The following is a 56,885-nucleotide window of genomic DNA, read 5'->3' as shown; positions in this document are numbered from 1 at the left end:
CGGGACGCTGCCCGACGAGATCCGTACGTCCAACACCACAGCGCGCGTCGGCGAGCTGCAGGTTGTCAACTAGCGCAAGGAAGACCATCACAATGCCGCGAACCAAGCAGCCGACGGCACCCTCCGAGCCGGGCTCCGCGCCTGTGCTGCTGCCGATCACCAACGACGCCCCACGCCGGCGCCGACGGCCGGTGGTGGTCGGCGCCGGCCTGGCGCTCGCCGCCGTGGGCGCCCTGGTGTCGGTGTGGCTGGTCGACGAAGCCGGTGACAAGATCTCGGTCGTTGCCACCCGGCACCCCATTGCGGCGGGCGAGAGCATCAAGGCGTCGGACCTGGTGGCTACCGAGATATCCCACGGCACCGAGCTGCGGTCCCTGCCCGCTTCCCACGCCTCCGACATCATCGGCAAGCAGGCCGTATCCGACCTGCCGGCCGGCGTGCTGGTCACCGAGGACTCGGTGAGCGACGGATCCAGCGTGACCAAGGGCAAGTCGGTGGTGGGCATCCTCGCCAAGCCCGGCCAGTTGCCCATCCAGAAGCTGCGCACCGGTGATGCGGTCACCATCGTCCACACCCCGCAGGACGGCAGCGCCTCAGCCTCCTCCAGCAAGGCCGGCTCCACCCCGGACAGTCTTCCTGCCGTCGTGTCCCGCGTCGGCGCGCCCGACGCCAACGGCGCCGTGGTCGTCGACGTTGCCGCGCCCGAGGTGAACAGCACGTCACTCGCCGCCTGGGCAGCGAGCGGTGACGTGGCCATCGTCCTGAAGGCGACGAGCTGATGGCGGTCATCGCACTGGTATCGGGAAAGTCCAGCGGCGTCACCTGCTCGGCGCTCGCGCTCGCCCTCTCGTCGCCGAAGCCCTCCCTGCTGGTCGAGGCCGACCCCGCCGGCGGCACGATCCGGGCCGGCTACCTGGGCGGAGAAGGCAGCGCAGCCACCGGACTGCACCGCCTGGCGGCCGCGGACCGACAGGGCACCCTCGCACGGGAGTTCTCCCATCACTTCGTCAGCCTGGACCGCGACAACACCGGCCAGCGCATGCTCCTGCCCGGACTGACCGACCCCACACAGGCCGCATCCCTCAACCGCACCTGGGACCCCATCTCCCGGCTGCTCGGCGTGATGGACCAGACCGGCCACGACGTGATCATCGATGCGGGCCGCATCCTCACCGAGTCCGAGACCCGGCTGTCCACCACCCGCTACCCGACGCCGCTGCTGCACCGCGCCGACGCCGTCCTCATGGTGGTCCGCACCACCCAGGCCTCGATCGCGGCTGCCGCGCCCGCCATCCGGGTCCTGAGGGAGGAACTGGCCCACCACGGCACGGGCTCCGACGCGCTCGGGCTGCTGCTGATCGAAGAGGGGTCCTTCAACTCCAGCCAGGTGCAGCAGCACTTGCAGGCGCCGGTCGTCGGCATGCTCGCGTGGGATCCCGACACCGCCGACGTCTTCACGCACGGGGCCTACAAGAAGATGCCGCGCACCCTTCTGCGGTCCGCGCGCACGGCCCACCAAACGATCAATGAGCTGGTGACCAGGCGGCGCGTGCAGCTGCGGCCGGCAGGAATGCAGGTGGTCACCGGGAGGGCATCATGACCGACACCAGGCCGGAGACCCCGGCCCCCGACTACACCGCCCTCTTCGCCCAGGCGCTCCAGGAGAGCCCCACGCAGGACGCGCCGGTTCTTCGACCCTTCCCTGCGCAGGTTTCTCCGGCCGGCATCCCCCAGGGCCTCGTCCGGGTCCCCGACACCGCGGCGCCGACCGCGCTTCCGGTCGGTCACGAGGTTCTCGCCGAGCTGCGTTCACAGGCCAGCATGAAGATCGGCGAGGCCGCCGGTGCCGACGCCTCCATGACCGAGCAGGACCGCCGGCAGCGCGGACAGTCGATCATCAGGCAGGTCGTCTCGGAATGGGCGACGAAGTACGCGGCCAGCGGCTCGGACCTGACGCCCCAGCAGGAGCGTGCCGTACGCGAGGCGGTCTTCGACGAGCTGTTCCGCGCCGGCCGTCTCCAGCCTCTCCTGGACGACCCGAACGTCGAGAACATCATCATCTACGGCGACAAGGTGCGCGTCGACTACGCCGACCGTCCGACCCGCACCTGGGACCCGATCGCGAAGACCGACCGCGACCTGATCAACCTCATCAACCACCTGGCGCGCATGCAGGGGCAGGGCGAAAGGGCGCTGACGCCGGCCACGCCGAACCTGAACCTCCGGCTGGCCGACGGATCGCGCCTGGCGGCCTCGGCATACGTCACGCCGCGGCCGAGCATCGTCATCCGGCGCCACCGCACCCGCGGCCAGGGCCTGAACGACCTGGTGCGCTGGGGCACCATCGACGCCTCGCTCGCGCACTTCCTGACCGCCGCGGTCAAGGGCCGCAAGAACATCATCGTGGTCGGCTCCCAGGGCGTGGGCAAAACGTCCCTGCTGCGCGCCATGGCCCGGGAGATCCCGAGCACCGAGCGCGTGGGCACGCTGGAGTCGGAGTACGAGCTCCATCTCCACGAGGACCCCGAGGGCCCGGAGGTCGTCGCCTACGAAGGACGCGAGTCCAACGGTGAGCGCGGCCCGGACGGCAAGCTCCAGGGCGAGCTGACCCTGTCCGACCTCTTCCCGCAGCTCCTGCGTATGTCGCTGCGGCGCGTGATCGTCGGCGAGGTCCGCTCCAAAGAGGTCGTACCGATGCTGCACGCGATGAACGAGGGCGAGGGCGGTTCGATGGCCACCCTGCACGCCCGCAGCCCCCAGCTGTCGATCGAGCGCTTGGCCACCCTGTGCCTGGAGGCCGGGATCGGCATGACCGAGGCCCTGGCCTACCGGCTCATCGCCCAGGCCGTCGACTTCGTCGTCTACGTACGGCTGGTCGACGAGACCGAGCTCGTCGGCCACGACGGCAGGCCGGGGCGCAAGCACCGGTTCGTCAGCCACGTCATGGAGATCACCGGCATCGGCGAGGGCGGTCGCCCCTCCCACCAGATGGTCTTCGCTCCCCGCGAGCAGGACGGGCGCCGCGAGCCCAGGGCCGTGCCCCACGGGAACATCTCCCAGAGCTGCCTGGAAGACCTCGTCCGGGCCGGGCTGGACCGCACCGTCCTGCAGCGGCCGTGGGGCAGCTGGGGCGCGCCGCTGGAAACGGTGGTGCCGCTGTGACGCTCACCCTCGAATCCCTGCTCGCCGCGCTCGGCGGTCTCGCCGCCGTCGGCGGACTCGCCCTGGCGGTCGCCGGCGGCGTCGGCTGGGCACCCTCGACGACGGTGCGCCGCCGCAGCCGTCTGGAGCGCAAGATCCGGGCAGTCTTCGTCAAGGACGCCCGAACCCCCACCTCCTGGTGGGCCCGGGGCCAGACACGCCTGGTCGGCTCTGCGGTGGCGGGCCTTGGCGTGTGGCTGTTCACCGGCTGGCTGATGGGCGGCCTGGTCACCATCGCCGTCGTCATCGGCCTGCCCTGGCTGCTCAACACCTCCGGTTCCGGCAAGGCACAGATCGACAAGCTGGAGGCGATCGAGGAGTGGATGCGGCGCATGTCGGACATCCACACCGTCGGCGTCAGCCTGGAGGCCACCATCCAGCGCAGCCTGGAGACCGTCCCGGGCGCCATCCGCGAGGAGGTCCGCCTCCTCGTCTCGCGCCAGCAGGCCGGATGGGTGCCCCAGGACGCCTACCGCGCGTTCGCCGACGAGCTGAACGACGCGATGGTCGACGAGGTCGCCGCCCTGCTGATCCTGCACGTCGAGGACCGGGGCAGCGGGCTGAGCAAGGCGCTGCGTGAACTTGCCGAGGCCCTCCAGCATGAAGTGCTCTCACGGCGCGAGGTCGAGGCCGACCGGCAAAAGCCCCGCACCAACGACCGCTGGGTGACCATCTTCTGCCTGGCGATCTTCGGAATCACCGCGTTCTCCGGCGCCTACGTCGAGCCCTACGACACCGTTGCCGGGCACCTCGTCCTGGCCTTCGTCGCCGTCGCCTTCGTCCTGGTCAAGATCTGGATGCGACGCATGGCGATCCTCGAACCAGCGCCCCGGTTCCTGTCGCCGGCCGACCGCTCCGGCGGCCAGATCGCCAAGGAGGCGCCGTGATCTTCTCCCCCTATGCCATCGTCGGCGGCGCCGTCACCGGACTCGGCCTGGTCATCGCCGCCCGCGGCATCCTGCCCGGCCGGCCAGACCTCGGCGACGTGCTGTCCCGCATGGATGCCACCCGGCTCGAGAACCTCGACCGCAACCGCGACAGCCAGCCCAACTCCCTCATGGAGAAGGCCGGCGCCCTCCTGCTCCGGACGGCTGGGGAAGGCACCCTGCGCCTGCCCCGCCAGCAGTTGGAACTCGTGGGCCGGTCTCCCGCCGCGCACCTGGGACGCAAGATCGCCCTCGCGCTGTACGGGCTGCTGCTGCCCGTGCTGGCGGTGGGGCTGGCCAACCTGGCCGGCTACCCCTTCCCCGTGGCGATCCCGGCGATAGCGGGCCTCGGCCTCGCGATCGTCTTCTGGCTCCTGCCGGACCTGCAGCTCAAGCAGCAGGCCGTGGAAGCCAAGGACGACTTCCGGTACGCCGTCAAGGCCTACCTGCGCCTCGTCCAGCTCGAACGCGCCGCGGACGCCGCCCCCACCCAGGCCCTGAAACGGGCCGCGGAAGTCGGCGAGGGCTGGGTCTTCGCGAAGATCCGGGACACCATCACCCGCTCCGAGCTCGAAGGCATCAGCCCGTGGGAGGGCCTCAAGCGTCTCTCCCTCGAACTCGACGTCCCCGAACTCGGCGCGCCGGCCGACATCATCGCGATCGCCGGTGAGGAGGGCGCAGCCGTCGGCGACACCCTCGGCGCGCAGGCCAAGTCGCTCTCCGGCGCCCTGGTAACCAAAGCGAAGGCACAGGCCAACATGGCCTCCGAAAAAATGGTGATGCCCGTCGCGATGCTCGTCCTGATCATGACCGTATACATCGGCTATCCCGCGATCGCGCGGATCATGGCCAGCTAACTCCCTAAAGAGACAAGGAAATCCACGATGGGCAACGACCCCAACTTCACCTTTCTGAAGACCTTCTTCAGCGCCCGGATCGAGCGGCTGCGCAACGTCCGCGACGACCGAGGCTCCGTCTCCATCGAGACGATGATGATCGTCGCGGGCCTCGTCGTCGTCGCCGCGATCGCCGCCGCTGTCATCCTCACCAAGGTCAACGAGAAGGCCAACGAGATCAAGTGATCCGCCTTCGCCGGACTCTGCGCCGTTGGTCCCGCGCGCTCGCCGAGCGCGACGTGCGGGACCGCGGAGCCGTGTCCCTGGAAATGCTCATCGTCTTCCCTGTCGTGCTGCTGATCATCCTGCTGGTCGTCCACGTCGGCCTGTGGTGGCACGCACGCAATGTGGCGATGTCCGCCGCGCAGCTGGGAGTTGAGTCCGCCCGAGTACGAGGAGCGTCCGCAGGGACCGGCACCGCCGAGGCCCGGGAATTCCTCTCCAGGGCCGGCAGCAGCATCTCCGGCACGTCCGTCAGCGGGAGCAAGGGAGCCACGGTGACCATCCGCGTCACCGGCTACGTCGACACCATGATCCCCGGCCTGAAACTCAAGATCGACCAGCACGCCGACGCGGCCGCCGAGCGCATCACGGAGGCACGGTGACCCTCGCCGAACGACTCCGCGACGACCGCGGCGCGCTGTCGCTGGAAGCGGTCATCCTCTTCCCCGTCCTCATTCTGGTGCTGCTGCTGGTCATCGCGTTCGGCCGGATCGGATCCGCCGACAACGCCGTCGACACCGCGGCCCGCAACGCAGCGCGCGCAGCCTCGCTGGAACGCACCGGCGGTGCCGCCAGCTCCGCCGGATCGGCAATGGCGCGCAGCGTGCTCAGCCAGCAGGGACTGCAGTGCACGTCCACCTCGATATCCGTCTCCACCGGCGGGTTCGCCGCGCCGATCGGTGAGCCCGCCACGACCACCGCCACCGTGACCTGCGTGGTGAACCTCTCGGATATCGGATTGCCCGGACTGCCCGGATCCAAGACTCTGACCAGCAGCTTTACCTCGTCAATCGACTCCTACCGCCAGCGCGGCTGACAGGACCACCGCATGCCACCCGCCCGCTTCGCCCTCACCCGCCGGATCCGTCGCGCCCTGCGCAACGACCGGGGTGCGATGAGCGTGTTCGCCCTCGTGACCATCGTGGCGCTCTTCGCCGTGGCCGCGCTCGTCTACGACGGCGCCGGCAGGCTGCGAGCGCTCACCCACGCCGAAGGCGTCGCGCACGAGGCAGCCCGAGCCGGCGGCCAGGCCGTCGATGCGGGCAAGGCGATCGCCGGAGAGGGCATCACCGTCGACCGCAATGCAGCCGTCGCCGCGGCACGGACCTACCTCAGCCACGCGGGGGTCAGCGGCACGGTGAGCGTGAGCGAGGACGGCGGGTCCCTGGAGGTGACCGTGACCGAGTCGTACCGCGCCGTGTTCCTCAGCGGGGCCAGCGGGTCCGTCACCGGCCACGGCAGCGCCAACCTCGTCTACAAGGGGTGACGATCATGAGAAACCGCAGTGCCGCCGCCACCCTGGTTCGTGCGCTCTTCGCCCTGGTGGCCCTGGTCGCGCTCCTGGCGGGCGTGCCCGCCGTCCTGCTCGGCATCGGGGTCCTGCCCGACCACGTCCCCGGCTTCGACGAGATCACCACCGCACTCACCAGCCCCGACTCCGGCCAGCTGTTCCTGGGCGCCATCACCCTCATCGGCTGGTACGGCTGGCTGAGCTTCGTGGTCTCGGTCGTCCTGGAGACGGGCGCCGCGCTGCGCAACGTCCGGGCCCCCCGGATCCGCATGCTCGGCGGATCCCAGCAGCTCGCCGGCGCCCTCGTCGGCGGCATCCTCGTCCTGCTGCCGACCGGCACCGCGATGGCTAGCCCCGCGAGCGCAGCCCCCGCCACCGTGGCCACGGCCAGTGTGACCGCCGACGCCCACTCCGCGACGGCCACCGCAGCCAAAGCGGCGTCCTCTACTTCTGCGGCCTGGGACGGCCCCGTCCACCAGGTCCAGGAAGGCGACACCCTCTGGGACATCGCGGAGAAGCGCCTGGGTGCCGGCATCGAGTGGCACCGGATCATCGACGCCAACGAAGGCGTACGCCAGGCGGACGGCTCCCTCGTCACCGCCGACACCACCGTCCTGCAACCCGGCTGGACCCTGCGCCTGCCCGCCGACGCCTCCCCCGACCCGGCAGCCGACCAGGACGGAGCCCGGGCACAGACCGCCGGCTCCAAAGCGGCGGCCCAGACCCACACCGTGCGCGCGGGCGAGACACTGACCGGCATCGCCGAGGACGAGCTCGGCAACGCCGACGCCTACCCCCGGATCGTCGAGGCGAACAAGGGCGTCAAGCAGGACGACGGGCGCGCCCTCGACGACCCCGACGAGATCTATCCCGGCTGGAAGCTGCAGATCCCCACCGCAGCCGGCAGCGACCGGAGCGACTCGAAGCCGGACGAGGCGCAGCCGCCACAGGAACAGCCCGCCGACCAGGACAAGGCCGAGGAACGGCCCGGCGCCGAGCAGACGCAGCCACCCGCCCAGGACGATGCGGGCCCGGGCGCTGACAAGGGGGAGAAGAGCGACCAGGCCCACGGCGGCCAGGGCGCGGACAAGGACCAGCAGGACGGCGGGCAGCCGACCGCCCGCCCCGACACCCCGAGCGAGCCGCCGGCCGCGCAGAGCCCGGCGCCCGACCGCGAGCGGGAGCAGCACGGCACGCCCACCCAGGCGCCCGAGGCGCACGACACGGCGGAGGCCGGCGACAGCGCCGACACGAGCGTGCGGACGATCGCCGCGGCGGGGAGCATCCTGGCCGCGGCCGTCCTCGCGGTCGTCGCGACCCGACGGGCGCACCAGCAGCGCCGACGGCGCCCCAAGCGGCGCATCCCGATGCCCTCCGGTGCGACCGCCGACTTCGAGAAGCAGCTGCGCGTGGCGTCCGACATCACCGGCACCGCGCTCGCCGACCGCGCCCTGCGTACCCTGGCCGCGAACTGCCGCCAGAACGGCCGGCCTCTGCCAGAGGTCGAGGCGATGCGCATCACCGCGCGCGGCATCGAGCTCCACCTGGCCGCCGTCACCCCGCCCGTCGCTCCGTTCACCGAGCACGAGGACAACCCGACGGTGTGGGTGTGCCCCGCCCGCGGCGCGGCCCTCCTCAACGAAGACGAGGCCGCCGACATCACGGTGCCCTACCCGGCCCTGGTCAGTCTCGGCGAGACCGAGGACGGCGACGCGGTCCTGGTCAACCTGGAGGCCATCGGGCTGCTGCGTCTGGCCGGCAGCCCGGCCGACGTCCGCGCGGTCATGCTCGCCCTCGCCGTCGAACTCGCCTCCTCGCAGCTGGCGCCCGACACCCAGGTCCTCCTCGCCGGCGCCGGAAGCGACCTGCACCACCTCTACCCCGACCAGATCGAGCACCACGCTGATCTCGGCCCGGCCACCAGCGACCTCCAGGCGCACGACGCCTTCCAGCGCCAGGCCCTGACCGACGGCGGCCACGACCACCTGCGGGCCGCCCGGCTGGTCGAGGACGGCGGCGACACCTGGATCCCCCGCATCCTCATCGCCGCCGCCCCGCCCACCGGCGCGGCGGCCGCCGAGCTCGAGGACCTCCTCTCCTCCCGGCCCCGCACCTCGGTCGCGGTCGTGACCGCCGCAGGCGGCGAACTCGACCTGCCCGGCGCCTGGACCCTGCCCGCCCAGCCCGGCACCCTCGTCGAACTCCCCGACCTGGACCTCGCGGTCAAGCTCCAGCACCTGGACGCCGACTCCTACGACCGGCTCGTCCAACTGATCGCCACCTCCAGCCGCACCGACGACGTCCCCCCGCCGGCGTGGACCGGTCACACCGGCCCGGCCGATACCAACGGTCCCCGCCCCGCCTTCACCGCCGGCGAGGACTACGCGCTCGCCCCGGAGACCTCTGCCGTTCCCGCGGTGACCACGGTCGAGACCCAGGGCAGCGGCCTGGCGACCGCTGTGCCGAGCTTCACCGACTTCTCCGCCGCCCAGACGCCCGACGACGCCCTGACCGGCAGCGGCGACGACTGGCAGGAGGAGGACGGCAGCGCCCTCTCCCCCGCGGTCGCGGGCTCCCCCGCCCTCGACGAACCGGACGACGACACCGACAGCAACTCCGCTGGCGAGCCCACCGGCTGGGAGACGCCCGAGCCCGCTGAGGAAGAAGACCCCGAGGAGGCGTCCGCGCTGGGTGCCGAGGTGTGGGACACCGCTGAGCCGAAGCAGGACTTCGAAAAGGTCCTCGACGAAGTGCTCGGCGAGCGCGATGACGACTCGCCGCTTCAGCCCGACGAAGAAGAGGTCGGCTCCGGTCTGTCCGCCGACGCGCTCGGCGACGGCCCGGACGAGGAGGAGACGCAGGAAGGGGACTCGGCCATGACCGGCGACCAGGACGAGGACGCGCCCGGCCTGACCGCGGCCGCGCTCGGCGAGACCACGGCATCCGCGACAGCGGCCGAAGCACGGATCATCCCCCGTCCCAGCGCCGCTACCTCCACCGTGCTGGCCGCGCTGGCCACCCCGCCGGCCGAGCCCGAAGACCCCCAGGTCCAGGTCCTCGGCCCGGTGACACTGGCCGGCGCGCAGGGCCGGGTGGGCAGCAACCGGCGCAACCACCTTCTGGAGATCGCCGCCTGGCTCGTGCTGCACCCCGGCCTGGGCCGCCAGGACCTCGACAACGCGATCTGGCCCGGGCTGCGCAAGACCTCCAGCACCCGCAACACCGCGATGTCCCGGCTGCGTTCCTGGCTCGGCCCCAACCCTCACGTCCCCGCCGACGACCCCCGCAGCGCCTATCTTCCCGCGGTCACCGACGGCATCTACCGGCTCGGCCCCGCCGTCACCTCCGACTGGGACCGCTTCAAAGAGCTGTACCAGCAGGGCATGCACCACGACGGGCAGGACGCCGACGTCGCCCTCGCCCACGCCCTGGCTCTCGTGCGCGGCCGGCCCTTCGCGGACATCGACCCCTCCAAGTACGCCTGGGCGGAGGCCGACATCCAGGAGATGATCAGCGCGATCGTCGACGTCGCCCACGAGCTCGCCGAACGCCGCCGCCAGGTCCGCGACTACCGGGCGGCAGCCCAAGCTGTCACCAAGGGCATGCTCGTGGACTCCCAGAGCGAGTTGCTCTACCGGGACCTCTTCACAATCTGCCACGAGATGGGCGACCGCGAGGGCCTGGAGCGCGCCGCCGCCCAACTGGCCCGGATCAACGCCGAGGAGGGCGTTGACTCATCGCCCGAGACCCGTGGCCTGCTGCGCACGCTCCTCAAGGGCGAGAGGAACAAGCCCACTTTGGGGTCTGCGGCCTCATGACCACGACCCGCTCGAAATTCACCGACCTCCGGTGTCACACCGCACCGCTCGATCACACCTGTAGAGAGCGAGGGGCCTCTTCGGCCGACCATCCGACGAAGGAGACCGCGCACATGAGCCGCCGTCGGCAGCACGCCGCCGTCCCGCCCGCCGGGCCCGCCATCCCCGCGGCACGCTCCAGGGAAGGGGGCCGCCGATGACCACCTTCCAGTTGGCGCTGTCCGCGGGTCTTGCCGTGGCCGGGATCGGGACCGCGACAACCGTCGCCCTGCTGCTGGGCAGCCGCCGAAGGGCCGCGGAACAGCACGCCACCACCGAGGAGCGCGCCGCGCTCGCCCTCCAGCGCCGCAACGCCTGGCAGCGTCGCCTCGCCGTGATCGCGCTCGGTATCGGCTGTCTGATGATGTTCGTGCTCGCCGGTATCGCTGCCTGGCTCTCCTTCGGGGCGCAGCGCGAGTACGCCCACGCGCACAACGGCGGCGACTGGGACGCGGCGACCGGCTTCGCGCTGCTCCTGGACGCCGGCGCCCTCAGCCTCTCCCTCATCCGCTTCTTCGAGGCCCTGACGCTGCGGTCCTCAGCGATCACGCGGATCCTTCTGCTCGCGTTCGTGTCGGCCTCGGCGGCGATGAACCTGCTCCACGCCCCCGGGGCGGGAGCCGGCAGTGCGTTCCTCGCGGTGGTCCCGCCGCTGGTGTACGCGATCCTGCTCGAGATGCTGCTGTACAAGATCGAGCAGGTCATCATGGGCCGGCAGAAGCGCCGCAAGGCCGACAGCGAGCGGGCCTACAGCCTGCTGCTGTGGCTGCCCTGGCCGATCGGCGCGCCGGTCAAGATGTGGAAGGCGTGGCGGACCGAACTCCTGGCGACCGTCGACAACGTCCGCGTGATCGGCTCCCAGCGCCCCCGACCGGTCGCCGCCGCGGCCGAGATGACCGTGGAGCGCGCCGAATCGGCCGCCATCGTGGACACCGCCGCGGTCGGCGCGGTGCCGGTCAACGCGCTGGCCAGCGCCCCGAAGACCGCCGTCGGGAAGGCCGAAGAGGCTCCGGTGGCCGCAGTGGCCCCACCCGCTGCCTCGGCGTCCGCGGCGGCCATCACGCCGCAGGAAGAGGAGGCGGCCACGCAGGAGGCCCCGGTGCCGGCCGTGGCGGTCGAGCCGCGCCCTGCGGCCGTTCCCGAACCGGAAGCAGAGCAGGACCCCGAACCTGAGGAAGAACCTGCCGCGCCCACCGCGACGGCCTCGCCCGCTGGTCAGTCCGACGAGGAGCCTGTGCCGGGCGGCGGCGCCCCCGGTGACGAGGATGCAGAAGAGGAGGAGCCCGAGGGCGAGGAGCCCGACCCCGAGCACGACACTCCGCCGCACGACGAGGAAGACGAAGAAACTCGGGAGCGGCTGAGCATCGACATCGACCTTTCAGTGCTGCCGAAGAACCTCACGCAGCGGCAGCGGGCCGAGCGGATCTACGTCGCCCACCAAGCCGCCGGCGTGGCCCTGTCGCAGGCCGACCTGGGCAAGTGGGCCGGGTACAAGAACCCGAACTCCGGCGGCAACGAGTACCGCCGGCTGGAGAAGGAGCACGGTCCCATCGTCGTCCGCGAGGGTGCCACCCACGTCGACCTGAACTGGTCCCACCAGCCGGTAGCGGCCTGACCGCCCGCTCCCCCAACTCCCCGGCCTGCAAGGCCCGGCCGGGGAGAATGCCGTGTGCGACCGTGCGGGTAGCCTCAGGGGCGACACCACACCGGGTACGGAAGGGGGGCGGCCGGTGAGCAGCCGCTGGCGCCGGGCGATCGCCGAGCTGAGCGCCCAGGGCGACGCGGCCCGGGCCGCCGCCCAGCGCGTGCAGGACGTTCCCAGCGGGCAGCGCACGACCGCCGCCGCGATCTCCTACGTTGCCGAGACCGACTATCTGCGCTGCGCGAGCACGCTGCTGCGCGAGCACCTCGCCGACCGGCGTCCGCCCCGGCGGCTGCCGGTCGCCCGCGTCTGGCCGTGCCTGCGTGATGTGTGGAAGGACCAGGTGTTGGACCGGCGCGGCGGGGTGTGGCGGGCCGTCCCCCGGAACGCCGCCCTCGCACAGATGCGCAGCGCCCCGTCCGACCCTCTCCTGGCCGCCGTGATCGACCAGGCGGAGGCACTGCAGGCCAGCCTCCGCGGCGAGCGGCAGGTGAACCGGCTGTACGAGTCGTACATCCCTGACCGGACGGGCAGGCCGGACGCGAGTCTGCTCGTCGGTGGGCGGACGGCGCCCACACTGCCCGGGTTTCCCGACCCGGGGCATCCCCTCAACCGTGCCTTTCCCCGCGGCGGGGCCACGGGTACGCGGATCCAGCCCGGCCGGGAGGCCGAGTTCAACCAGCTGAGCGGCGACCGGTCAGCCGTGCACGCCAGGGCCCTCGCCTTCGGTGACGCGGTTCTCGCTCTCCTCGTCGAGCACCGCGCGGACGGCGTAGCGCCGGAGTCGGGACGACTGCGCGGTGCCGGCCGCTGGGTGGGACGCGAGCAGCAGCTGGTGCCGGACCGGGCGAAGTGGCCGGCCAAGCTCAACGGCTACCAGGGCGCGACACTGGCCGGTTTCGGCTGGCTGGTGCTCGCGTGCACCGGACTCCCGCTCACCTTCGGGCAGCGCGCCGACCTGCTGTCCCACTACACGCTGCTGTTCCTGGCGGCCGGCCTCATCGCCTGCACCGGGACGGCCCTGATCTACCGGCACGGACCGAAGCTGATCACCCCGCCCGGTCCCCGGGCCGCGGTTCCCGGGATCGTCGCGGCGGTGATCGCCTTCACGGTGTGGCAGGGCCAAGGTCCCGTCGCCGATTACTACTTCGCCGGCCCGTACGACCGCTACGACCGGCAGTACGCGAACGGATGCCTCGCCGTCAGCCCCTACCGGCACGATGCCGTCCAGGCCATGGTCGACGACGGCGTGCTGACCGTCACGCCGGTGACCGGCGGGACGACGCTGCGCCTGGGGCCGGCCGAGGACGGCAGCACGCACCCGCTGCGCCCGCTCGACCGAGCGACCCGGGCGGTGCTCGACGAGTACGGGTGCTGACCCTGCCCGTGGGATCCGGGATCAGGACGTGGTGAGCCTCTTGAAGGCGGAGGCGGCGCCGGCGGCGCCGGGACCGTAGCGGGCGCGTGCCCGGTCGAGGGCGGCTTCCAGCCGGTGGAGCTTTTCGTCGCGGTCGTCGAGGGTGAGCTGGTGGGTGGAGTGGGCGGCCGGGAGGAGCCGTTCGGCTCGCAGGGAGATCCCTCGGACGCGGGCACGCTGGAGACCGAGATCGGCCACGAGCTGGCGGGCGGTTCCTGCCAGGGCGGGGGTATGCGCGGTGGCCTCGGCGAGCGTGCGCGTACGCACGGTGTGGGTGTGGTCGGCGTACGCCACGGTGAGCGTGAGGGCCTGTGCGATCTCGGAGGCCTTGCGTAGGCGCTCGCCGAGGTCCTCGGCCAGGGCCAGGGCGGTGCGCTGGTGCTGGTCGGTGTCGAGTTCGTCCAGGTCGAAGCGGTGGCTCGCGCTCAGGGAGCGGGGAGCGGCGGCGGGGACGACGGGGCGTTCGTCGATGCCGCGGGCGAAGTCCTGGATCTGGCGGGCGGCGGATCCGAGGATCCGTTGCAGGGTTGCGGGTGTGGTGTCGGCGACGTCTCCGGCAGTGGTGATGCCGTAGCGGGCGAGCGTCCTGGCCGTCTTGGGCCCAACTCCAGGAAGCGCGGGGGCCGGCTGGGGGCGGAGGAACGCGGCGATCTCGTAGGGTGTGTCGCCGACGATGGTTGCGGCGCCGGGCGGGGTGAGGGCAGCGGCCATAGAAGCGATCGACCGCGTGGGACCCGCCCCTGCCGAGCTCTGCACGCCGTGGAGTGCGAGAAGGCGCAGGCGGATCACCGCGACCAGGCCTTCGACGTCGCGGTCCCAGAATCGCAAGGATCCGGTGACGTCCATGTAGGCGGACCAGTCGGCGGGCAGAGGTTCGATGGTCGGGCTGATGCCGCCCAGCACGTCCAACAGCTGTGAGAACAGCTCTTCGCTGCGCTGCTGCACATGGAAGTAGATCCGGACGATGGCGCGGGGGCGGTAAACCGGCGGTGTGCTGCTCAACCTGCGCTCCCTTGGCTGCGGTGGCCCAGGCGGGTGAGGTCGGCGGAACGGGTGCCGGCGGGCTGGAGGTCCGCGTAGGGGTGGAGCCGCGCGCCAGCTGTTCCGTCGGGGATCGTGCGTGCTGGTGTCGGCTGGGCGGGTGTGGGTGCGGGGGGCTGGCCGAGGATGTCGAGGACGGCCTGGGGCCCGTGGGTGGCGCGGGTGGTGGCGAGGGAGTCGAGGTCCCAGGCCATCTCGCCGACCACGGTGCGGCGTGGACCGCGGGCTTCGACGCTGCCGCGGACGAGGAGCAGTCCGTTGTGGAAGATGGTGTGGGCGCACTGCTCGTGGGAGTCCTCGAAGAAGGCGAGATCGACCAGGCCGGAGCCGTCTTCGAGGGTGACGAAGATGATCCTTTTCCCGGACGCGATGGGTGGGGTCTGGGTGGAGGCCCGTACGCCGGCGACGAGGACTTTCTGTCCCGGGTGCATGGCTTTGAGATGGGCGGCGTCGGTGGCGCCGATCTCGTGCAGGAGGCGGTGGTGGTCCTCCATGAGGTGGCGTGAGACGTCGATCTTGAGTACGCCGAGCTCGGCCTCCAGTTTCTCGCGGGCGGTCATCTCTCTCAGCCCGGCCGGGCCGGCGGTCACCAGGGTGGTGTCAAGCGGGAGTTGGCCGGTGCCGGGGCGGGTGCGGGTCTGGCGGTGCAGCTCGGTCGCCTGCAGCAGCAGGTCCCGCCGTGACGCCTCTCCCTTGAACTGGTCGAGTGCGCCGATCCTGATCAGGCGTTCGGCGGTCGGCAGCTTCGGCCGGGCGCGGGCCCAGAAGTCCTGGAGCGAGGTGTAGGGCTGTGCGGCGGCGATCCTGACGACCTCGTCTTCGCTGATGCCGTGTACCGAGGACAGGGAGATCCGCACGCCCCAGCTGTCCGGCGTCTCCTCGACCGTGTACGCGGGCTTGGAGTGGTTGATGTCGACGGGGAGGACGGGGACGTTGTGGCGGCGGGCGTCGGCGACGATGACGCGCAGCGGCCACATGCCGGGGTCGTGCTCCAGCAAGCCGGCGTAGAGGGCGGCGGGGTGGTGGGCTTTGAGCCACGCGGACTGTAGGGCGGGGACGGCAAACGCGACGGCGTGGGCGCGGCAGAATCCGTATGCTCCGAACGACGAGACGATCTCCCAGACTTCGTCGAGAACGCTGTGCGTGTAGCCGCGTGCGCCGGCGAGTTTCCGGAACCACGACTCGATCTTCGGCAGGCGCTCTTCGTCGCCGAGGGCGCGGCGGGCGACTTCGGCGAGGGCTCTGTCGCAGCCGGTCATGACGGCGAAGATGTCGATGATCTGTTCATGCCAGATCGTCACTCCGTAGGTATCGGCGAGGACCGGTTCGAGGTCGGGGTGGGGGTAGGTGGGTTCGGCGCCGTGGCGGGCGGCGATGTAGAGGGCGGGCATGCCGCCGGCGACCGGGCCCGGACGGAAGAGGGAGATGTCGGCGATGACGTCCTGGGGGCCGCGGGGCTGCAGGCGGCCGACCAGGTCCTGCTGGCCGGGCGACTCGAGCTGGAACATGCCGACGGTGTCGCTGGCTTGGATGAGGGCGAAGGCGAACCGGTCGTCGAGGGGGACGTGGTCGGGGTTGTCGAGGTCGATCTGCCGGCCGGTCGTGCGGCGGATCTCCTTCACCGCGTGGGCCATCGCGGACTGCATCCGCACGCCCAGGACGTCGAGCTTGAGCATGCCGAGGTCCTCGACGTCTTCCTTGTCGGCCTGGACCATCGGGTACTCGCCACCGGGCGTGGGCTGCACGGGCAGGCGGTTCAGCAGTGTGGAGTTGGAGAGGATGACGCCGCAGGGGTGCATGGCGATCCCACGCGGCAGCTTGTCCAGGCCCTCGGCGAGCTCCCACAGCGGGCCGAAGTTCTCGGCTTCTGTTGCCAGGCCGCGCAGTTCCGGGAGTTCTGCGAGTGCTCCACGGATGTCGGCGGCGCGGATGTGGGGGAAGGACTTCGCGATCCGGTCGACGGTGGCCGGCGGCAGGCCGAGTGCGAGGCCCGTATCGCGCAAGGCGTGGCGGGCGCGGTAGGTCTCGGGCATGCCGGTGACTGCGACGCGTTCTGTGCCGAAGCGGGCGATGATCCGGTCGTAGACCTCCAGTCGGCGCGCGGATTCGACGTCGATGTCGATGTCCGGGAGCGAGGCTCGCCGCTCACTCAGGAAACGCTCAAAAAGGAGAGAATGTGACAAGGGGTTTGCGGTCGCCACAAAGAGCGAGTGGTTGACCATCGAGCCGGCACCGGAGCCGCGCGCGGCGACCCGGATGCCCATCGCGCGGACGTCGGCGACGACTTGGGCGACGGCGAGGAAGTAGGCCTCGTAGCCGAGCCGTCCGATGATGCCGAGCTCGTAGTGCAGCTGGTCCATTGCGCGCCGGTCGAGGTCGAGGCCGCGAGCGACCATTCCGGCCTCGCATCGCTGCCGCAGCAGTCGCATCGCGCCGCCCGGCACCGGCTCCGCACCCACCACTTCGGGCTCGGGAAAGTGCGGGGTGCCCAGCCCGAGGTCCCGTACGGGGTCGAGGGTGCAGGAGTCGGCGACGGTGAGCGTGTCGGCGATGAGGCACTCCGCCCTCCGGCCGTCGGCACCGGCGGCCGTCGCGACCCGCTGTGCGATCGCCGTCATGTCGCCGGCGGGCTTGAGCCAGCGCTCGCCGCAGTCCAGCCGTCGCCGGTCCACCGGGCGTAGCAGCCGCGCGGCGTCCAGCACGTCCGCGATCCGGTGCTGCCCCGGGTCGGCGTAGCGGACGGCGTTGGTCAGGACGGCCGGGATGGCGAGGCGGTCGGCAAGCATGAGGGTGTGCGCGGCAAGGCGTACGGAGCCGGGCCCTGTCCCGGACAGACCCCAGCACACGACCTCCAGCCGCAGACCTTCGCCCGCGGCCTGCCGCCACGGCTCCAGGAGCTGTTCGGCGATGTCCGCGCGCCCTGACGAGAGGGCGCGCAGCGGTTCGGAGGCAGGGCCGAGCATCACCACCAGGCCGCTGCCCGCGTACTGGCGCAGCTGATCCCACGACGACGCCGGCGGAGCACCGGCGGCGAACGCGGCAGCGTGAGTGGCGGACACCAGCCGGCACAGCCGTGCCCACCCGTCCGGACCCTGGGCCAGGAAGGTCGCCCGGAACGGTGCTTCGGCCACGTGTGCACCACCCCGCACCGGAGTGCGGCGGCGGGCGGCCGGAGCGGCGGGAGTGCAGGCGGCGACTCCGAGGTCCACACCGAGCAGCGGGCGGATCCCCTCAGCCGCAGCGGCCTTCGCGAAACGGACGGTCCCGGTGACCATGTCCCGGTCGGTCAGCGCCAGCGTCCCGATGCCGCGCTCGGCGGCCCGGGCGGCGAGATCGCTTGGATGTGAGGCGCCGTAGCGGGCTGAAAACCCGCTCGCCACGTGCAGATGAGGAAACCCTCCACGCATGCCACCCTCCGCCTCATATACCCCCAAACAGGCATGAATCGACTCCCTTCACTTCGACTCTATCGAACATAGATTCGAACATGCGAGTTTCGGACGCCGAAGACAAGCCATCCGGCTGCTGCGACGGTGGTCCGGCTCGGGTGAAAGGCGGTGCTCAGGCGGTTGGCAGTGCGCCCGCGGACGGACGCGCGGGCCCGCGGCGATGCGCTCCCCGCCCTCGCTCGCCATCCGCGCTGGGGCCCGCCGAGGACCCCGGCGGTGTCGGGGGCGGGACTGTACGCGGGCGAGCGGAGGGCGAAGAGCGTAGGACTGGACGGGTGCACCTTTCACCGCCGGTCGAGCCGATGCTGGCGCGCTCTGTGACAACTCTGCCGCCACCCGGGGCCAGGCACCTGCTCTTCGAGCAGAAGGTCGACGGGTTCCGAGTCCTTGTGTTCACCGGTCCCGAGCCGTACCTCCAGTCGAGGCGAGGCGCCGACCTCGGCCCTGCCTTTCCGGAGATCGCCCGTGCCGCGGCCGCGCTCGCTGTCGAGGCAGTCGTCGACGCCGAGCTGGTGGTCTGGCACGCCGGCAGGCTGGACTTCACGGCCCTTCAGCAGCGGGCCCGGCTTCGCGGGCCCAGGGCAGAGCGCGCCGCCCGTGAGCAGCCCGCCCACCTGATCACCTTTGATCTGCTCGAGGTCTCCGGCACCGTCCTCATGGACCAGCCCCTGCATGAGCGCAGGAGCGCACTCGAGAGCCTCTTCGCATCTCTGGAGCTCGCAGCGCCCTGGGCGCTGTGCCCGCAGACCGCCGACGCCGCAACAGCCCGCACATGGCTGGATGCGGCCTGGGGAGCGGCGGGCGTCGAAGGCCTCATGATCAAGGATTCCGGCTCTCGGTACAGGTCCGGGGAGCGCGGGTGGTTGAAGCTGAGGACGCGCATGACGGCGGAAGGGATCATCGGTGCGGTCACCGGCACCGCGCAGGCCCCCCGCGGACTCCTGCTCGGCCGGCTCGACGCGACCGGCCGTCTCCGGCTGGTCGCCCGCTCCACGCCGCTGTCTCGCACGGCGGCGCTCGAGCTGGGTGCGGTACTGCGCCCGGCGGGAGCCGAGCACCCCTGGTGGGGCCGGGAGTTCTCGGCGGGCTGGGGAACGCAGGAGCTGCTGGTCTTCCAGCCCGTGGTGCCCGAGCACGTTGCCGAAGTCGACGCCGATACAGCGCTTGACCTGGGCCGACACCGCCACCCGGTGCGTTACCTAAGGCTGCGGGACGACATGGCTCCCGGCGACATTCGGGAGTGACCGCCGCTCGCCGGACCGCTCTCGTGCGGCACCGTCGGGGGAGTGAGAGCCGGGTCACAGCCGTAGTGCCCAATGGTGGACTACAGCGCGCCTCTCACCTGGTCATGATCAGAACTCCACTCGCGACCAGGAGGAGTTCCGCTGTGCCGGTCCTGCGCCAGATCACCACATGCACCGCGCCGTCGACCGTCGTCGTCGAGAGCCGCAGCCGGGAACGGGACCGGCCGGTGGACTACCGGCTCGAGGTCTGCCACCGCCATCGGTGGTTGGCGGGCAACTGGACCGGGCGCCGCGGGGCCGACGGCGCGGGAGGCCGGTGTGGCACCGTCACGGACTACCGGCCCTTCGCCGCGATCGTGCAGTCCCATGCCGACCTGTGGCTCCGGGCGTTAACCACGAACGGTCCCGAGGACCACGACGGCGACCTCGCGGCCGCGCTCCGCGCGGGATTCGAGTGGCTGACCACCTACCGGGAGCCGACCGGCGTGGCGATGGCACTGGAGCACGCGGCCCGGGTGGCCGAGGCGACCGCGGCCGGAACCCTTGAGCCGGCAGAGGGCCAGGTGCAGGTCCTGGCCGCGCTCAGCCTGGCGGAAACGCTCGACGCCGGCTCACGGGGAGCCTGAGGCGACGCCGTGCGACCGCATGTGCCATCAGTTCCCGCCAGGGCCCCGGGCGCGGTGCTCATGGCGGCAGGGGATTCGGGGAGGCGGGCCAGTGGGAGTCGTCGTGGCGGGCCGTAGGGTCGAATCCGACCGGCCCGGCACGGGGAGGCCGGGCTGTGCACGTAGGAGTCTCGTTTGTCTGCCCTCAGCGTTGCCCTGACCGCCGCCATCGGAGCCCTGGCCGGTGCTGCGGCCCGCCCGGTGGTCTTCGCCCGTTCGGTCCCGGCGCCCGCCTCCGCGCGCAGTGACTGCCCGCACTGCGGCCGCGGCGTTCTCGAACGCCCGCTGCCGGTGCTGCCCGTCTCCGGGCGCTGCCCGGCGTGCGCACAGGCGATCGGGCCGCGCGCCTTCACGCCGGAGGTAGCAGCCGCCGCGGTGTTCGCCGTGATCGCGGCGGGCGGGGCGAGCGGCTGGGTCGCCGCCGCCCAGTACTGGGTCGCCGCGTGCGGTGTCGCACTCGCCCTGATCGACGTCGCCGTGCAACGGCTCCCCGATGTGCTCACCCTTCCCGCCTTGTGCGGGACGTTCCTCCTGCTCACCGCGGCCCAACTGGCGGGCGAGCCCGGGAGTCTGGGCCGCGCGGCCGCCGCTGCTGCCGTGCTCACCGCCGTCTTCCTCCTCATCGCGTTCACCGGTGCCATGGGGCTCGGCGACGTCAAGCTCGCACCGGCCCTTGGGGCGCTCCTGGGCTGGAGTAGCTGGACAGCCCTGTTCTGGGGAGCAGCCGCAGGCTTCGTCGTCGGCGCGGTCCTGGAGGTGGCGCGGATGGCAGTCGGCCGTGCCCGCCGCACACACGTCTCTTTCGGCCCCTACATGGTCATCGGAGCCCTCGCCGTTTCGATCACCGCGGCCTGACCGCTGGCCGCACATTCCCGGTAATACCACTTCCTGTATTTCCTCTTCCTGCATACCGAATTCCGGAACGGCGTATACCTGACCCCGGCGTTCCGGAAGGCGGGTTCACGGAATAAACCGAGCCTGGTCAACTCCCCTGCCCAGAAAGAAGATCGAGTCCGGAGCGAAGACGAACCCGTCGCGTTCCTGATCTTCTTCGCCCGTCTTCACCGCCCATCAGCACCGCGGTGACGAAATCAGACGGGCGAGGGAATTCCGGCCGACGACACCAGGAAGAGCCGCACATGCACACCCTCACCCGCCGCGTCGCGACCGTGGCAACCACCGGCGCGCTGCTCCTCGGCGGAGCCGTCGCCACCGCCTCCACCGCCAGCGCCGCGACCGTTGGCAGCGGAGCCTGCACCCACCAGATCAAGCTCAACACCGACGTGTACACGACGGTGAAGTTCCGCACCGGCCCGGGCACCGGCTACGCCGCCACCGGTCAGCTCTCCAAGGGCACCGACGTGTACTGGCAGTGCAACAAGGGCGACAACGGCAAGCCCGGCGCCTGGGGCTACGTCACCGTGAAGTCCGGTGCCCACAAGGGCAAGAAGGGCTGGGTCGCCGCCCAGTACATCAACGTGCCCATGCAGCTGGACTGACCTCCACCCCCGGCCGGCAGAGACGACCTGACCCGAACTCTCCCGGCCCCCTCTCACGCCTGAGCCGTCACCTCGTACAGGCTCAGGACGACGCGACGGCGGCCCGGCCCCGTGCGCCGCCGCCCGGGATCGCCCCCGGACGGGTACCTTGAACCTCACTTCCTCGTCACCCGGCGCACCGGCCTCTCGCCTGGAGCAAGCCCTGGCCAACGCTCGCGGACAAGGCCGGGCCGACCCCGGCCCCGCCGGCGCCCTCCAGGCCGCCCTCCTCGCCCAGCGCCTCACCGACGGGCTTCTGCGCTCACGGCCCGCCGCAGCCTGACATCCGCAGACTGACGGAAGGCGGGGTCTCAGGGCATCCCGCCGCCTATCGGCACGCCTCACACACGATCCGGACCCAGCACAGAGAAGGTTGCGCCTACCAGGCAGTAGACGTCTAAGGTGCGGACCGGAACACCAGACTGCCGACCGCTCACGGACGGGAGCACACAGGGAGCGGACCGCATGCTCGCGATGCGACCAGCCACGCCGGACGACCAACCCGGCCTCGCCGCGATGATCCAGGCCCGCTCCGACTGGATGAAGGCCAACCAGCTTCCGAGCTGGCGCAACTGGGGAAAGCACGTCCAAGAGCTGGCCCGCAACTGCACACGCCACCCAATCGAGATGTGGGTTCTCACCGAACACGGCGACCGGGTCCTGGGCTGCACCACGATCCTCCGGACATCCGCGCCCTGGACCTGGACCGCGACTGAAGCCGCCGACACCGCCTACTACCTCAACGGCACCGTCACCGACCCCGCCGAACGCCACCGCAAGCTCGGCACACTCATCGCCGACTGGGCCGTCGACCGCGCTGCGCGCGAGGGCGTCAGCTGCGTACGTCGCGACTGCAGCTCCCCCGCTCTCGCGGAGTACTACCAGCAGCAGAAATTCCAGCTCATCCGAAAGGTGTCGACCCCCGGAGGGCACACTTCGTACGCCTTAGAACGCAAAGCAGAAGAAATTCCCGAGCTCGCCATCTGGCTCGTCCCCGGCATTACACCTCCGGGAATCCCTGGAAGGTGGAGGGCGCCTCTTGCCGGGAGCGCGAGATCGAATTTGGCGGGAGCAATGGGACACCTCTCACGATCGTTCCGTGGAGCGGCCGAAGCATCCCTTTCGATTTCCGCGGCATCCCAGGAACTCCTCTGTTCATCCGGCTCAAGTGCGTTGCCAACCAGTCGGCGTCTCTGAGGAGTTCCATGCGGGGACGCCGTCTCGGAGGTACCGGGGGATTCCGTCACCGAGGGCAATGAGTGCTTGGGTCGCGCGTGCGCGTTGCCGTTTGGGGAGGAGGCGGAGCGCTTCCTCGGGCGCGAAAAACCGGAAGCCATTGAGCTCGTCGTCCTTGATAGACAGCTTCTCGACTCGGTCATTCGGTAGGACACCGCCGTCGAAGACGAAAGCGAGGAGGTCATCCCACGGGCCGTGAGGACCCACCCAGTCCACGCAGAGCAGGCCGCGCATCTGGACGCAGTCGGCTCCGAGCCCGAGTTCCTCGCGGAGCTCCCTCGCGACAGTGTCGAGAGGTTCCTCGTTGGCCTCAGCCATGCCGCCAGGCAGATCCCACCCTTCCTTGTAGGCCGGGTCGACCAGGAGCACGTGTCCTTGGTCGTTTCGGATCAGGGCGTCCGCGACCACGCGTTTCCGGGCCTGCTTGGCGTTGCCCTCAGCGAGGTACACATCACGACCGGGATCTCCCGGTTGAGGTGCGTTGCTCACACCTGGGACCCTTCCGTGACGGTGAGGCTGGCCAGCAGCAATCTACGGTGCCGGGCCACGACGGTCATATGGTCAAGGACTTCTTTGACCTGTCTGGAGCTGGCGTATGGCTCGAGTGCGGTCCGAAGATCCGCAAGGTCCCGGCTGATGCGGATGGACCCCAGCGACTGGCAGGTTTCCAGTAGGTCGTGGGTGACGGCACAGGCCGCGTCCACCTGGTCTTGCGCGATCAGTGACTGGGCGAGCGTGATCTGCCCGAGGCTACGGCTACGGGCCCGGCTCGCGTCGCGGAGCTTGAGGGCGCGGTTCGCCTCGTCGGTGGCCGCCGGAAGGATTCGTAGGTCGAGCAGGATGGATGCGGCTTCGCTCGCGAGTGCCGCGGCGTCGAAGGGGGCCACCCAGTCCGGCACGAGCGCCGTGTCGGCAGCGGCTAGTTCCTCGCGTGCCGATTCCAAGCACTGCTGTGCCTGCTTGGCGTAGCCGCCGCGCGCGAGCGCCCGGGCCTTCATGGCGTGGAGTCGGGCTGCCAGAACCGGCACATGCTCGGCGGCGCGGAGCCGGTCCAGCCCACTGCGTGCAAGTTCGACCGCTTGGTCGGCGTGGCCTCCTTGGAGGGCCAGGTGGCTCATGCCGGCTTCCACATTGGCGGCGACAGACGGGTCGCCGGCTGCTTGGCCGAAACGCAGAGCACTGAGGAAGTGTCCCTGGGCAACGGTGTCGCGCCCCGAGTCGTGTGCCATCCAGCCGGCCATCTCCGTCAGCACTGCCGCGTCGCGGAACGCCTCTGCGCCTTGGACTGCGCCGAGACCGATGAGGCTGGTGGTGACTTCGGTGCGGAGGTAGAGCAGAAGCGAGTTGTAGACGTGGCCGCCGCCGAGTTGGCGGTCGGCGAGTCGGAAGGACGCCATCGCGTCGAGGTGAGGCGACAGCGCCTTTTCCTGCTCCTCGCGTGGTGGAGCGGGGCGCGGCGGGCCGAACAGGACCTCTGCGGGTTCCCCCAGGAGGTGCTCCAGGACTCTGCAGGTGTCGGCCCGCGGAGTGCCCTGGATGTCTCCGTCCATCCAGCGGTCCCAGGCGCTCCGCGAGACCATCGCCGTCGCGAGACGAGCGTTCTCGTCCAGTTGGGCCACTTCATGGGCGGCGCGCACAAAGTGGGAGCAGAACGACTCGAAGAGATGCAGGCGTCGTTGGTGAACCACCTGGCGAAATCGAGTGGCTCGGCGCATGGCTGTCGCCGCCGTCGCCGCTAGTTGTGAGAGCCGAAGCCGAGGATGGGTACTTCCCCACCGAACAGGTGTGGGTCCCGGCTTCGGGTCAGTGCCGGCCCATCCGCGGCTCCGATCACTTCCACCACGGGGATCTCGCAGATGAACTGGACGGTGGCACCGAGAAGGTGGGAGACGCGCCCGTCGGCGGAGGCGTCCTTGATGCCTGCTGCGACATGGATGTGTGGCGCCAGCTGGCCCTCTTCGGCGTCCCAGGCGAGCGTGCCACCACCGAGAGCCTCCAGATGTTCTACCTCGACCTCTTCCCACAGAGGAGCGTCCGGGTTCTCGAGGGGCTTGCAGTCCCCGACGAGTCGCGCAGTGCGGAAGCCCCCGACGAAGGAGGGGATGTAGCCAGACCGAATGTCGTGCTTGGCGCACGCTTCGGCCAGGCCGGAGTAGAAGTCCTCTCCGTGCTCAAGAACAACCATGATCTGGCGGCGGACGGTGAGCTCAGTGGAGCGCATGACGGAATCTCCGAGGGTGCGGTCGTGGGTCACCGGCAGGCGGCGAAGGCGGCTTCGATCTCAGCACGGGAGCTATTCGCACCAAGGTGGGCGCTGAGCAGCAGCCGGGCCTTGAAGGGGTCGAGAGTGCCGGCGCCGATCAGTCCCCTTGCGAGCAGGTCGCTTTCCGATCCAGCAAACCCGTAGGTGCTCGTGAGCACGGAACCGGTGCCGATCCGGGAAGCAAGGACCACCGGAATCGTATCGGCGAGCGCTTCGAGCCTGTCACACCAGGAGGCCGGGACGTGGCCTACACCGAAGGCGGCGATCACGAGGCCCTGGACTGTGTCCTTGAGTGTGTCAAGGAGAGCGCCGTCGCTCCCGAGTGCGGCGGTGACCACCTCGACACGGGGCTGCGGGCCGCCGGGCCAAGGAACGGACGGGGTGCGCTGTCCGCGGTTGTGGATGCGAGGGGTGCCCTCCACAACGTGGCCGATGGGCCCGGCGTTCGGAGACGCGAACGCGGTGATGCTGGTCGTGTGCATCTTGCGCACGTGCCGCGCGGCGTGGATCTCATCGCCGAAGACAACCAGGACTCCGAGGCCGCGTGCCTCTGTTGAGGCGGCAGTTTGTGCTGCGGCGAGGATGTTGGCTGGCCCGTCGGCGCCCGGGAGGCTCGCATGGCGCATGGCGCCGGTGAAGACCACGGGGATGTCCCCTCGGTAGTACAGGTCTGCCAGGAAGGCGCTCTCCTCGATCGTGTCGGTGCCCTGTGTTACCACCACGCCTCGGATGCCCTCTGCCTCGGCCTTTGCGATGTGCTCCACCAGGGCAACGATGTCTGCCGGAGTCAGTGAGGCGCCTGGGAGCTGTCGGAAGTCCTCCACAGTGATCCGCGAAGCACTGCGCAGGTCAGGAACGGCGTCGACCAGGTCGGCTCCGGTTAGGCTCGGCGTCGCGCCCCCCGCCTGGGAGCTGCGTGTCATGGCAACGGTCCCGCCGAGAGTGATCACTTCGACGGTGTCGTTCGTGCTGGAGGAGGCTGGCACAGGAGCCCTTTCAGGGTCGCGGAGGCGGGAGAGCGTAAATCGTTTCAGATTCTGGGGGCGAAGGTGCCGAGGAACGACAGGGCATCGTCGAGGCCGTCGCTCGTCAGCAGACGGCTCCGCGTCCGGACGAGGCCGGCGACACCGTGCTCGGCCACTTCTCGGCATCGTGTGGTGATCCACCCCCAGTCGATGTCCAAGTAGCGAGCGAGCTCTTCCAGGCGCCCCTTCGGGTCGGGGCTGATGAGGATGTTGATCTCCTCGGCATCGCCGAAGGCGGTGCGATACGAGCGAAGATCCCCGCGGCTGCTGGTGGTGCTGGCGGCCCACAACGCCTCTCCGGTACGCACCCAGTTGGCGACGACGGCCTTCTGGCCAGGGATGAATGCGACACCGTCCATGTCGGCGTACGCGGGGTTTGTTACGAGTCGGACGCGGATGCCGTGGCGTTCCATGAGGGCAATGGCGAGCAGCAGCAGGATGCGTTCGTAGCGCTCGGTGCGGGCGACGGCAGCCTCAGGGACGCAGAAGACACGGGAGGTCGTCTGGCCGCCGTCGACGAAGCGGCCCATGCGCCGCAGATAGTCGATCTTGTGGGAAAAGATCACCCACGGTGCTGCCTCGGCGCCGCGTTGTTCGCGCGTCCAAAATGCGGGAATCTCTCCGGCGCTTTGGAGTTCCCGCTCGATGTAGTGGGCGCAGAATGCTGACCCCCACCAGCTGGACCCCGCAGAGGTCAGTTCCAGCAGCTGGCGGTTGGGGGCAGAGCGCGGGAGCGCGAGGTAGGTGTCCAGGTTATGGCTCTCGGCGTCGAGGGCCTGGTCGTCGGCGAGGAGACCATCGTCCAGTTGTGTGAGGGACCAGAGGATTCCGTAGGTGAGGTCGTCGAGGAGGTACGCCTTGGGGATGGAAACGGGATTGCTGCGGGCCGTGGCGACAGCTTGGGCCCGTCTTGCCGATGCGGCGTCAAGTACGTACAACCCGTAGTCCTCGGCATGCTCTGCCACGCCGAGGAGGAAGCCGCGGCGGGCGGCGGGCCGTAAGAACTGTTTCAGGCCTTCGTCGGAGTCGAGGACGCGTACCTCGTCGCCGTCCTCCTCGTGTACGGCGGTCATGACCTGTACAGCGGCGGCTGTACCGGCCAGGGAGTCCCGGCCGGTGAGCTCCCACATCCCCGCGGCTCCGGTAGCCGGCACGATGAGGCGCGATGTGGAGGGCCAGCGGTCGTCAATCACCGCCGCCGCTTCGGTGGTCGGCTGGCGAAGCTCGGCAGGTGTACGGGCCGGGCTGAACAGTTCGTCCGTGGAGTGACCGAAGATGTGTTCCAGGATTTGCGCCGCTTCTGACCGCGGCCGACCACAATAGGTGGGCTGCGCCCAGCGTTCGAACGTGGTGCGTCCGACGCTTGCGGTGGCAAGGCGACGCTGGCCCGTAAGCTCCGCCAAAGCCCGCCCGCCAGCCGTGAAGTGGATGCAGAACTCTTCCCAGCTGTCCCAGCCACGTCGCTTCAGCTCAACGTGGAACAACGTGGGGCGGCCCATGGTGCGGCCCTCCTCGGACGAAGGCGGGGGACGAGCTGAGACCGGCACAGCCAGCGGCACATGCCACAAGCCGCGACGGATCTCGTACGCATCGTGACCCTCGCTAGGATGCGCCTGTCGACCGGGAGTTAGCAACATGAGTGAGCAAATTGCTGAAGAGATTTGTTGTCGGGAGCCCGGCGAGAAGGCACACTAACCGGCATGTCGCCCGGTAACGAGGCACCGTCGTCACTGACGCTCCGTGAAGTAGGCGCGCGCATCGAGGAGTTGCGCGAGCGTCATGGCTTGACGCTGGCCAAGGTCTCCGCGCTGCTCCTGGAACACGAACCGCCGCGCAGACTGGGGCCCAGTCAGCTGAGCCGCATCGAGCACGGCCAGCGCAAGCGCTTCGCCCAGGAGGCAGCCCTGGCGCAGGCGATCCTTGGTTGCATCGGAGCGGAGCCCGCCGAGCGGGACGAGATCCTTGCGCTGCTGAGCTCCGACAGCCCGTCCACCCGTCCGCGGCCGGCTCTTTGGCGACGGAATGCCGGAGTCCTCGGGCCGATGAACTTCGAGGGGTTCCTCGCCCTGGAGCAGAAGGCGACCCTGTTTCGCACGTACCAGCCGCGGATCGTCCCCGGCCGTCTTCAGACCCGGCAATACGCGCTTCACGTCATCGGGCGCATGCGTCCCGATCTGCGCCCGGCCGACGTGAAGGCACTCGTCGACATCCGCATGGACCGCCAGAGGCGAAACGCCGGCAGTGCACTCAGCGACTTCCAGGCCCTGATCGACGAGGACTGTCTGCGTCGCACCCTCATGGACAAGGCTGTCCTGGAGGAGCAGCTGGAACGGCTGGTCGACGAATCCGAGCAGCCCAGATGCACGATTAGGATCCTGCCCGGTGCGGACACCATCGGTGTCCACCCCGGCGTCGCGGGCGGATTCGTACTGATGGATTTCCCCGGGCCTGCGCGGTCCGTCGTATGGCTCGAGAACATGGTCAGCTCGGGGTATATCGACGAGGAGCTGTACACGGACCGCTACGCCGCGGTGTTCACCGACCTCTGGAACCAAGCGCTGGAGCCAGAGGAGACCCGCGTGCGCCTCAAGAAAATGATGAAGGAGTTGTAGTGACCGTGCAGTCGCAGAGGCCCGACCTCTCCAAGCTCGATTTGTCCCGTCTGGAGGGGACGGTGTCGTCCTACAGCGGCGGGGGTGGGGACTGCGTGAGGGTTGGCCGGATGGGCGACTGGATCCTGGTCAGCGACACCAAGTGCACCGACCGCCCGCCCCTGCTGTATCCCCTGAACGGAGCTCGTGCCTGGATTCAGAGCGTGAAGGACGGAGCGTTCGACCCGATCGCAGGCTTGGACTGACGTACGAAGTGACCCCTTGGGGTCGGCCGCCACGCCAGTTGAGGCCGGCCCCATCGGATCTGTGCCCGTCTCAACGGCAGGAACGCCACTTGTTCAGGCCGACTGTCGGCCGAAAACCTTGTCCGGCTCAGCCGAGCCCCCCGACTCGCTCGTGCATGACAGGCCGTCCCGCCAGCATCTGCAGGCTGAGCCTCATGCGGGCGAAGACGGCATCGATCTGATCAACCTCGTCTTGAGAGAGCGAGCCGGGCAAGGCATCGAAGCACTGCTCAATCAGGTGTTCTTCCGCGACACCGACGGCGACGAGCGCATGGGGCGCCTGCTGGAGGCTCGACCGCAGCAGGAGCGGGGCCAAGGTACCGTGCCCGGATCCGAATAGCCCGGCCAGCTCCCGCAGGCCGCCCTCTACAACGGCGGCAGCCGCCTCGGGACAAACACCTTGCCCGCAAAGTGCATCCAGAGCCCTGCGGTTGCGCTGGCCGACGAGCATTCCGTGCCCGAGAGGCGAAGCAACGACCAGTCCCAGGCCCTTTCGCGCGGTGAACTCGCTCAGGCTCTCGCCCTCCTCCAGGACGGCTGCGGGCAGGAGGCCGTTTGCCTGGGCCCACACCACGTCAGGCTGGATCTCCTCGACCAGCCAGAGGAAGCGCCGTATCTGGTGGACGCTGTCAGCGCTGGTGGGGCCTCGGAGGCCGATTGCCCCGATCTGCTCAAGGTCGCGCATGGCGTGCATCTGCGCGACCACGGGTCCCAGGTACATATCTCCGGGGCCGAAGTCGTACGAGTCCAGCACGTAGACGGCCAGGTCCTCTCGGTACAGATTCTCCAGCGTCTGCTCCAGCTGGTGGCGGACCCTCGGGCCGGCGTACGGGTGTGGCGCGGAACCGCGCAGTCGCCCGACCTTGCTGATGGCGTGAACCCCATAGTGCCGGTACTCCCGAAGGACCTTCCCGACCAACCGCTCAGCATGTCCGTCGCCGTGCGCATCGGAGGTGTCGACGAACGACGCTCCCAGCTCAATCGCCCTGCGCAGCCCTCTGAGGATCTGCCCGTCATCGACGATCTGCTCAGGGAAGTCCCAGCGCGTGGTCCCTGTGCTAACGCCCAGCGGGCCGAGACTCAGTCCGGGAGTGAGGGCTCTGGGGCGCAGGTCGCAGCCCTTCATCGCCCTCCTCCGGCCGGCTGGTGAAGAAACAGTGCCACGACGCTCTTGCCCGTGTCAGTCGGCCGCACGCCCCACGAGCTCGCCAGAGTGTCAATCAGGAAGAGGCCGCGCCCTCCCTCGTCCTCGAGTGCCGGCTCCTTCGGCTCACGCGAAATGGCGGTGATGTCGCGTCCGCTGTCTTCGACTTGGACAACTGCACCCCATTCGTACAGGTCCACCGCCATCCCTATCGGCTTGCCGGCCTCGACGTGCTGGTGAGCATTTCCCACCAGCTCGTCGGCGACCAGGACGATGACGTCCGTCCACGAGTCGTTCTCGTCGGCGAGTACCTCGTGGACGAGGTGGCGGGCGACTACCTGGGGGGCCAATAGGCCAGTGAGGTCGGCCTCGGCGTGTGCGAGTGGCTCGCCACGCAGGCCAGCAGCGCTCGCCGAGGTTGTAGCGGGGATGGGCATGCCCTCGTCTCCTGGTTGCTCTGAGACGCCCGGGGGCGTGGACCGGGGTAGTCCTCTGGACCACGTTGGCTCATGGCAGATCGGCGCGGTACACGAGAAGGCACCCCACTTCACCCCACTTGGATGAGTGCGCTGGGCCGCATCCTGGCCGCCAGGCAGATGAACTACCCCAATTGCCTGGTTTTCTCGCGGTCGGGGCACATGCGGCGGCGCGACCGGGGGGCGACGTCCTTGGGCACGTTGCCGCACGGCCACAGAGTTCACCCACCCGCAGCACCAGGCCCGCTCAGGGGGATCTGACCAGCCGCAACGCCACGCCTGCACACCGCATCCCGGACCCGCTCGGCCGCATTCAGAGGGCTGGCTACACACAACGATCCATGCTGTCAAGCCACTTCAGCGAAGTGGGGTGAAGTGGGGTGCCGGACTCATCAGGTGGCCGGGCACCCGATCCGAACGGGGAACGCTCGGCAGAATGTTCCCCTAAGGGCCTAAATGTCCCTACGTCCGCAATGCATACACGAGAAGCCAATGGCTCTGATCGCTCGCCCCAAGTGGGGTGAAGTGGGGTGCGGATTCATCTACCGATGGCGCTGGCGACCGGGAAGGCTTTGGTTCACGACCTCGGCTCATCCGAAGCGGCCGCCTGCTGCCCTTCGTGCACAGGACTCGGTTTCCCCTCAAGGATCTCGACTAAGGAACCACCACCGTGGCGACTCACCCCTCGCAGATCGGCGTCCTCGGCGCGCTCCCGTCCGGCATCACCAGGCTGGTGTGCTGTCGCGAGGACGTCCTGAAATCGGGCTCGGCGGCATGAAGAACAACGCACTCGGCTTCCTCGGCTCCCGGGCTCCCTAAGCCGTCGCTGGGGTACGTGAGCGGCGGCCGCGTCCGTCGACGTCGCACTCATCGACCTGGGCACCCGTTTCGGCACTCCCCCGTATGCCGCTCGGGCTGCCCGACCTGGGCTCCGACTTCCGTCGCCTGGGGATCGCACGGGCCCTCGATCCCCGGAAGTTGAGAGCGAGACTCAGCGCAGCCTCGCGCTCGGTCTCCCGGCTGCCGCCGGCGCGGGGATCCACTCCGCCCAGCGGCAGCCGGCCCACCTGCTGTCCCGCGACCAGCGGGCACGGGAGCGCGGGCACAACTGCACAAGGCTCGTCGCTCCTCGCCCCGCTCACCGTGGTCCCTGCCGCGAAGGTTGCGCACTGACCCGACGACGGGCTTCCCGTCCTGACCGGAGAGCTGATGACTCCCCTGATCACGCGCCATGCCTGGCAGATTCAATTCGGCGAGGCCCCCCTCCCACCGAGGCTCCCGCGCGACTTCGACATCGTCCGCGTCGGCGTGGGTCTCGGCATGGCTTCGGTCGACTTGATGGTTGACCAGAGCCGCGAGGTCGGACCGCTGCTGTGCTGCCTCACCCACCAGGTCCTGCTCATCCCTGTGGGATCCGGTACCGCCGACCGGTGGGGGGCACCGCATTCCGTTTGCAGCAGCGGCCGGAGCCTCCAGTGCCCCACCAAGGGGTATCAGCTGCCATGCCGGGCGCGGTTCTGGGCCAGTGTGCCTGAGCCAACGGCTGCCGCGGTCACGGAGTCGGCAGCGCTTCATGAGTCGCTCAGCCAGACACGGGCCGGGATGCGACGAGTCTGCCGGGCTCGCCGGCGCCAGGTGTGCCATGTCTGAGCACTTTGCCCGCGAGCAGGCCGCGACTGGCGGCAGCCGTCGCAGGGCGCACGCCGATGGCAGCCTTCGCCTGCCCCCCGCAGTCCTTTCCAGCGCGCTCTCGTCCCTGGCAGTGGGTGGGGCGTGGCTCCTCGACCGGCTCGGCGCCGTGCCCACCGAAGCCGGCGTCGTCGGCGCGGGCGCCGCAGTGGGGGGCCTGTTGTGGTGGACGGTGACTCGCTCTCGACGCGCCCACAGAGCTGTTGCGCACATCTTGCAGCTCCGCGCCGAACACGATGGAGCGCTCAGGCAGCTCTGCGCCCAGCGCGACGAAGCACTGCACGCCTTGGCCAGTGTCATGGCCGCGATCGACAAGGGCCGGGAACAGGTGCGCTGGGCGCTCGGGCAGGCCCAGCAAGGCGCGGCACGGACCAACTTCGCCGAGCCCGCTGTCCAGCCACGCACAGGCGACGTGCGCCTCGATGTGATCCCAGCTATCGAAGCGGGGTTCACCGAGGCCTGGCAAGCCGTGATGCGGGCGGCGGCGCATACGCACGGTGTGCTGAACCCGCAGGCAGAGCTGGCTGAGATCTTCAAGTCGGTCGCTCCCCGGCTTCAGGGCCTGGTCAACCGAAGCATCAGCGTCATCTCCGATGTGGAGAACGGCGTTGAGGATCCGGACCTTCTGCATCAGATCTTCGGCATCGACCACCTGCTGACGCAGATTCGGCGCGCTGTGGAAAGCCTGGCGGTCATAGGCGGGAGTCTGCCGTCCCGCAACACCCCGCCCATCCTCGTCGCGACGACAATCCGGCGAGCTGTCGCCGAGATCCCTGAGTACGCGCGGGTGCGTGTCGAACTGACACCGGTGACGGCGTCGGTCCCCGGATACGTCAGCCCCAACCTCGTGCACCTCCTGGCCGCACTGATGGAGAACGCCACAGACTTCTCCACCGAGAAGGTTGAGGTTCACACCACCCAAACCGGCGACGGCATCGCCATCGAGGTAGTCGACCGCGGTACGGGGATGTCTCAGGACAAGCGTGATGCCCTCAACCGGCTCCTGGCCAACCCCGAAAGAGAGGACCCTCGCGACCGTCTACGCACGGGCCAGCTCGGACTCCTGGTAGCGGCACTCCTCGCCAGGCGCCACAAGATCACCATTCAGCTTCGGCCCAACATCGTGGGCGGCACTCACGCAATCGTCTTTCTGCCGAGCGAACTACTCGTCGAGGCCCACGAGACGCCGACGCAGTCCGCCGCTGTCGCGGGCGCACCAGCCTCGCCTCCAGGCCCGAGCGGCGCGCCGCACTCCGGCAGCGCAGGGTCGCCCAGGACGGGCCAGACACACGATCTTCCGCCCACGCCCGCCCGGCCGCACCCTCCAGCAGACGCCGGCAGCGACAGGCCGCCGTTGCCGGTCCGGGACGTCAGCCAGCCAAAGGACCAGGCGCCGCGACCGCGGCAGCAGGAAACTGCCGGCCGTCCCACTGGCGGCTTGATGGCCAGCTTTCAGTCTCGTGCGCCCCTCGATGAGGGGCAGCGGCAGTCGGAAGCTCCCAACACACTGACCGCCACCGACGACCCTTCGACCACCAATCCCCCCATGCAGAGCAGGAGTTGACAATGGACGCGGACAGCCAGGCCATCACCAGCGACCAGGCAGCGTCGGCGCGAGCCCAGTTGGACGGACTTCTCAGCAGCTTCGTGAGCCGGATCCCTGGTGCCCAGCACGCTCTCCTGGGCACTGGTGACGGCCTCAAACTCGCCTATACGGAACAGACGGTTGACGAGGCGGACACCACAGCCGCGGCCATCACCGGGATCTGGGCCCTGGCCCGACAGCAGTTCAAGAAAGCCAAGGGCGGTGTGCGTCAGGTCGTTGTAGAGCACGACGCCGGATACCTCTTCCTGATGAGCGCCGGAATGGTGAACGAGGCGGTCCTCGGCACCGTCCTGGCCGTCGTGACCGACCCCCAGGCCGACGTGGGGCAGGTCGGGCACGAGATGGAGAAGCTGATCAAGGGGCTCGACGAGCACCTGATCATCCAGGCCCGGCGCAACAACGGCTACAACACGGGACTTTGACGTGGGTTCGCGTGGCGGGTGGTCCGACAGCACGTTAGGGGATGTGCGTCCTTACACAATCACCGGAGGACGCACCCGCCCTACCCACCCGCTGCACCTGACCACCTGCCTTATCACCGAGGCCACAGTCCTGCCCGCTCAGCTGAGCCGTGAGCACGAGTCGCTGCTGTTGCACTGCAGCGGCGCTCCGTGTTCCGTCGCGGAGCTCGCGGCTCGGCTGCACCAGCCGGTCCAAGTGGTCAAAGTCCTGATCAGCGATCTTCTCGACGCTCAGGCACTCGCTCTCGCCAACCCCGCTGGCACGTCCGACCCCGACGTGCACCTTCTGGAGAGACTGCTCAATGCTCTACAAACCTCCCTCTGAAGGCGACCGCCACGGGCGCGCCAGCACACCTGCGGAAGAACTCAAGATCGTCGTGGCAGGCGGCTTCGGCGTCGGCAAGACCACGATGATCACGACACTCAGTGAGATCGAACCTCTGACGACCGAGGAAACCCTCACCGTTGCCAGCGCAGGGGTCGACGACCTCGAAGGAATAGCCGACAAATCCGTCACCACCGTGGCCATGGACTTCGGCCGGATCACCTTCGCCGACCCCCACTCGCTGATCCTGTTTCTGTTCGGAACCCCCGGACAGGAGCGGTTCTGGTTCTTCTGGGACGACCTCTCCTACGGTGCCGTGGGCGCCGTGGTGCTCGTCGACACACGGCGTCTGCCGGATTCCTTCGCGGCCGTCAACTGGTGTGAGGAACGTGGCCTGCCCTTCGTCATCGCGATCAACGAGTTTGACGGCGCCTTCCGATACACCCCCGACGAAGTCCGCCAGGCCCTCCGTCTCGCCTCGCACATCCCCGTCATGACCTGCGATGTGCGGCAGCGCTCCTCGGCCAAGCACGTCCTGATCACTCTCGTGCGCCGCAGCATCGAACTGCGCGGCGTCTCCTCCTCTGGAGCTCTCACATGACCCGCCCGAACCCCACCACGCCACCAGCCCAGACCGCCGAACAGCTCGCGCGTGCCGACGTGCAGCGTGCTCTGGGCCTCACCGGCCCCGACGCGGAACTCGACGCCTTCGCCATCCGGCTGGCACAAGCCGCCCGGGTGCCCTACGCCATGGTCAACATCTTCGGCGCTGAGCAGCAGTTCTTCGGTCTGGCGACCCCCGGCGACGACAGCGAGCTGCCCACGGTAGGCCGGAGCATGTCCCTCGACCACGGCTTCTGTCCCGAGGTCGTGCACAAGAAGAAGGCACTCATCCTGCCTGACGTGTTCGCCTCCCCCCGTTTCGCGGGCAACGCGGTGGTGGACCTGATCGGCATCCGCACCTATGGGGGCGCACCCCTGATGCATGAGGACATCGCGCTCGGGACCGTCTGCTTCGTCGGTCCCGTCGAAAAGCCCCTCGCCACGGGTCAGGGATCGCTCCAGCTGATCAGACAGTGCCGCGACGAGGTCATGGCCTTCCTCTATCGCCGCGCCGGCTTCCAGCCGCCGCACTAGAAGACACCCCGCGCCGCGCCCGACAGCGCTCTCTCAGGGAGGGAACCCCACCATGTCCGCCTCGTATCTCGCTGCAGAGCACCACCAACTCCGTGAAGCCGTACGGGGTTTCGCCGAGTCCCAGGTCGCACCGCGTGTGGATCAGATGGAGCGGACCGGGGAGATCGAGACCGACCTCGCGGCCGCGATCGCCCGCCGGGGATGGATCGGCGCCACGATCGGCGAGGAATACGGCGGCATGGCCGCTGGCCACTTGGCCAAAACGATCATCATCGAGGAACTCTCGCGCGTCAGCGCGGCCATGGGAGCCATGGTGCAGGCGTCCCAGCTCGGAGTCGCCAAGATCATCCATTTCGGAACTGAAGACCAAAAGCGTCGCTGGCTGCCGAAGATTGCCGCCGGGGACTGCCTGCCCACCATCGCAGTCACCGAGACAGCATCCGGCGGCCACGTTCTCGGCATGGAGACCACTGCCGTACGCGACGGCGACGAATACGTCCTCAACGGCGCGAAGGTCTACGTCGGCAACTCCCACATCGGACACCTCCACGGCGTGGTCGCCCGCACTGGCACAGGATCCGGAGGCCTGAGCGCGTTCCTGGTCGAAGCCGGCACCCCCGGACTGACCCGCAGTCCGCACCCGGAGACCCTGGGGCTCCACGGATTCAGCTTCGGCGAGCTGATCTTCAACGACTGCCGCATCCCGGCGAGCAGCCGACTGGGCGCCGAGGGCGACGGCAGGGACGTGGCCTACTCCTCCAGCATCCTGTACGGGCGCCTCAACCTGACCGCCGTGGCCCTCGGCCTGCACCAGGCCATCCTCGAGACAACCACCGCCCTCTGCCACGAACGCAAGCGCTACGGCAATCCGCTCCACCACCTGCCAACGGTGAAGGACAAGCTCGGCCGGATGCAGTCACGGCTGATGACCGCACGGCTCTCCGCCTACCACGCGGCAAGCCTCCTCGACCAGGGTCTTCCCTGCGACGCAGAGTTGATGAACGCCAAGCTGGTCGCCGAAACCGTGCTGGACTCGGCGCGCGCCGCAATGGAGATCCACGGGGCCGCAGGCCTGGTCAACAACCGGCCCATAGGCCGCTACGTACGCGACGCCTACCACATATACGCGCCTGCCGGCACATCCGACATCCAGGCGCTGCGGCTGGCCGAGTTCGCCCTGGGCATCGACAAAGGCCACTACTCCGAACGTCTCGCCAGCCAGCCGGACAGCCCCACCACGCAGGTCGTGCCGGCCTGACACAGCACATCGGGCGGCCGAGCCGCACCGCCGTCAGCGGCCCTGCCGCACGCCCCGACACCGCTTACTCGCCTGGAGACACCGCATGGCCACCGTCACCGCCCCGCTCGCGCCGCCCCACCACGGCACGGCGGACAGGCCAGCCGCAGACGTCGAACCATGCCAGACCATGCCGGCCCTCGACGATCCTGAACAGGAGGCATTCGGACTTCTGGGCCAAGCGTGGCGCAGTTCCACCGCCACAGCATTGCCGACGGGGCGTGCCTTCGACGTCGTCCAGGCCCCCGCACACCATGCTGCTCCAGTCCTCCTGCAGCTCAAGCGTCTCGGCCTGCCCCAAGGAGCCGTCTTCGCCGACGGCAATGTGTGGCACTTCTTCGTCCCGCTCGGATCCGGCTACGTACCTCCGCGACTTGGTGGGCCGGGCTGGCCACCCCCAGCCAACTACTTGAGCGGAGAGTGGATCACGATCCCTCCGCGCAGAGCCCGCACCGCCGATCTGCCCCTTCGGTGGGTCACCCGATCACCGGCCGGCCGACTACTCACCGCCCCGATCTGGCTCTTCGTCGCGCTCTCAGCCCAGAGGCAGCAGTCTGCACCCCACAGCAAACGAGCGGCCCCCGACGAAGACGCGCTGGCGCCGCCAAGCCACGACAGATGCGCGCCCACGGCGGTACCCGGCCAGATGCGGGGGTGGCAGTGATGCCCGCTTCCAAGATCGCCCTCTTTGACCTGGACGACACCCTCACCGACCACGCCGCCGCGTTCGCTCTCTGGGCCGCCGAGTTTTCCCAGGCCACCGGCATCCCACATCCGTGGATCACGGAGGCCGACGCACGTCACGCCGGCGCCAGATACGCCTTCTTCGCCGATATCAAGGAGACCTTCGGCATCCAAAAATCCATCGCCGCGCAGCACGTCGCCTACCAAGAACGCACGGCCGAACTCGTGCCGCACCGTCCGGAGGTGTGCGCCGCCCTCGAAGCGCTGACTGCTGACGGATGGTCGCTCGGTGTCGTGACCAACGGATCACCGGCCGCGCAGCGCACCAAGCTGGAGGTCAGCCGACTCGATCGGTTCTTCACGACAGTCGTCATCTCCGGTGACTACGGCGTACGCAAACCGCACGAGGCCCTGTTCCGGCTCGCACTGGACGACCTCCAGGCCGACAAGGACACATGGACGGCCATGATCGGCGACTGCCTGGCCACGGACATCGCGGGCGGACTCCGGGCGGGGCTGCACACCATCTGGGTCTCACACGGGCGATCCCGCCGCCGCGGGGATCCCGTTCCCCACCACACCGTGCACACCACGGTCGATGCCTGCGAGTGGCTGAGCGTTGCAGTCGACGTTCCCCCGCCACTGCCGGCGCTCACCCATTAGAGCGAAGCCACCTGCACAGCGCCCCCGAGCAGGTGCAACCGCCCCACCCAAGGCCGTCGGGCCCAAACGACATAACCACCAGGGTGCCTCCATCCGACTGGACCGGCGCCACACCACAGGACGGAATTTGCATGGCTGGGCGTATCGAGGACTACGCACTGATCGGCGATCTGCAGACAGCTGCGTTGGTCGGGCGGGATGGGAGCGTCGAATGGCTGTGTCTGCCCCGGTTCGACTCCGACGCGGTCTGCGCAGCGCTTCTCGGCAACGCCGACAACGGCACCTGGCGCATCGGCCCGGCCACCAGCTCTGGGCAGGCACCGCCGACGGCCGCGCGGCGCGTCTACCGTGGCGATTCGCTGGTCCTGGAGTCGGAATGGGACACACCCACCGGGACACTCAGGGTCACCGACTTCATGCCGCCACGTGAGGGCGCGCCCCGTCTGGTCCGCATCGTCGAAGCTGTCACCGGCACCGTTCCGGTGGCCTCCACGCTGTGCCTGCGCTTCGGCTACGGGCAGATCGTGCCCTGGACGGAAACCGTGAACGGCCGCACCCGTCTGGTCGCCGGGCCCGACGCAGTGTGGCTGGACACGGAGAGCGAGCTCTGCGGCGAACTGCCCGCCCCCTGCTCGCAGTTCACCCTCGACGCGGGCCAGCGTGTCGCGTTCACCATGAGCTGGCAGCCTTCCCACGCATGCGCCCCAGAACGGATCAAGACCGGGGAGGCCCTGGAGACGACTGAGACGTTCTGGACCGACTGGGCGGCCCACTGCACCTACGCCGGCCCCTACCGCGACGCAGTCGTCCGGTCGCTGATCACGCTGAAGGCCCTGACGTACGCTCCGACCGGCGGGATCGTGGCCGCGCCAACCACCTCGCTGCCCGAGGACATCGGCGGCACCCGCAACTGGGACTACCGCTATACCTGGCTGCGGGACGCCGCGATCGTCATGTCCTCCCTGCTGCGCGCCGGCTACCGCGACGAGGCACGCGACTGGCGTAACTGGCTGCTGCGCGCGGTCGCCGGCGACCCGGAGAACCTGCAGATCATGTACGGCATCGCCGGTGAGCGCCAACTCCCGGAATCCGAGCTGGAATGGCTGTCCGGATACGAGGGATCCGCACCCGTCCGGATCGGCAACGCCGCCGCCGACCAAAGACAGTTGGATGTCTACGGCGAGGTGGTCGAAGCCCTCCACGTGGCCGCCTTGCACGGCCTCGGGTGCGACGAGAACATCAACCGCCTCCTGGCCGCACTCATCGAATCTGTCGAGGCGCAGTGGACTCAGCCCGATGAGGGCATCCGGGAAGTCCGCGGCCCACGGCGGCACTTCGTGCACTCGAAGGTCATGGCGTGGGTAGCCGTCGACCGCGCCGTCCAAATGGTCGAGGCCGGGCACGCCGATGGCCCCGTGAAACGTTGGCGGCAGCTGCGTGCGGCAATCCATCGCGACGTGTGCGAGAGGGGCTTCGACACCGGGCGCAACACCTTCACCCAGTCCTACGGATCCGTCGAGCTCGATGCCGCGCTCCTGCTGATCCCGCAGGTTGGGTTCCTGCCGCCGGACGACAAGCGGGTCATCGGCACGGTCGAGGCCATCCAGCGAGAACTGTCTACCGAGGACGGGTTCCTTCTGCGCTACCCCACCGCCGGTGCGCATGCCGGCGTGGACGGACTGACAGGAGACGAGGGAGCATTCCTGATCTGTTGCTTCTGGCTCGTCGACGCACTCGCGGAGATCGGCCGCATCGGCGAGGCGTACGAGCTGTTCGAGCGACTCCTCGCCTTGCGCAACGACGTCGGTCTGCTGGCCGAGGAGTGGGACTCCCGCCGCCAGCGCATGGTGGGCAACTTCCCGCAGGCCTTCTCCCACTCCGGCCTCGTCGGAGCAGCCCAGACCCTGATCAGGTACAGCCGCCCTGCCGAACCACCGGACGAAGCCCTCATCGAGGAAGCAGCCGCCTGACTCACAGCCCTGCCGCGCCCACCCGGGCACAGTCCCGCTCCGCTGACCCACGAACAGGACCTCGACCCCGTGTCCACCCGACCGCCTTACGTCATGACGCCTGTCCCTGCCGGGCAGGAAGACCGCGACCGGCTCGCCGCCGATCTGACCTCCTGGCCCCAGGAACGCCCCGCCCTGCGCCCTCACACAGAAGCTCTGGTCAACCTCCTCCACCACGGCGGCGGCGCCGAGATCGTCACGCTCTCTGGCGACGGCCAGCTCCTGGCGGCACTGCACCTCGTGCGCGAACCCCGCCTCAGTGCCTGGGACGTACCCGCAGGCGCCGAGCCCAGCCTGCTGCTGTGCCACCTCGCCAAGTCCCCGGATGCTCCAGTGGGAGAGCCGATCCTGCGGCTGATCACCCTGTGGGCCACAGACTTCGCCGCCCGCACAGGCAAACGGTGGGTACGCGGCGAAGTCCTGCTGCCGACCGGTAGTCCTCCCAACAGGCTGCTGTCCTTGGCTCAAGACACCGGGTGGGGACACGAGAAGACCACCAGCACACCTGGCGGTCACCTGGCCCTAATGCAATGCAGGGCCGAACTGCACCCGAACCAGGACGTGTTCCTTCACTGCCAGGTCCCCACCGTCACTGCTCCAGCGGATCCGACGGTGGCACGTCCATGACAGGCGCATTCGCTTCCCCGCTGTGCGCACATCGGTGCGACATACCCTCCCTGCCTCCTGTTCTGGTCGGCGCGCTGATGCGCCGCTTCCGGAGGCTCGCCGGGCTGAGCGACCAGCAGGCCGCGAACATCATCGGAGCATCGGCCACGAGGATTCGCGCGCTAGAGGAGGCTCGGGCTCCGATGTCTTCCGCGACTGCGGGCGCTCTGCTGGGCGCCTTCGAAGCACCCGACCACGAGGCGCAGGAGGCACGTTCGCTCCTCACGCATCCCGGCCATCAGCACCGCCTGGACGGTTTCCCTCTGTCCCCGGTGTGGGTGGACGCGTTGGCGGCCAGCGCCCGAGCCGCCCTCGTCTACAGCTCCGGCCCCCTCCCGGCATCCCTTCTTCCTCTGCCGGACCGAACTGCCCCCGCCAATCCCGGCCAGCGAACAGCATCCTCGCACCGGTGCCGGACGGTGCTGCTACTGCACGAGAACATACTTGACCGGATACCTGACGGAATGTCCCACCTCTTCCGCTTGGCCGAAGACGGGGTCATCACCATGCACCTCGTGCCGGAATCACTCGCCAAGCCCATATCGCTGCTCACCGAGTACACGTGCACGGCTTGGGGCTGGGATGGAAGCAACGCCCAGCGGCTCCGTCGCCAGGTGTACGTCGTTCACCACCCCTGCCACACACAGAGCGGCGTACGCAACGGTCCTGCGGCTACAGGCGAACGCCAGCTGCTCGAAGAGGCCCTCCGCCGGGCACTGCCTTCCGAGTGGAGCTTGGACCAGCTCCAGCAAGCCGCCCATGCCCAACGACAGCCCCCTACCGAGGCCGCAGGCAGCCGCGCTGCCCTGCTGGCGCCACCGGCACAGGCCTCGCCGTCGGACCGCCGGAGCAGGAGGTCGGCATGACGTCCCCGCGCCCACCGTCGCGGCGGCCCGGATCCACACCTCCACCTCTGGGGAGACCTTCGTGCTCACGTCCGCAGCCTGCAGCTCGCCGGTACGGCCCCCAGCGCGATCCCGCGATCGTGGGCTCCTACCACCTCAACTACCGCTCCACCACCAAGAGGGCGGTGCAGCACTCCGGGCCGATCAGTCCGGCCATGCCGAGCACGGCTTCGGCCGCGTCCGCGAGCTCGTTGCCGTTGTCCTGCGCGTTCCACACTTCCTGCCGCGCGCGCGTCTGGGCGGCCGTGCGGGACCGGCCCGGATTTCCGCGTGTACGGATCGGCCTGTCGGTCCACCGCGACACCTGCCACACCGTCGACTGGGGCCCACGCCAGCCCTGGGACGACGCGGAGCGCGGCAGGTACTTCGGCTACGCGCCGTCCGCCATCAACACCTTCGTCCGCCGCCCCTCGATCCCCGACCACCCGGCGGCCCAGGTGGAGCACGACTCGGACCAGGACGACGGGCGGCCCTGGCACCAGGATCCGCTGAAGTCGACGCTGCGCGACCTCGGCGGCTGCCTCACCGTGATCCTGCTGGGCGTGCTGATCACTCTGCTCGTCTCGGCGGCCAAGGCGAACGCCACCGGTCCCACCCCTACTTCCCCTCCTTCCTCGACGTGGAAGCCAACCGTCGAAACAGCGCTCCCGGCTGGCACCACTTCGCCCTCTCCACTGACCTCACCACGATGGGCGGCGCGATGACGAAGCCTGGATCAGCGAAGGCGGAGCGCAACGAGGTCTTACTCAAGCATCTGGAGACGCTGGACTGGTCCATCAGCGGCTTCGCTCGCCGCATTGCCGCTCGCTGCGAGGCCATCCACCTGCCCTACACGGTGGTCACGAGCACCGTCTCGCGATGGTGCAAGGGCGCAACCCCCAGCGACGACCTCGCGGCCGCCGCGTGCCATGTGCTGTCCAATGCCCTGCATCGGGTGGTGACGCCGGAGAGTCTGGGTTGGCCGTCCGACACCGGCCTGGTCGCGGCGCAGTCGCTGGAGTACCTGGACGTCCCTCATGCCGTGCGGATGCTCTCGAAGCTGTGGGCCCTGGACGCCATGCGCCGACGCAACGTCGTCAAGAGCGCCTTCTCTCCGAGCGTCTTCGGTCCCGCCTCGAGGGAGGCGCTCGTCATGCCGGCCGACGCCGTGATCAGTGGTCACGGGCAGCACAAGGTGACCGCGGCGGACATCGACCTTCTCGACGAGCAGACGCGGCTGTTCGGCAAGCTCGACTCCCAGCACGGCGGGGGCAAGTTCCGCGGCGCGTTCGCGTCGATGATGGACACGCACGCTACGCCGATGTTGAACGGGAGCTTCTCCGCCCGGACTGGGCGGCGGCTGTACGGCAGCGTGGTGGACGCCGTCCTGGCGATGGCCTCGATGGCCTACGACGACCAGCTTCCCGGTCTCGCCCAGCGTTACGACCTTCAGGCGATGCGGCTGGCCCAGGCGATCGGCGACCGCGCCCGCATCACCCGGGTCCACATCCATCAGGCCCGGTTGGCGGCGACGCAGGGAGGCCAGGCGGATGTGCTCGCTCACGCGCGTAGCGCTGTGCTGGCGGCCCAGGGGGCCCCTCCTTTGGTCAGGGCCTACGCGTACGTGACCGAGGCCCGGGCGTGGGCGCTGAACGGTCAGGCGGACCAGGTCGTGGCGGCGGTGAAGCGGGCCCGCGAGTTCTTCGTCCGCGCGCAGAGCAGCGCCGGCCCGGCCTGGCTTGAGTGGTTCGATCTGCGTGAGCTGGAAGGACAGGCGGCGTGGGCGTTCGCCGTCGCCGGCTTGGCCGAGCAGGGCGCTCAGGCCCTGAAGGAGGCGTCGGCCCTTCCGTCGGACCGGACGCGCGACACGGTGGAACTCTTGATCACGGAGGCCGTGCTGGCGCGGCTGCGCGGTGACTCGGCCGAGCACATGGCGGCGGCGAGGCGGGCCTCCCAGGCCTCGCAGCACCTGATGAGCCGACGGCTGTCCGAGCGCCTGGACCGCCTGAACGCGGGCGAGCCGCTGCGCGACTTCTGAGCTTCTTCGTCCCCCGCCAGGACGCCCCGCGCCCGGGGCCGGGGCCGCGATGTACCGGAGGCCGCGGCCCGGTGGCCGGTCAGCCCGCGGGGAAGAGGTCCCGGTAGAGCGAGTGGGACCTGAAGGCGCCGCCGTGATGCGGGGAGATCAGAGATCCGCGGCGCTGTTGCCCGTCGGCGCTGCGCAGGACAGCCTGGAGCTGATAGTCCGGGTGAACACGGTCGTCGCTGAGGGCGGCCGCGAAGGTGAGCTCCAGGACATCTCCGGGCTCGACCGGCACGGGACTGTCGAAGAGCGGCAAGTAGATGGTGGCCCAGTTCGTCTTCATGCTCAGTGCGTCGAGAGGCTCTTCGTCCGGCAGGCACCAGAGGTTGAGCCAGGTGAGCACGCCATCCACGAGGCCAGACCGCGTGATGGCCAAGTGCGTGGTCGTACGCTGCTGCGTCTGCAGGTCACCGTTGAAGTCGAGCACCTCGATGGGAGCTCCCTCGGAGAGCAGCGCGTCGGCGGGCGGGTTCTCGACCCTGAGTCGTACGTCGAAGGGGCTGCCGTGCCAGCCGAAGATGCTTCGTAGGTACGGGAGTGCGGCCTCGGCGAACGCCACGGGCTGTTCGGGGAGCAGGTCGGACAGGCGGACCGCGGCGGCCAAGGTGACCGCGCGGTGGGGGATGACCAGCCCGCCGGGTTCCAGGAGGCGGGTGCGGGCGTCGGCCAGGACGGCTGCCGCGCCTTCGGCGCCGGCGAGCGAGCCGATGATCTCGGCGACACAGACATCGGCGCGGGGGGCGAAGCGGAGTCTGGTCGACTCGCCGAGCAGGAGCGTGATCCGGTCCGGGGACTCGAGGGCCGGCAGGTTGGCGGCCGCCTTGTGGAACGCGTCCTCGATGACCTCGATGGCCACTGCGTGCCGGGCTCCGGCCTGCACGCCTTCGCGTGCCCAGAGCAGGTCCTGGCCCGTTCCGATGTCCAGGATCCGCCGGTCTGGTGCCAGGTTCGCCAGTGCCGCGCGGAACCGGTGGTTGCGCTCGTCGTCGGTGGTCATGCTCGTGTAGAGGAACGGGTCGTAGATCGGGTATTCCCCCACGCTCGGCCACAGGGCGGGGCGGCCCTCTCGTTCGGGGCCGGGGTCGACGCGCACGCTCAGGGTGTGCCCGGGGATCTCGATGTGCTGGATGTCGCGCACGGTCTGCCTTTCGCGGAGGTTCGGCGTCCGCCCAGCTCCGCTGCCGCGACTGCCGGCGTGTCGTGTGCTGGGTGACGGGCTCAGATGCCGGTGGTGTGCCAGGTGATCCTGGCGGGGGTGTCGAGCGGCCGCCGGTCGGCGGCGTTGGAGGCGCACCGGGTCCCGACGTAGAGCCAGCCCAGGAGCTGTTCGTCGTCGTCGACGCCGAGGTACTTGTGGACCTGGGGTGCCCGAACAGCGGCGCCGGTGCGCCAGATCGAAGCGAAGCCTTGGCTGTGCAGGAGCAGCGAGAGGGTGGTGACCATGCCGGTGGTGGCGGCCAGTTGCTCCCACTCGGGGACCTTCGGGTGGTTGGGCACGGGCCGGTGCACGATCGTCAGGAGCAGGGGCGCGCGCAGGGGCTTCGCGGCGGCACGGCGGGCCTGTTCCGGTGTGTCGGCGGCTTCGCCGAGCGCGTCGCCGAGTCGGGCCCGCTCGTCGCCGCTCACCGCGACCAGTCGCCAGGGGCGAAGCCGCCCGTGATCGGGTGCGGTCGCCGCGGCCTGGACGAGGCGCTCCAGTTCGGCGGGGCCGGGGGCGGGCTCGGTCAGGCGGGGTGCGCTGCGCCGGGTGAGGACCGCGTCCAGGACCGGGTTCGGGGAGCGGGTCATCGGGTCGCCTCCCCGGCCGGGGCGCGCTCGGGATCGTCGTGGGGTGCCGGCGGGGTCATTCGCGGGTCGTCGCCGGCCACGCGCCGGAGGATCGGGGCGGTGGCCGCGGTGGTGATGACGGTCATGATCACTAGGAGGGTGAACAAGGTCTCGGTGATGACGCCGGTCTGCAGGCCGATGCCCAGGACGACGAGTTCGGTCAGGCCGCGGCAGTTCATGAGCGTGCCGACGGCGGCCGCCCAGCGCCAGTCGGAGCCGGTGAGCCGGGCGGCACCGGCCGCGCCGCCCCACTTGCCGACGACGGCGACGGCGAGGATGGCCGCGCCCCAGCCCCACTGTCCGGCGGGCAGGGTGGAGAAGTCGGTGTGCAGGCCGGCGTCGACGAAGAACAGCGGCAGCAGGAGCGGCAGGACGACGGTGCGGATGCGTGCGGCGCTGCGTTCGACGGCCGGCAGTCCGCGGGGGGCGGCGGCGCCGAGCAGGAACGCGCCGAAGGCGGGGTGCACGCCGATCTGGTCGGTGGTGTAGGCGCTGAGGCAAAGCCCGGTGAAGAGGAGGGCCAGGACGAGTTCGTCGCCGGTGCGGCCGGCGCGCTCGAGCAGGGTGCGCAGCAGCGGGCGTATGAGGGTGAGGCCGGCGGCGAAGGCGGCGGTGAGACCAAGGGTGGTCAGGGCCGACAGGGCAGTGCCGGTGGTGGCCAGGGCGACGGCGGCGGTGAGCAGGCACCAGGCGAGGGCGTCGTCGGTGGCGGCGCAGGCCAGGGCGAAGGTTCCCAGAGGCGTGGTCTCCAGGCCGCGGTCGGCGAGGATCCGGGCGAGGACCGGGAAGGCGGTGATGCTCAGGGCGACGGCGACGAACAGGGTGAACGGCAGCCGCTCGACGCCGTCGGGGGCGAAGTGCGGGTAGAGGGCGGCGGCCAGGGCGGCGCCGAGGGCCATGGGGAGCAGGAGTCCGGTGAGGCTGACCGCGGCGACGGCGCCGCGGGTGGTGCGCAGGCTGCGCAGGTCGAGTTCTAGTCCGGTCAGGAACAGGAAGGCCAGGAGGCCGAGGGTGCCCAGGGCGGAGGTGACGGGCAGGACCGAGGGCGGCAGGAGGTGCTGCTGGACGGTGGGGGCGAGCCAGCCGAGCAGCGAGGGACCGAGCAGGGTTCCGGCAAGGATCTCGCCGATGACCGGAGGCTGGCCGAGCAGCCTGACGGCCCGCCCGCCGGCCTGGCAGGCGAGGACCACGACCGGGACGGCGAGGAGCACGGGCAGCAGCGGGTCGGACACGACAGCTCCAGGAGTCGGGCGAAGAACCGCACGGCGGTGCGGCGGCCGGGCGGGAACCGGGAGTGGATCAGGCGCGGGTCAGCGGCAGGGTGGTGCAGCGCAGCGAGCCGGGGATCCGGGTGACCTCGGAGTAGTCGACGGTGAGGATTTCGAGTCCGCGCGCGGCGAGCTGCCCTGCGATGCGGTCGCTGCCGGCGGTGACGATCACGGTGTCCGGAGCGATCGCCAGGACGTTGGCCTGGACGGCGCGCGCCTCTGTCTCGGTGACGTCGACGAGGTCGAAGTGCTGCTCGAAGAAGTGCAGTTCGGCGGGCGGGAAGACCTCGCGGTGGATGAGGGCGGTGCCGGGCGCGACGATGGTGAAGTGGTCGTCCAGGTGGACGATGCCGTCGACAGCGAAGCGGACCGGGCGGACCTCACGGTCGACGCCGTGGTGGGCCAGTGCCCGTTGCAGCGCCCCCAAGCCCGCGGGGGACGTCTCCTCCCCGAGGCCGACCAGGACGGTGCCGGTGTGCAGGGCGACGTCACCGCCCTCGATGGTGCCCTCGTCCAGGTGGGCGACGTGCGGGGCGCCGGTCAGCAGCGGGGCGAGCGCTTCGGCCTCGGGGAGGCGGTGCGTGGAGTTCAGGCGCGCCATGACCAGGACGTGGTCGATGACGAAGGCGATGTCGCGGGGGTAGTGCTGGACCGGGCACCCCGGCACGGCGTCGAGGAGGGTCACCTCGGTGCCGCGGCCGCGAAGGAGGTCAATCAGAGTGTCCTGCTGGGAGCGGACGGTAGCCGGATCGTACGGCTGCCAGGAGCTGGTGGTCTTCTGGCGGGTCAGGACGGGGTGGACGCCGGGGCCGTCGAGGTCGGGGGTGACGTCGCTGGCGTAGCGCATGGCGACGTGGCGCAGGGCGCCGTACTCGCTGGTGGCGTGCGGAGTAAGCACGATGGTGTCTCCTGGGCGGGGTGCGGGACGGTCGGACGGTGAGCCGGACCCGGCGCAGACGGTCCCAGGAGGGTGCGGGTCCGGGGGCCGGCAGGGTCAGGGCTGCCGGCCCCCGGAGGTCTCGCGGGTGTCAGGCGACGGGGCTCTTCTGGGTGTCGGGGACCTGGGGCAGCCAGTGCACGGCGTCGTCGCGGAAGGACTGGTTGACGGGGACGAGATCGGCTCCGCTGGTGTCGTCCAGGGCGGTGACGACGATGCCGAGCTCGGGGACGTCGCTGTCGATCGCCGCGAGGCGGCTGCCGCAGTTCGGGCAGAAGCCGCGCTGGGCCTCGCCCTCGAACGTGGTGTACCAGGTCGGCTCGACGCCGCCTGTCCAGGTGACGTTTTCGGGGGCGAAGCCGGCCCACCACATCATCGGTCCGCCGCCGAGCTTCTTGCAGTGCGGGCAGCTGCAGGTGTGCGGGTAGACGGCCTTGCCCTTGGCGGTGAAGCGGACCCGTCCGCACAGGCATCCGCCGGTTCGCTCCTGGGCTGCGGCGACGATGTCGGGGGTGGCGTTCATCAGTTCATCTCCGAGGCGCGGTGGGCGAGTTGAGCCCACCAGTGTGTCATCCCTTCGGTGATCGTCAGCCAGCCGTCGAGGGCCTGGGGCAGGTCGATGTGGAAGAGTTCACTCTCCTTGATGAACCTGGCCAGGCCCTCGATGTGGGCGGCCTCGACGCTCATGCCGCTGACCTGGGCGGCCTCGTGCTCGTCGTCGAGGTGGAGTTCGTAGTAGTAGTGCAGGGCCTTGAGCTCGCTGCCGCTGCGGCCGGTGGTCAGCTCGCCGTAGCGGTTGGTGATGTCGCGCAGGATCTCGGTCTCGGCGATCGCCACGGCCTCGGTGGCGTAGTAGGCGCCGGCGATGTGGCTGGGCATGTGCGAGCCGACCATCCACTGGTGGAGGTTGACCAGCGTCTCGGTTTCGGGGGCGGGCACGTGGCCGTTGACGAGCAGGCCGAGATCCGACAGGAGCGCGTTGGTGTAGAGGACGTAGTGCGCTGGCACCTTGCCGCGCTCGCCGCCCTCCTCCAGGTGGTTGCGGCGCAGCTCGTGAGCGAGCTCGGGGCAGTAGCCCTCAACGGCGGTGGCGGCCGCCTTGAGGAACTGGGCGTTGTAGCGGGCAAACACCGAGAGCTCCTCGATGTACATCCGGGCCTGGCGCTCGTTGAGGTCGGCGGCGCCGACCTTCTCGGCGATCCGCTCGTACGCCCAGTCGACCAGCGGCGCCAGGTGAGCGGTGACCAGGGCGGTGCCGGAGGTGAACTTGCCCAGCAGGGTGCCATTGACGGCGCTCTGCGTCTCGGGGTGGGCCTTCAGATAGGCCTGGACGAGGCTGTTGTCGGGGGTCACGCGTCGGCGTCCTTGGTGTCGGAGGGGCGGGGGGTCAGGTGCAGGCCGCCGGTGGCTCCCAGGGCGCGGACGGCGGTCAGGAGCTCGGTGTTGTCGGGCAGGACGAGGGTTTCGCCGCGGTTGAGGGCGGTGACGGTGTCCCGGTCCAGGCCCGCGCCGTCGAGGGCGATCCCCGGCTGGTGGCCGCGCAGCAGGACCTGAGAGTCGCTGTCGTCGTCGAGCAGGGTGGTCACCTGGTAGGGGGCAATCACGCGGATGCTGGCGCCCGGCGTGACTCGCTCGGGGTCGAAGGCGTCCGCGGCTTCCTGGCGGGACAGGTCGCCCTCGACGAGCTCCCAGCCGCCGTTGCTCAGCAGGGTGGCCCACCGCTGCTCGGCGTGCTGGCGGGCGGCGCCGCGGACGCGGTCGGCGGCGACGGTCAGGAGTTCGCGGCCGACGCTGGCCAGCCGGTCGGCGACGGCGCCGGGCCCGGCGGCCGTGTCCGCCATCGCGGAGGGCTCGTTGAGCGGGTCGTCGGGCCCCTCCCCGGCCAGGTCGGCGAGGACGTCCGGGATGATGCGGCTCTGCAGGATCTGCGCGTACGGGTAGGTGTACAGCGGCATGGCCACCGAGACGGAGAATGTGTCCTGGGTGCCGACGTGGAAGACCCGGCGGGGCAGGAAGAGAGCGTCGCCCGGCTCCAGCAGGAAGTGCTCAGCCTCCTTCAGCAGTGCGCGGTAGTCGCCGTAGGTGGGTTCCTTGCCGCCGGTCAGCTTCTCGTACTGCTCGGCGGGCCAGCAGTAGAAGTTCTTGGCGTTGGGGCCGAGGTGGACGAGGAAGGCGTCCTCGTAGCCCTCGTGGATCCCGAAGGCGGTGCCCGCGTAGTTCCCGGCAAAGGCGACCTGTTCGGCGCCGCCCAGCGGCAGGCCCCACCCGTCGATGACGGTCTTGAGGAAGGTGCCGAGGCCTGCGGCGAGGGCGGGGCTGACGGTCTCCAGGTTGTTGATGACCAGGGAGAACCGCTCGGCGCCGGCGAGGTCCTGCATCCACGGCACGAAGGCGTCGACGCCCCCGTCCCAGCCCGGGGCGGTCAGGGCCTGGGGCAGGAGGTCGTCGCGGCGGTCCTCGCCGACGTAGACGCGGGCGTGCGCCTTGATGTCGGTGCCGGCGGTGTGGGCTCGGCGGATGGCCTCGAATCCGGCCAGGACGTCGTCCGGTCCGGCCGCGGTGGCGGGGATGATGCCCTTGAAGAGGAAGGGCGTGGTCCGCCCGGCGGTGTGGTCGGGGAAGGTGCCGGTCCAGAAGGCCTGGTCGGGCGGCCAGGGGTAGGCGGTGTCCATCAAGGATCTCCTGACGTCGGGGCGGACTGTCGTGTTCGAGGGAGCCGTGGCGAGGGGGCGCCGGGGTTAGCTGAGGTAGTCCTCGGGGCCGCCGCGGCGGACGGTGTCGAGGGTGAAGCAGTGGAAGCCGCCGCCGAACAGCCGCCGGTGGCGGTGGCGGACGGGGACGACGGTGAACCCGTGGCCCTCCAGGACCTCGATCAGTTCCGGGTAGAGCGAGTTGACGACGACGGTGTTCTCGTCGATGGACAGCAGGTTGATGTCCATGTACCGGCTGCCGATGGGGATGACAAAGCCGAGGTCGCTGTAGTCCGGGAAGTTGCTGTCGTCGGTCTCGGGGGCGTAGATCACGTCCCAGGACTGCATGGCCGCGGGCAGGTACTTCAGGTAGGCCGGGGAGCGCAGCAGCATCAGGCCGGGGCGCAGCGGGACCAGGACGCTGTCGATGTGGTTGTCGGCCATGGCGTCCAGGCGGTGAAATCGCAGGTCGCGGATGTTGTCCCTCAGCCAGCGCAGGGCGAGTTCGTGGTTGTGGTTGGCGACGTTGACCAGGACGTCGCGGCCCAGGCGCATGCACTGCGCGCCGTCGAAGACCATCTCCAAACCCAGGCCCTCGATCGCGCCGGCGCTCTCGCTGTCGGTGGCGCGGCTGACGTCCAGGTTCTGGCGAGTGAAGTAGGCGGTGTCCAGGGAGTCGCGGGCCAGGGCCGGGCGCGGCATGCTCAGCCAGTTCGCCCCCTCCTGGTAGTAGCGGTAGAAGGCGGGCTTGAGCAGGTCGTTCTCGAAGATGCGGGCGCGGACGTGGGGCGCGGTCTCCACGATGGTGTTGCCGAGGATGATGGTCTGGTCGCGGACGTTGAGCGGCGGGGTGGCCCTGGCGTCCCAGTGCGGGGAGCGGATGTCGATGTCCTTGCCGGGCGCCGCCGGCCGCAGGACCTTCACCCCGCATCCGGTCAGGGCGTCGGCCAGGCCGGCGATGTCCTCGTTGAGCTCGTCGACCAACTGCCCGGGGATTGGCAGCAGTTCCTCCCCTGACGGGCTGGCATGCCGGCCGAGGACCGGGGCGACGTTGTCGTAGAAGAACAGCCGCCACGAGGTGTCGGTGTGGTGGGCGTCGTAATGCTCGGCGCGGCCGAGGACGACTTCGTCGAGCCGGGTGAACTCGTCGAAGCTGTTCAGGGCCGACGGCGAGGCAGGTGCGGGCTGGGGCATGGTGGGCCGCCTCCTCGGCGGCGGGTGACGGCGCCCCCTCGCCTGCGGCGCGCGGGTGCGCGGCCGGGGGCGGTGCCGTACAGGGTTCGGAGGTCGGGCGAGGACGAGGTCAGGCGGCCGAGGCGTGCTGGGATGGGGTGCAGGCGGCGCCGGGAGCAGCGGCGAGCCGGGTGATGATGTCCTCGATCACGCACGGTTGGTCGGGGGTGGAGCGCCGCCGGAAGAAGTAGCCGGAGCACCACGGCACTTCGCCGAAGCGCGGCAGGTGCTGCGCGGCAAGGACGCGGGCCTCAGGCAGGCGCCGCCAAGGGATCTGAGGGCACCAGTGGTGGATGGGGTGGAACATGTCGTCCAGGTGGCCGCCGAGCAGGTGCCGGGTGAGCCAGTGGGAGGTCCAGCCGCGGGTCTGAAGGAGGACATCGCCGTTCTCGATCAGCCCGGCGTGGTTGCCGAGATCGGTGATCCAGGTGACGACCGGCCGCACCAGGACAAGGGGGAGCAGCCAGTAGAGAAGGAGGTACGGCACGCCGCCCACGGGCCACAGCGTGGCGACGACGCCGGTCCACAGCACGGCTCGGGTGGCCAGGGCCCGCCAGGTCTCCCCCGGCGCGCGGGTGACCAGGGCCAGCACCGCGGTCTTCGGCAGCCGCCACAGGGCGTTGCGCACGATGACCCGCAGAACGAAGGCGCGGCGGCTGGGCGCCCGGCCCGCGGCGCGGATGTTGCCGGCGCGGTAGGACTGGAACATCGGGTCGTCGTCCGAGCCGAGCTTGGCGTGGTGGACGTAGTGGCTGCTTCGGTAGGGCTCGAAGCCTTCGCCAAGCAGGCCAGTCAGGAGGTAGCCGACGATCCGGTTGGCGCGGCGGGTGGCCATGAGCTTGGAGTGCACGCACTCGTGGCCGAGATTGGACAGGTGGCGCTGGCGCACCCCGATGTAGCACACGGCGAGCAGGGGGCCGGCGACGTGACCGATGAGGTGACCGGCGATCGCTGCGGCGGTGATCGCCATGAGGTCCCAGGTGACGTCCCACAGGCCGATGGTCGGGCGCCCGCAGAGCTTCTCCAGGTCGGCGATGAGCTGCTGCCCGAGGGCCTTGCGCACAGGGCCGGAAGCTCCGGTGCCGCTGCGGGTCCTGCCGGCGGCGGGGCTGCCCATCAGGTTCTCCAGTCGACGCGGTGCGGATGAAAGGGGGGCCGGGCTCCGGCGCGCCCCCCGGGGGGCGCGCGCCGCACGGGTGACCTGCCGTTGGGCGGGCGCGCCGGAGCACGACGAAGGGGTGGATCAGCCGCGTGTCAGGCGGCGACGGGGGCGCTGTCCGGGCGCATGCCGGCCTTCAGACCGGCGGCGTCGGGGCGCATGCCGGCCTTCAGACCGGGGGCGTCCGGCCGCATGCCGGCCTTCAGACCGGCGGCGTCCGGCCGCATGCCGGCCTTCAGACCGGGGGCGTCCGGCCGCATGCCGGCCTTCAGACCGGCGGCGTCCGGCCGCATGCCGGCCTTCAGGCCGGTGTCCGGGGTCATTCCAGCGGTAGCGGTCATCGAGTTCTCCCTGCTCGGTCGCGGGTGATCCGCGAGTCCGGGTGATCGGGCTGTGGAACTGCCGGGCCGCGGGTCCGGTGAGGTGCTGAACCGTCGGCTCGGCACGCCGTGGTGTGGGCGCACGCCGGTGGAGAGGGCCGCGCCGGAGCACGTCTCCTCCACCTGTGGAGGAGCGTTGCGTGGTGGTCACGCCGGGCGCTTGGCCAGTCACGCTAGGACTCGGCCGAGGAGGGCCGCAATGGCTCTGGCCGTTGCGCCGGTTGCACGGGACCGTTGCGTCACCGTTGCGCACAGACTCTGGTTGACCTGCGAAAACGCCGAACTCTGTTCCTGAACGGGCCTCGTTGCGGGCCCGTTGGGCGTGGCAGGACCGGTGGGAGGGCTTCTACTGCTCGTACAGGCGCGGCTACTTTGTGGCCCCGCCGAGGACCTGAACGACAGATCACCGTGGGGCCCGGCTTCCCGCGAACTGCGCCCGGAAACAGCGGCCTTGAGGAGTACCCGTGCTCAACCCAGTCGTCATGAGGTCCGACCTGCTGTTCAGCCTGCGGGACACGCTCCGCGCCGAGGCCTTCGTCGAGGTGACCACCCCGACGATGCGCAGAGCCGATCTCGGCCCGGGGCGCCGTCTGCCGGTGGACCATGACAGCGGGCGGTTCCTGCGGGCGATGATCGGCCCGGCCCTGCGCGTGAACCTGGAGCACCACCGGCGCATCTTCGAGATCGGTGCGTGCTTCCGGCCCGAGAAGCTCGACCAGCTGCACGCGCCCGAGTTCCAGATGCTCGATCTCTACGCTGCCGACGAGGACTTCGACTTCCTCCTGGCGCTCGCCGAGAGGCTGATCGGCCCGCACATCCCGTACGCCCCGCAGCGCGTCTCCGTCGCCAGCTACGTCCGCGACCAGTTCGGCATCGACCTGCACCGCGAGCCCCTCGGGGACCTTCCCGCCCAAATGGCCGCCCACCTGGGCATGAGCGCGGACGTGCCGTTCAAGACAGTGCTCGGGCAGTACGTGGAACGCGAGGTGGAGTCCCAGAGCGCCGGCGCCGCGCTGTTCCTGACCGAGTACCCGGTCGGCGGGGACGAGCCGTGCGCCCGCCTGGCACCCGGCACGACGGCCGTCCTCAACCGCTTCGAGGTCCTGGTCGACGGCATCGAGGTCGTCCACGGCTACGAGGACGAGCCCGACGGGGCCGCGTTCGTCGAACGGGCCCGCGCGGTGGACCTGTACGACGACGAGCAGGCCCTGGCCAGGGAGGCGATCGACGCGGGACGTGTGCCGGCCGGCAGCGTCGGACTCGGCATCGGCATCGAGCGGCTGTGCATGGCCGCCTCCGGTGTCAAAGACATCAGCGTCTTCCAGCCCTCGCCCCAGTTCTGACCGTCCGGAAGGAGTAGCGATGGACCTGTCGCTGCGCCCGCTCGACGAGAGCGGCTTCGGCGCCATCGTCGATGCCAACCTCGCGATACACGCCGAGCGCCTCGCGCCCCAGTTGGCGGCGGCCCTGCATCAGCACCGGCTGCTGATCGTGCCCCGCCAGCACCTGAACCACGCCGACTTGCTGACCGTCGCCTCCTGTTTCGGGACGGTGGACACCAGCGTCGACCGCCGGTACGCCGTCGGCGGCTTCCCGGGCCTGACCGTCATCAGCAACATCGTCGAGGACGGCAAGCACATCGGCGTCTACGACGGGGACAACGAGGAGGAGTGGCACGCCGACAACAGCTTCAAGCCCCAGCTCACCTCGGCGACGATGCTCTACTCGGTCATCACCCCCGCACGCGGCGGCGAGACCCGCTTCGCCGATGCGACCCGCGCCTACGCCGACCTTCCCCCGGCGGTGCGACAGCGGATCGAGGCGATGCGCGCGGTGCACTCCATCGAGCAGCTCGGCGCGCTCCAGAGCCAGGCCAGCGGCGGTCAGTCGTCGATCGCGGCCGGGAGTCTGGCCGCGAGCCCGGAGGTCGTACACCCGCTCGTCCTGACCCACCCCGCAACCGGCGCCCGCTCCCTGCTGCTCGGCTCCATGGTGATCAGTGGCATTAGCACGCTCGCCGAGCAGGAGAGCCGTGCGCTGCTGGAGGAGCTGCTGGAGCACACGACCAGCGCGCCGTACGTCTACAGCCACCGCTGGGAGCAGGGCGACCTGGTCGTGTGGGACAACCTCGCCACCCTCCACACCGCCTCCCCCTGCGACAGCTCCCGCCACCGCCGGCTGCTGTACCGCGCCGCCGTCCGATAGCCGAAAGCCCCCGCGTTCACACCGCCGGATGACCTGCGGCGAGAACACGAGGTTGCCCCCGTAGCCAGCCCTAGGGTGTGCCCATGACCGCGAAGGTTCCCCTGAAAGAGACCGCTCTCAACGCTGAGCGCATCGCCCGCATCGGCCGCGAAGTCCATGCCGTATGCCCCGAGTTCGACGCCGACGCGTTCGTGACGTCGGTGATGGCGGACCTTCCCCGGCTGGAGCTGGGTGCCCGGATCGCCCGGACCAGCGAGGGCCTGCACACCTACCTTCCGGTCACCGGCTCCCAGGCCCTCGACGTGCTGATGCGCTCCCTGCCGCCGACCCCGGAAGCGGCCGGCGTGCCGAACGACTTCGGCCTGCACACCTACTCGCCCTACTCCCATTTCGTGGCGCGCTACCTTCGCACCGGCGAGTACCTGGACCAGGCCCTGGCCGCTCTCGCGCGCCTCACCCGGTACTTCTCGGCAGAGGTCGCCGTGCGGCATTTCCTCAACGACTTTCCCGAGGAGACGATGAAGGCGGTCGATGCCTGGGCCCGCGACGAGGACTACCGGACCCGCCGGCTCGCGAGCGAAGCCACCCGTCCGCTGCTGCCCTGCGCCCCACGCATCTCCCTGCCGGCTGATGCGGCACTGCCCGTACTCGAACAGCTCTACGGCGACTCCAGCACTTACGTCCGCGCGTCGGTCGCCAACCACCTCCACGATCTGTCCGATACGCAGCCGGACCTGGTACTTGCCACCCTTCAGCGCTGGAAAGACTCCGGTCGAGCTGCCGACAAGCACTTGACTTTCATCGCCCGGCAGGCCCTGCGCAGCAGGTTGAAGAAGGGCTGGCCGGCTGCGTACGCCTTCCTCGGCTACGCCCACGACGCACCGATCGACCTGTCGCCCCTCACTCTGGAGCGCACCGAGCTCGCCGACGGCGACACGCTCAGCTTTTCCGCCACGCTGACCACCACGGCGGCCGTCCCGGTGCACGTGATGTTCGTGATCTCGTCGACGACACCGACTGGCAAGCCACGCGAGAAGGTGTACTTCCTTCTGCGTGGCACTGCCGAGCCCCACAGCGAACTCCTGCTCACGAAGGACCACGTGCTGCGGTCGACGGCCACCGCGAAGCTGACACCCGGCGCCTACTCGATCGCCCTCCAGGTCAACGGGCGCCGATTCCCCGCGGCCGCCTTCACCGTCCTCACTCCCTGACCACTCCCCTCCCCGGCCCGACCCAGGTCCTCCCTGTTCAAG

54 protein-coding genes (1 of these 54 only partly in view) are annotated in these 56,885 nt (G+C 70.0%); 35 read left to right on the top strand and 19 right to left on the bottom strand.

Annotated features, from left to right (window positions below):
- From ACIGO6_RS32215 to ACIGO6_RS32155, 13 genes are all read left to right on the top strand, one after another.
- Nucleotides 1–73, top strand: the 3' end of a protein-coding gene (locus ACIGO6_RS32215) for an ATP/GTP-binding protein (RefSeq protein ID WP_399882488.1). Its footprint begins 824 nt before the window's first position; the window shows 73 of its 897 coding nt (coding positions 825–897); the start codon falls outside the window, past its left edge; the stop codon is at nt 71–73.
- Between the two features lie 19 nt (nt 74–92).
- Nucleotides 93–779 (top strand): flagella basal body P-ring formation protein FlgA, encoded by a 687-nt coding sequence (locus tag ACIGO6_RS32210; protein WP_399882486.1) that lies wholly within the window; start codon nt 93–95, stop codon nt 777–779.
- Complete coding sequence (locus ACIGO6_RS32205; protein ID WP_024126717.1) at nt 779–1,600, top strand: hypothetical protein; 822 nt, start codon at nt 779–781, stop codon at nt 1,598–1,600. Before ACIGO6_RS32210 ends, ACIGO6_RS32205 begins: the two co-directional genes overlap by 1 nt.
- On the top strand, nt 1,597–3,162 hold the full coding sequence (locus ACIGO6_RS32200) for a CpaF family protein (protein ID WP_024126718.1): 1,566 nt from the start codon (nt 1,597–1,599) through the stop codon (nt 3,160–3,162). Before ACIGO6_RS32205 ends, ACIGO6_RS32200 begins: the two co-directional genes overlap by 4 nt.
- Entirely contained in the window at nt 3,159–4,088 is a 930-nt protein-coding gene (locus ACIGO6_RS32195; RefSeq protein WP_024126719.1) for a type II secretion system F family protein, read from the top strand. Before ACIGO6_RS32200 ends, ACIGO6_RS32195 begins: the two co-directional genes overlap by 4 nt.
- Complete coding sequence (locus tag ACIGO6_RS32190; RefSeq protein ID WP_024126720.1) at nt 4,085–4,984, top strand: type II secretion system F family protein; 900 nt, start codon at nt 4,085–4,087, stop codon at nt 4,982–4,984. Before ACIGO6_RS32195 ends, ACIGO6_RS32190 begins: the two co-directional genes overlap by 4 nt.
- Before the next feature lie 27 nt (nt 4,985–5,011).
- Complete coding sequence (locus ACIGO6_RS32185) at nt 5,012–5,209, top strand: hypothetical protein (RefSeq protein WP_024126721.1); 198 nt, start codon at nt 5,012–5,014, stop codon at nt 5,207–5,209.
- Complete coding sequence (locus ACIGO6_RS32180; RefSeq protein WP_024126722.1) at nt 5,206–5,628, top strand: TadE/TadG family type IV pilus assembly protein; 423 nt, start codon at nt 5,206–5,208, stop codon at nt 5,626–5,628. Before ACIGO6_RS32185 ends, ACIGO6_RS32180 begins: the two co-directional genes overlap by 4 nt.
- The gene (locus ACIGO6_RS32175; RefSeq protein ID WP_388071532.1) at nt 5,625–6,062 is read left to right on the top strand and encodes a TadE/TadG family type IV pilus assembly protein; all 438 of its coding nucleotides are present in this window, start codon (nt 5,625–5,627) and stop codon (nt 6,060–6,062) included. Before ACIGO6_RS32180 ends, ACIGO6_RS32175 begins: the two co-directional genes overlap by 4 nt.
- 12 nt (nt 6,063–6,074) lie before the next feature.
- On the top strand, nt 6,075–6,512 hold the full coding sequence (locus ACIGO6_RS32170; protein ID WP_399882482.1) for a TadE/TadG family type IV pilus assembly protein: 438 nt from the start codon (nt 6,075–6,077) through the stop codon (nt 6,510–6,512).
- Nucleotides 6,513–6,517: 5 nt separating this feature from the next.
- Nucleotides 6,518–10,354, top strand: coding sequence for a LysM peptidoglycan-binding domain-containing protein (locus tag ACIGO6_RS32165; RefSeq protein ID WP_399882480.1), 3,837 nt, complete (start codon nt 6,518–6,520; stop codon nt 10,352–10,354).
- 196 nt (nt 10,355–10,550) lie between these two features.
- A complete protein-coding gene (locus ACIGO6_RS32160; RefSeq protein WP_399882478.1) occupies nt 10,551–12,008 on the top strand; it encodes a DUF2637 domain-containing protein in 1,458 nt (485 codons plus the stop codon).
- Between the two features lie 115 nt (nt 12,009–12,123).
- Nucleotides 12,124–13,413 carry a hypothetical protein gene (locus ACIGO6_RS32155; protein WP_399882476.1) on the top strand — a complete coding sequence of 430 codons (1,290 nt, stop codon included), beginning with the start codon at nt 12,124–12,126 and terminating at the stop codon, nt 13,411–13,413.
- 21 nt (nt 13,414–13,434) lie between these two features.
- On the opposite strand, the gene ACIGO6_RS32150 is transcribed toward ACIGO6_RS32155, so the two are convergent.
- The gene (locus ACIGO6_RS32150) at nt 13,435–14,454 is read right to left on the bottom strand and encodes a DNA polymerase thumb domain-containing protein (RefSeq protein ID WP_399882474.1); all 1,020 of its coding nucleotides are present in this window, start codon (nt 14,452–14,454) and stop codon (nt 13,435–13,437) included.
- Nucleotides 14,451–17,900, bottom strand: a complete 3,450-nt coding sequence (locus tag ACIGO6_RS32145; RefSeq protein WP_399882472.1) for a DNA polymerase III subunit alpha — start codon at nt 17,898–17,900, stop codon at nt 14,451–14,453. The genes ACIGO6_RS32150 and ACIGO6_RS32145 overlap by 4 nt, the downstream gene beginning before the upstream one ends.
- Nucleotides 17,901–18,244: 344 nt before the next feature.
- Here ACIGO6_RS32145 and ACIGO6_RS32140 point away from each other — a divergent pair, with 344 nt between their 5' ends.
- The 6 genes from ACIGO6_RS32140 (at nt 18,245) to ACIGO6_RS32115 (ending at nt 22,586) form a co-directional block, all read left to right on the top strand.
- A complete protein-coding gene (locus ACIGO6_RS32140) occupies nt 18,245–19,186 on the top strand; it encodes an ATP-dependent DNA ligase (RefSeq protein WP_399882569.1) in 942 nt (313 codons plus the stop codon).
- Nucleotides 19,187–19,329: 143 nt separating this feature from the next.
- Nucleotides 19,330–19,812, top strand: coding sequence for a hypothetical protein (locus ACIGO6_RS32135; RefSeq protein WP_399882470.1), 483 nt, complete (start codon nt 19,330–19,332; stop codon nt 19,810–19,812).
- A 174-nt stretch (nt 19,813–19,986) separates the two neighbouring features.
- Nucleotides 19,987–20,706 (top strand): A24 family peptidase, encoded by a 720-nt coding sequence (locus ACIGO6_RS32130; RefSeq protein ID WP_266552293.1) that lies wholly within the window; start codon nt 19,987–19,989, stop codon nt 20,704–20,706.
- 284 nt (nt 20,707–20,990) lie between these two features.
- Complete coding sequence (locus ACIGO6_RS32125; RefSeq protein WP_266552290.1) at nt 20,991–21,350, top strand: SH3 domain-containing protein; 360 nt, start codon at nt 20,991–20,993, stop codon at nt 21,348–21,350.
- Nucleotides 21,351–21,498: 148 nt separating this feature from the next.
- Nucleotides 21,499–21,672, top strand: coding sequence for a hypothetical protein (locus tag ACIGO6_RS32120; protein ID WP_399882467.1), 174 nt, complete (start codon nt 21,499–21,501; stop codon nt 21,670–21,672).
- A 182-nt stretch (nt 21,673–21,854) separates the two neighbouring features.
- Nucleotides 21,855–22,586 carry a GNAT family N-acetyltransferase gene (locus ACIGO6_RS32115; protein ID WP_266552287.1) on the top strand — a complete coding sequence of 244 codons (732 nt, stop codon included), beginning with the start codon at nt 21,855–21,857 and terminating at the stop codon, nt 22,584–22,586.
- Here ACIGO6_RS32115 and ACIGO6_RS32110 read toward each other — a convergent pair.
- The 5 genes from ACIGO6_RS32110 to ACIGO6_RS32090 all read right to left on the bottom strand — a co-directional run bounded on the left by ACIGO6_RS32110 (nt 22,554) and on the right by ACIGO6_RS32090 (nt 27,412).
- The gene (locus ACIGO6_RS32110) at nt 22,554–23,114 is read right to left on the bottom strand and encodes an NUDIX hydrolase (protein ID WP_266552284.1); all 561 of its coding nucleotides are present in this window, start codon (nt 23,112–23,114) and stop codon (nt 22,554–22,556) included. The genes ACIGO6_RS32115 and ACIGO6_RS32110 overlap by 33 nt on opposite strands.
- Nucleotides 23,111–24,340 carry a hypothetical protein gene (locus ACIGO6_RS32105; RefSeq protein WP_399882464.1) on the bottom strand — a complete coding sequence of 410 codons (1,230 nt, stop codon included), beginning with the start codon at nt 24,338–24,340 and terminating at the stop codon, nt 23,111–23,113. Before ACIGO6_RS32105 ends, ACIGO6_RS32110 begins: the two co-directional genes overlap by 4 nt.
- A 20-nt stretch (nt 24,341–24,360) precedes the next feature.
- Entirely contained in the window at nt 24,361–24,846 is a 486-nt protein-coding gene (locus tag ACIGO6_RS32100) for a PPC domain-containing DNA-binding protein (RefSeq protein ID WP_266552278.1), read from the bottom strand.
- 29 nt (nt 24,847–24,875) lie between these two features.
- Entirely contained in the window at nt 24,876–25,838 is a 963-nt protein-coding gene (locus tag ACIGO6_RS32095; protein ID WP_323137500.1) for an asparaginase, read from the bottom strand.
- Nucleotides 25,839–25,918: 80 nt separating this feature from the next.
- On the bottom strand, nt 25,919–27,412 hold the full coding sequence (locus ACIGO6_RS32090) for a hypothetical protein (RefSeq protein ID WP_399882461.1): 1,494 nt from the start codon (nt 27,410–27,412) through the stop codon (nt 25,919–25,921).
- Nucleotides 27,413–27,613: 201 nt separating this feature from the next.
- Between ACIGO6_RS32090 and ACIGO6_RS32085 the strand changes: the two genes are divergently transcribed.
- The gene (locus ACIGO6_RS32085; RefSeq protein WP_266552270.1) at nt 27,614–28,525 is read left to right on the top strand and encodes a helix-turn-helix transcriptional regulator; all 912 of its coding nucleotides are present in this window, start codon (nt 27,614–27,616) and stop codon (nt 28,523–28,525) included.
- Entirely contained in the window at nt 28,525–28,770 is a 246-nt protein-coding gene (locus ACIGO6_RS32080; RefSeq protein WP_266552267.1) for a DUF397 domain-containing protein, read from the top strand. Before ACIGO6_RS32085 ends, ACIGO6_RS32080 begins: the two co-directional genes overlap by 1 nt.
- 127 nt (nt 28,771–28,897) lie before the next feature.
- Here the strand turns inward: ACIGO6_RS32080 and ACIGO6_RS32075 are convergent, their stop codons facing one another.
- Together ACIGO6_RS32075 and ACIGO6_RS32070 are read right to left on the bottom strand one after the other, a co-directional pair.
- Entirely contained in the window at nt 28,898–29,935 is a 1,038-nt protein-coding gene (locus ACIGO6_RS32075) for an aldo/keto reductase (RefSeq protein ID WP_266552264.1), read from the bottom strand.
- A complete protein-coding gene (locus ACIGO6_RS32070; RefSeq protein WP_266552261.1) occupies nt 29,932–30,390 on the bottom strand; it encodes an ATP-binding protein in 459 nt (152 codons plus the stop codon). The genes ACIGO6_RS32075 and ACIGO6_RS32070 overlap by 4 nt, the downstream gene beginning before the upstream one ends.
- 1,681 nt (nt 30,391–32,071) lie before the next feature.
- On the opposite strand from ACIGO6_RS32070, the gene ACIGO6_RS32065 reads away from it, so the two are divergent.
- The 11 genes from ACIGO6_RS32065 to ACIGO6_RS32015 all read left to right on the top strand — a co-directional run bounded on the left by ACIGO6_RS32065 (nt 32,072) and on the right by ACIGO6_RS32015 (nt 43,888).
- Nucleotides 32,072–33,682: an ATP-binding protein gene (locus tag ACIGO6_RS32065; protein ID WP_399882457.1), complete on the top strand. Its 1,611-nt coding sequence runs from the start codon at nt 32,072–32,074 to the stop codon at nt 33,680–33,682.
- 2 nt (nt 33,683–33,684) lie between these two features.
- Entirely contained in the window at nt 33,685–34,146 is a 462-nt protein-coding gene (locus ACIGO6_RS32060) for a roadblock/LC7 domain-containing protein (RefSeq protein WP_266552255.1), read from the top strand.
- A gap of 1 nt (nt 34,147) precedes the next feature.
- On the top strand, nt 34,148–34,510 hold the full coding sequence (locus ACIGO6_RS32055; RefSeq protein WP_353961710.1) for a DUF742 domain-containing protein: 363 nt from the start codon (nt 34,148–34,150) through the stop codon (nt 34,508–34,510).
- The gene (locus ACIGO6_RS32050; RefSeq protein WP_266552252.1) at nt 34,488–35,111 is read left to right on the top strand and encodes an ATP/GTP-binding protein; all 624 of its coding nucleotides are present in this window, start codon (nt 34,488–34,490) and stop codon (nt 35,109–35,111) included. Before ACIGO6_RS32055 ends, ACIGO6_RS32050 begins: the two co-directional genes overlap by 23 nt.
- Nucleotides 35,108–35,647: a GAF domain-containing protein gene (locus ACIGO6_RS32045; RefSeq protein WP_399882454.1), complete on the top strand. Its 540-nt coding sequence runs from the start codon at nt 35,108–35,110 to the stop codon at nt 35,645–35,647. The genes ACIGO6_RS32050 and ACIGO6_RS32045 overlap by 4 nt, the downstream gene beginning before the upstream one ends.
- A gap of 52 nt (nt 35,648–35,699) precedes the next feature.
- Nucleotides 35,700–36,905, top strand: coding sequence for an acyl-CoA dehydrogenase family protein (locus tag ACIGO6_RS32040; protein ID WP_399882452.1), 1,206 nt, complete (start codon nt 35,700–35,702; stop codon nt 36,903–36,905).
- A gap of 702 nt (nt 36,906–37,607) precedes the next feature.
- A complete protein-coding gene (locus ACIGO6_RS32035; protein ID WP_266552243.1) occupies nt 37,608–38,291 on the top strand; it encodes an HAD family hydrolase in 684 nt (227 codons plus the stop codon).
- 131 nt (nt 38,292–38,422) lie between these two features.
- On the top strand, nt 38,423–40,261 hold the full coding sequence (locus ACIGO6_RS32030; RefSeq protein WP_399882449.1) for a glycoside hydrolase family 15 protein: 1,839 nt from the start codon (nt 38,423–38,425) through the stop codon (nt 40,259–40,261).
- Between the two features lie 93 nt (nt 40,262–40,354).
- Nucleotides 40,355–40,927: a hypothetical protein gene (locus ACIGO6_RS32025; RefSeq protein WP_399882447.1), complete on the top strand. Its 573-nt coding sequence runs from the start codon at nt 40,355–40,357 to the stop codon at nt 40,925–40,927.
- 1,024 nt (nt 40,928–41,951) lie between these two features.
- Nucleotides 41,952–42,575, top strand: coding sequence for a DUF6302 family protein (locus ACIGO6_RS32020; RefSeq protein ID WP_399882445.1), 624 nt, complete (start codon nt 41,952–41,954; stop codon nt 42,573–42,575).
- Nucleotides 42,491–43,888 carry a transcriptional regulator gene (locus ACIGO6_RS32015; protein ID WP_266552234.1) on the top strand — a complete coding sequence of 466 codons (1,398 nt, stop codon included), beginning with the start codon at nt 42,491–42,493 and terminating at the stop codon, nt 43,886–43,888. The genes ACIGO6_RS32020 and ACIGO6_RS32015 overlap by 85 nt, the downstream gene beginning before the upstream one ends.
- Before the next feature lie 79 nt (nt 43,889–43,967).
- On the opposite strand, the gene ACIGO6_RS32010 is transcribed toward ACIGO6_RS32015, so the two are convergent.
- The 10 genes from ACIGO6_RS32010 to ACIGO6_RS31965 all read right to left on the bottom strand — a co-directional run bounded on the left by ACIGO6_RS32010 (nt 43,968) and on the right by ACIGO6_RS31965 (nt 53,388).
- A complete protein-coding gene (locus ACIGO6_RS32010; protein ID WP_399882443.1) occupies nt 43,968–45,071 on the bottom strand; it encodes a class I SAM-dependent methyltransferase in 1,104 nt (367 codons plus the stop codon).
- An 80-nt stretch (nt 45,072–45,151) separates the two neighbouring features.
- Nucleotides 45,152–45,721, bottom strand: a complete 570-nt coding sequence (locus ACIGO6_RS32005; protein ID WP_024126775.1) for a nitroreductase — start codon at nt 45,719–45,721, stop codon at nt 45,152–45,154.
- On the bottom strand, nt 45,718–46,992 hold the full coding sequence (locus ACIGO6_RS32000) for a cation:proton antiporter (protein ID WP_205383863.1): 1,275 nt from the start codon (nt 46,990–46,992) through the stop codon (nt 45,718–45,720). Before ACIGO6_RS32000 ends, ACIGO6_RS32005 begins: the two co-directional genes overlap by 4 nt.
- A 67-nt stretch (nt 46,993–47,059) precedes the next feature.
- Entirely contained in the window at nt 47,060–47,926 is an 867-nt protein-coding gene (locus ACIGO6_RS31995; protein WP_266552221.1) for a dimethylarginine dimethylaminohydrolase family protein, read from the bottom strand.
- A gap of 130 nt (nt 47,927–48,056) precedes the next feature.
- Complete coding sequence (locus ACIGO6_RS31990; protein WP_266552218.1) at nt 48,057–48,488, bottom strand: GFA family protein; 432 nt, start codon at nt 48,486–48,488, stop codon at nt 48,057–48,059.
- A complete protein-coding gene (locus ACIGO6_RS31985; RefSeq protein ID WP_399882440.1) occupies nt 48,488–49,318 on the bottom strand; it encodes a DUF3865 domain-containing protein in 831 nt (276 codons plus the stop codon). The genes ACIGO6_RS31990 and ACIGO6_RS31985 overlap by 1 nt, the downstream gene beginning before the upstream one ends.
- A complete protein-coding gene (locus ACIGO6_RS31980) occupies nt 49,315–50,637 on the bottom strand; it encodes a hypothetical protein (protein ID WP_399882438.1) in 1,323 nt (440 codons plus the stop codon). The genes ACIGO6_RS31985 and ACIGO6_RS31980 overlap by 4 nt, the downstream gene beginning before the upstream one ends.
- Before the next feature lie 66 nt (nt 50,638–50,703).
- Entirely contained in the window at nt 50,704–51,849 is a 1,146-nt protein-coding gene (locus tag ACIGO6_RS31975; RefSeq protein WP_399882436.1) for an inosamine-phosphate amidinotransferase 1, read from the bottom strand.
- Between the two features lie 109 nt (nt 51,850–51,958).
- Complete coding sequence (locus ACIGO6_RS31970; protein WP_399882434.1) at nt 51,959–53,005, bottom strand: fatty acid desaturase family protein; 1,047 nt, start codon at nt 53,003–53,005, stop codon at nt 51,959–51,961.
- A 137-nt stretch (nt 53,006–53,142) separates the two neighbouring features.
- Nucleotides 53,143–53,388, bottom strand: coding sequence for a hypothetical protein (locus tag ACIGO6_RS31965; RefSeq protein ID WP_399882432.1), 246 nt, complete (start codon nt 53,386–53,388; stop codon nt 53,143–53,145).
- A 503-nt stretch (nt 53,389–53,891) separates the two neighbouring features.
- Between ACIGO6_RS31965 and ACIGO6_RS31960 the strand changes: the two genes are divergently transcribed.
- The 3 genes from ACIGO6_RS31960 (at nt 53,892) to ACIGO6_RS31950 (ending at nt 56,843) form a co-directional block, all read left to right on the top strand.
- A complete protein-coding gene (locus tag ACIGO6_RS31960) occupies nt 53,892–54,770 on the top strand; it encodes an amino acid--tRNA ligase-related protein (RefSeq protein ID WP_399882430.1) in 879 nt (292 codons plus the stop codon).
- A 19-nt stretch (nt 54,771–54,789) separates the two neighbouring features.
- The gene (locus tag ACIGO6_RS31955; protein WP_266552196.1) at nt 54,790–55,632 is read left to right on the top strand and encodes a TauD/TfdA family dioxygenase; all 843 of its coding nucleotides are present in this window, start codon (nt 54,790–54,792) and stop codon (nt 55,630–55,632) included.
- A gap of 83 nt (nt 55,633–55,715) precedes the next feature.
- Nucleotides 55,716–56,843 (top strand): DNA alkylation repair protein, encoded by a 1,128-nt coding sequence (locus ACIGO6_RS31950; protein ID WP_399882427.1) that lies wholly within the window; start codon nt 55,716–55,718, stop codon nt 56,841–56,843.
- Nucleotides 56,844–56,885 lie beyond the last annotated feature (42 nt).

The sequence above is a fragment of the Streptomyces sp. NPDC053750 genome, assembly GCF_044544295.1.
Taxonomy (GTDB): Bacteria; Actinomycetota; Actinomycetes; order Streptomycetales; family Streptomycetaceae; genus Streptomyces.
The sequence above is the reverse complement of the archived record's forward strand: the minus strand, read 5'-3'. Positions and strand labels throughout refer to the sequence as shown.

Bases quoted from the DNA above. Each gene is read 5' to 3' on its own strand.
- ACIGO6_RS32085 (WP_266552270.1), top strand. From the start codon at position 27,614: ATGTCGCCCGGTAACGAGGCACCGTCGTCACTGACGCTCCGTGAAGTA.
- ACIGO6_RS32035 (WP_266552243.1), top strand. From the start codon at position 37,608: ATGCCCGCTTCCAAGATCGCCCTCTTTGACCTGGACGACACCCTCACC.
- ACIGO6_RS32140 (WP_399882569.1), top strand. From the start codon at position 18,245: ATGCTGGCGCGCTCTGTGACAACTCTGCCGCCACCCGGGGCCAGGCAC.
- ACIGO6_RS32185 (WP_024126721.1), top strand. From the start codon at position 5,012: ATGGGCAACGACCCCAACTTCACCTTTCTGAAGACCTTCTTCAGCGCC.
- ACIGO6_RS31970 (WP_399882434.1), bottom strand. From the start codon at position 53,005: ATGGGCAGCCCCGCCGCCGGCAGGACCCGCAGCGGCACCGGAGCTTCC.
- ACIGO6_RS32200 (WP_024126718.1), top strand. From the start codon at position 1,597: ATGACCGACACCAGGCCGGAGACCCCGGCCCCCGACTACACCGCCCTC.
- ACIGO6_RS31975 (WP_399882436.1), bottom strand. From the start codon at position 51,849: ATGCCCCAGCCCGCACCTGCCTCGCCGTCGGCCCTGAACAGCTTCGAC.
- ACIGO6_RS32025 (WP_399882447.1), top strand. From the start codon at position 40,355: ATGACGCCTGTCCCTGCCGGGCAGGAAGACCGCGACCGGCTCGCCGCC.
- ACIGO6_RS32070 (WP_266552261.1), bottom strand. From the start codon at position 30,390: ATGCCCATCCCCGCTACAACCTCGGCGAGCGCTGCTGGCCTGCGTGGC.
- ACIGO6_RS31950 (WP_399882427.1), top strand. From the start codon at position 55,716: ATGACCGCGAAGGTTCCCCTGAAAGAGACCGCTCTCAACGCTGAGCGC.
- ACIGO6_RS32030 (WP_399882449.1), top strand. From the start codon at position 38,423: ATGGCTGGGCGTATCGAGGACTACGCACTGATCGGCGATCTGCAGACA.
- ACIGO6_RS31955 (WP_266552196.1), top strand. From the start codon at position 54,790: ATGGACCTGTCGCTGCGCCCGCTCGACGAGAGCGGCTTCGGCGCCATC.
- ACIGO6_RS32105 (WP_399882464.1), bottom strand. From the start codon at position 24,340: ATGCGCCGAGCCACTCGATTTCGCCAGGTGGTTCACCAACGACGCCTG.
- ACIGO6_RS32005 (WP_024126775.1), bottom strand. From the start codon at position 45,721: ATGACCCGCTCCCCGAACCCGGTCCTGGACGCGGTCCTCACCCGGCGC.
- ACIGO6_RS32125 (WP_266552290.1), top strand. From the start codon at position 20,991: ATGCACACCCTCACCCGCCGCGTCGCGACCGTGGCAACCACCGGCGCG.
- ACIGO6_RS32205 (WP_024126717.1), top strand. From the start codon at position 779: ATGGCGGTCATCGCACTGGTATCGGGAAAGTCCAGCGGCGTCACCTGC.
- ACIGO6_RS32050 (WP_266552252.1), top strand. From the start codon at position 34,488: ATGCTCTACAAACCTCCCTCTGAAGGCGACCGCCACGGGCGCGCCAGC.
- ACIGO6_RS32090 (WP_399882461.1), bottom strand. From the start codon at position 27,412: ATGGGCCGCCCCACGTTGTTCCACGTTGAGCTGAAGCGACGTGGCTGG.
- ACIGO6_RS32100 (WP_266552278.1), bottom strand. From the start codon at position 24,846: ATGCGCTCCACTGAGCTCACCGTCCGCCGCCAGATCATGGTTGTTCTT.
- ACIGO6_RS31965 (WP_399882432.1), bottom strand. From the start codon at position 53,388: ATGACCGCTACCGCTGGAATGACCCCGGACACCGGCCTGAAGGCCGGC.
- ACIGO6_RS32060 (WP_266552255.1), top strand. From the start codon at position 33,685: ATGGACGCGGACAGCCAGGCCATCACCAGCGACCAGGCAGCGTCGGCG.
- ACIGO6_RS32065 (WP_399882457.1), top strand. From the start codon at position 32,072: ATGTCTGAGCACTTTGCCCGCGAGCAGGCCGCGACTGGCGGCAGCCGT.
- ACIGO6_RS32165 (WP_399882480.1), top strand. From the start codon at position 6,518: ATGAGAAACCGCAGTGCCGCCGCCACCCTGGTTCGTGCGCTCTTCGCC.
- ACIGO6_RS32075 (WP_266552264.1), bottom strand. From the start codon at position 29,935: ATGAAGGGCTGCGACCTGCGCCCCAGAGCCCTCACTCCCGGACTGAGT.
- ACIGO6_RS32170 (WP_399882482.1), top strand. From the start codon at position 6,075: ATGCCACCCGCCCGCTTCGCCCTCACCCGCCGGATCCGTCGCGCCCTG.
- ACIGO6_RS32115 (WP_266552287.1), top strand. From the start codon at position 21,855: ATGCTCGCGATGCGACCAGCCACGCCGGACGACCAACCCGGCCTCGCC.
- ACIGO6_RS32160 (WP_399882478.1), top strand. From the start codon at position 10,551: ATGACCACCTTCCAGTTGGCGCTGTCCGCGGGTCTTGCCGTGGCCGGG.
- ACIGO6_RS32210 (WP_399882486.1), top strand. From the start codon at position 93: ATGCCGCGAACCAAGCAGCCGACGGCACCCTCCGAGCCGGGCTCCGCG.
- ACIGO6_RS32040 (WP_399882452.1), top strand. From the start codon at position 35,700: ATGTCCGCCTCGTATCTCGCTGCAGAGCACCACCAACTCCGTGAAGCC.
- ACIGO6_RS32045 (WP_399882454.1), top strand. From the start codon at position 35,108: ATGACCCGCCCGAACCCCACCACGCCACCAGCCCAGACCGCCGAACAG.
- ACIGO6_RS32145 (WP_399882472.1), bottom strand. From the start codon at position 17,900: ATGCGTGGAGGGTTTCCTCATCTGCACGTGGCGAGCGGGTTTTCAGCC.
- ACIGO6_RS31990 (WP_266552218.1), bottom strand. From the start codon at position 48,488: ATGAACGCCACCCCCGACATCGTCGCCGCAGCCCAGGAGCGAACCGGC.
- ACIGO6_RS31980 (WP_399882438.1), bottom strand. From the start codon at position 50,637: ATGGACACCGCCTACCCCTGGCCGCCCGACCAGGCCTTCTGGACCGGC.